This is a genomic window from Streptomyces sp. NPDC007991 (genome assembly GCF_042958445.1).
Classification (GTDB): Bacteria; Actinomycetota; Actinomycetes; order Streptomycetales; family Streptomycetaceae; genus Streptomyces.
In genome coordinates this window covers 9,378-64,638 of the sequence record NZ_JBIBJD010000019.1, presented here as the reverse complement: position 1 = coordinate 64,638, position 55,261 = coordinate 9,378, and the positions used below count along the sequence as shown (strand labels likewise).

56 protein-coding genes, 1 tRNA gene and 4 pseudogenes (1 of these 61 running past the window's edge) are annotated in these 55,261 nt (G+C 71.5%); 36 read left to right on the top strand and 25 right to left on the bottom strand.

The window, feature by feature from the left end; genetic code table 11:
* Positions 1 to 276 carry the 5' portion of a sortase-dependent protein gene (locus ACFZDA_RS37770; RefSeq protein ID WP_391090388.1) on the bottom strand. Its footprint begins 129 nt before the window's first position, so 276 of the gene's 405 nt are visible here — the first part of the coding sequence; it begins with the start codon at positions 274 to 276; the stop codon falls past the left edge of the window.
* A gap of 229 nt (positions 277 to 505) precedes the next feature.
* On the opposite strand from ACFZDA_RS37770, the gene ACFZDA_RS37765 reads away from it, so the two are divergent.
* The 3 genes from ACFZDA_RS37765 to ACFZDA_RS37755 all read left to right on the top strand — a co-directional run bounded on the left by ACFZDA_RS37765 (position 506) and on the right by ACFZDA_RS37755 (position 4,545).
* Positions 506 to 1,933: a hypothetical protein gene (locus tag ACFZDA_RS37765; RefSeq protein WP_391090386.1), complete on the top strand. Its 1,428-nt coding sequence runs from the start codon at positions 506 to 508 to the stop codon at positions 1,931 to 1,933.
* Between the two features lie 75 nt (positions 1,934 to 2,008).
* Complete coding sequence (locus ACFZDA_RS37760; RefSeq protein ID WP_391090384.1) at positions 2,009 to 3,259, top strand: AAA family ATPase; 1,251 nt, start codon at positions 2,009 to 2,011, stop codon at positions 3,257 to 3,259.
* Positions 3,256 to 4,545, top strand: a complete 1,290-nt coding sequence (locus ACFZDA_RS37755; protein WP_391090382.1) for a VWA-like domain-containing protein — start codon at positions 3,256 to 3,258, stop codon at positions 4,543 to 4,545. Before ACFZDA_RS37760 ends, ACFZDA_RS37755 begins: the two co-directional genes overlap by 4 nt.
* 5 nt (positions 4,546 to 4,550) lie before the next feature.
* Here the strand turns inward: ACFZDA_RS37755 and ACFZDA_RS37750 are convergent, their stop codons facing one another.
* The 5 genes from ACFZDA_RS37750 to ACFZDA_RS37730 form a co-directional block, all read right to left on the bottom strand.
* Positions 4,551 to 7,649: a hypothetical protein gene (locus ACFZDA_RS37750; protein ID WP_391090380.1), complete on the bottom strand. Its 3,099-nt coding sequence runs from the start codon at positions 7,647 to 7,649 to the stop codon at positions 4,551 to 4,553.
* Positions 7,650 to 7,735: 86 nt separating this feature from the next.
* Positions 7,736 to 7,858, bottom strand: coding sequence for a hypothetical protein (locus ACFZDA_RS37745; RefSeq protein WP_276327084.1), 123 nt, complete (start codon positions 7,856 to 7,858; stop codon positions 7,736 to 7,738).
* A gap of 184 nt (positions 7,859 to 8,042) precedes the next feature.
* Positions 8,043 to 10,025 carry a glycoside hydrolase family 97 catalytic domain-containing protein gene (locus tag ACFZDA_RS37740; RefSeq protein ID WP_391090377.1) on the bottom strand — a complete coding sequence of 661 codons (1,983 nt, stop codon included), beginning with the start codon at positions 10,023 to 10,025 and terminating at the stop codon, positions 8,043 to 8,045.
* 164 nt (positions 10,026 to 10,189) lie between these two features.
* On the bottom strand, positions 10,190 to 11,725 hold the full coding sequence (locus ACFZDA_RS37735) for an alpha/beta fold hydrolase (RefSeq protein ID WP_391090529.1): 1,536 nt from the start codon (positions 11,723 to 11,725) through the stop codon (positions 10,190 to 10,192).
* A gap of 597 nt (positions 11,726 to 12,322) precedes the next feature.
* A complete protein-coding gene (locus tag ACFZDA_RS37730) occupies positions 12,323 to 12,742 on the bottom strand; it encodes a VOC family protein (RefSeq protein ID WP_391090375.1) in 420 nt (139 codons plus the stop codon).
* Positions 12,743 to 13,110: 368 nt separating this feature from the next.
* Here ACFZDA_RS37730 and ACFZDA_RS37725 point away from each other — a divergent pair, with 368 nt between their 5' ends.
* The 17 genes from ACFZDA_RS37725 to ACFZDA_RS37645 all read left to right on the top strand — a co-directional run bounded on the left by ACFZDA_RS37725 (position 13,111) and on the right by ACFZDA_RS37645 (position 26,208).
* Entirely contained in the window at positions 13,111 to 13,308 is a 198-nt protein-coding gene (locus tag ACFZDA_RS37725; protein ID WP_391090373.1) for a hypothetical protein, read from the top strand.
* A 215-nt stretch (positions 13,309 to 13,523) separates the two neighbouring features.
* Positions 13,524 to 13,826, top strand: a complete 303-nt coding sequence (locus ACFZDA_RS37720) for a hypothetical protein (RefSeq protein ID WP_391090371.1) — start codon at positions 13,524 to 13,526, stop codon at positions 13,824 to 13,826.
* Positions 13,827 to 13,952: 126 nt separating this feature from the next.
* On the top strand, positions 13,953 to 14,186 hold the full coding sequence (locus tag ACFZDA_RS37715) for a hypothetical protein (RefSeq protein ID WP_391090369.1): 234 nt from the start codon (positions 13,953 to 13,955) through the stop codon (positions 14,184 to 14,186).
* A gap of 438 nt (positions 14,187 to 14,624) precedes the next feature.
* Positions 14,625 to 14,765, top strand: coding sequence for a daptide-type RiPP (locus tag ACFZDA_RS37710; protein ID WP_391090367.1), 141 nt, complete (start codon positions 14,625 to 14,627; stop codon positions 14,763 to 14,765).
* A gap of 46 nt (positions 14,766 to 14,811) precedes the next feature.
* Complete coding sequence (locus tag ACFZDA_RS37705; RefSeq protein ID WP_391090365.1) at positions 14,812 to 14,946, top strand: daptide-type RiPP; 135 nt, start codon at positions 14,812 to 14,814, stop codon at positions 14,944 to 14,946.
* Positions 14,947 to 14,991: 45 nt separating this feature from the next.
* Positions 14,992 to 15,129, top strand: a complete 138-nt coding sequence (locus ACFZDA_RS37700; protein ID WP_391090361.1) for a daptide-type RiPP — start codon at positions 14,992 to 14,994, stop codon at positions 15,127 to 15,129.
* Between the two features lie 77 nt (positions 15,130 to 15,206).
* A complete protein-coding gene (locus ACFZDA_RS37695; RefSeq protein ID WP_391090363.1) occupies positions 15,207 to 15,362 on the top strand; it encodes a hypothetical protein in 156 nt (51 codons plus the stop codon).
* A gap of 45 nt (positions 15,363 to 15,407) precedes the next feature.
* Positions 15,408 to 15,545 carry a daptide-type RiPP gene (locus tag ACFZDA_RS37690; RefSeq protein WP_391090361.1) on the top strand — a complete coding sequence of 46 codons (138 nt, stop codon included), beginning with the start codon at positions 15,408 to 15,410 and terminating at the stop codon, positions 15,543 to 15,545.
* Between the two features lie 473 nt (positions 15,546 to 16,018).
* A complete protein-coding gene (locus tag ACFZDA_RS37685; RefSeq protein WP_391090359.1) occupies positions 16,019 to 16,717 on the top strand; it encodes an ATP-binding cassette domain-containing protein in 699 nt (232 codons plus the stop codon).
* 3 nt (positions 16,718 to 16,720) lie between these two features.
* A complete protein-coding gene (locus ACFZDA_RS37680) occupies positions 16,721 to 17,488 on the top strand; it encodes an ABC transporter permease (RefSeq protein ID WP_391090357.1) in 768 nt (255 codons plus the stop codon).
* Between the two features lie 10 nt (positions 17,489 to 17,498).
* Positions 17,499 to 19,160 (top strand): daptide biosynthesis intramembrane metalloprotease, encoded by a 1,662-nt coding sequence (gene mpaP, locus ACFZDA_RS37675; protein WP_391090355.1) that lies wholly within the window; start codon positions 17,499 to 17,501, stop codon positions 19,158 to 19,160.
* A 68-nt stretch (positions 19,161 to 19,228) separates the two neighbouring features.
* On the top strand, positions 19,229 to 20,269 hold the full coding sequence (gene mpaB / locus ACFZDA_RS37670) for a daptide biosynthesis RiPP recognition protein (protein ID WP_391090353.1): 1,041 nt from the start codon (positions 19,229 to 19,231) through the stop codon (positions 20,267 to 20,269).
* Positions 20,266 to 21,114, top strand: coding sequence for a daptide-type RiPP biosynthesis methyltransferase (gene mpaM, locus ACFZDA_RS37665; protein WP_391090350.1), 849 nt, complete (start codon positions 20,266 to 20,268; stop codon positions 21,112 to 21,114). The genes mpaB and mpaM overlap by 4 nt, the downstream gene beginning before the upstream one ends.
* Positions 21,111 to 22,367: a daptide-type RiPP biosynthesis aminotransferase gene (mpaD, locus tag ACFZDA_RS37660; RefSeq protein ID WP_391090348.1), complete on the top strand. Its 1,257-nt coding sequence runs from the start codon at positions 21,111 to 21,113 to the stop codon at positions 22,365 to 22,367. The genes mpaM and mpaD overlap by 4 nt, the downstream gene beginning before the upstream one ends.
* Positions 22,364 to 23,614, top strand: coding sequence for an iron-containing alcohol dehydrogenase (locus ACFZDA_RS37655; protein WP_391090346.1), 1,251 nt, complete (start codon positions 22,364 to 22,366; stop codon positions 23,612 to 23,614). The genes mpaD and ACFZDA_RS37655 overlap by 4 nt, the downstream gene beginning before the upstream one ends.
* A complete protein-coding gene (locus ACFZDA_RS37650; protein ID WP_391090344.1) occupies positions 23,611 to 24,873 on the top strand; it encodes a YcaO-like family protein in 1,263 nt (420 codons plus the stop codon). The genes ACFZDA_RS37655 and ACFZDA_RS37650 overlap by 4 nt, the downstream gene beginning before the upstream one ends.
* 288 nt (positions 24,874 to 25,161) lie before the next feature.
* Positions 25,162 to 26,208 carry a helix-turn-helix domain-containing protein gene (locus ACFZDA_RS37645; protein ID WP_391090342.1) on the top strand — a complete coding sequence of 349 codons (1,047 nt, stop codon included), beginning with the start codon at positions 25,162 to 25,164 and terminating at the stop codon, positions 26,206 to 26,208.
* A 195-nt stretch (positions 26,209 to 26,403) separates the two neighbouring features.
* On the opposite strand, the pseudogene ACFZDA_RS37640 reads toward ACFZDA_RS37645, so the two are convergent.
* Both ACFZDA_RS37640 and ACFZDA_RS37635 read right to left on the bottom strand, forming a co-directional pair.
* Positions 26,404 to 27,583 (bottom strand): annotated as a pseudogene (locus ACFZDA_RS37640) (M20 family metallopeptidase).
* Between the two features lie 62 nt (positions 27,584 to 27,645).
* Positions 27,646 to 28,497: pseudogene (locus tag ACFZDA_RS37635) on the bottom strand (AbgT family transporter); the annotation flags it as partial.
* A gap of 2 nt (positions 28,498 to 28,499) precedes the next feature.
* Between ACFZDA_RS37635 and ACFZDA_RS37630 the strand changes: the two are divergent.
* Positions 28,500 to 28,634 (top strand): annotated as a pseudogene (locus ACFZDA_RS37630) (Lrp/AsnC family transcriptional regulator); the annotation flags it as partial.
* A gap of 24 nt (positions 28,635 to 28,658) precedes the next feature.
* Here ACFZDA_RS37630 and ACFZDA_RS37625 read toward each other — a convergent pair.
* Positions 28,659 to 29,174: a MarR family transcriptional regulator gene (locus tag ACFZDA_RS37625; protein ID WP_391090341.1), complete on the bottom strand. Its 516-nt coding sequence runs from the start codon at positions 29,172 to 29,174 to the stop codon at positions 28,659 to 28,661.
* Between the two features lie 57 nt (positions 29,175 to 29,231).
* On the opposite strand from ACFZDA_RS37625, the gene pip reads away from it, so the two are divergent.
* From pip to ACFZDA_RS37565, 12 genes and pseudogenes are all read left to right on the top strand, one after another.
* Positions 29,232 to 30,206: a prolyl aminopeptidase gene (gene pip / locus ACFZDA_RS37620; protein WP_391090340.1), complete on the top strand. Its 975-nt coding sequence runs from the start codon at positions 29,232 to 29,234 to the stop codon at positions 30,204 to 30,206.
* A gap of 416 nt (positions 30,207 to 30,622) precedes the next feature.
* The gene (locus ACFZDA_RS37615) at positions 30,623 to 32,113 is read left to right on the top strand and encodes an alpha/beta fold hydrolase (protein WP_391090339.1); all 1,491 of its coding nucleotides are present in this window, start codon (positions 30,623 to 30,625) and stop codon (positions 32,111 to 32,113) included.
* Between the two features lie 501 nt (positions 32,114 to 32,614).
* A complete protein-coding gene (locus ACFZDA_RS37610) occupies positions 32,615 to 33,862 on the top strand; it encodes a nucleotide sugar dehydrogenase (RefSeq protein ID WP_391090338.1) in 1,248 nt (415 codons plus the stop codon).
* Positions 33,863 to 33,924: 62 nt separating this feature from the next.
* Positions 33,925 to 34,098, top strand: coding sequence for a peptidase (locus ACFZDA_RS37605; protein WP_391090337.1), 174 nt, complete (start codon positions 33,925 to 33,927; stop codon positions 34,096 to 34,098).
* Positions 34,095 to 35,429 carry a glycosyltransferase gene (locus ACFZDA_RS37600; protein ID WP_391090336.1) on the top strand — a complete coding sequence of 445 codons (1,335 nt, stop codon included), beginning with the start codon at positions 34,095 to 34,097 and terminating at the stop codon, positions 35,427 to 35,429. Before ACFZDA_RS37605 ends, ACFZDA_RS37600 begins: the two co-directional genes overlap by 4 nt.
* Before the next feature lie 33 nt (positions 35,430 to 35,462).
* Positions 35,463 to 35,606: pseudogene (locus tag ACFZDA_RS37595) on the top strand (dihydrofolate reductase); the annotation flags it as partial.
* A 182-nt stretch (positions 35,607 to 35,788) separates the two neighbouring features.
* Entirely contained in the window at positions 35,789 to 35,980 is a 192-nt protein-coding gene (locus tag ACFZDA_RS37590) for a hypothetical protein (RefSeq protein ID WP_391090335.1), read from the top strand.
* Between the two features lie 82 nt (positions 35,981 to 36,062).
* Positions 36,063 to 37,469, top strand: coding sequence for an FG-GAP-like repeat-containing protein (locus tag ACFZDA_RS37585; protein WP_391090334.1), 1,407 nt, complete (start codon positions 36,063 to 36,065; stop codon positions 37,467 to 37,469).
* Positions 37,470 to 37,504: 35 nt separating this feature from the next.
* Positions 37,505 to 38,929: a hypothetical protein gene (locus ACFZDA_RS37580; protein ID WP_391090333.1), complete on the top strand. Its 1,425-nt coding sequence runs from the start codon at positions 37,505 to 37,507 to the stop codon at positions 38,927 to 38,929.
* 25 nt (positions 38,930 to 38,954) lie between these two features.
* Entirely contained in the window at positions 38,955 to 40,403 is a 1,449-nt protein-coding gene (locus tag ACFZDA_RS37575) for an FG-GAP-like repeat-containing protein (protein WP_391090331.1), read from the top strand.
* 17 nt (positions 40,404 to 40,420) lie between these two features.
* Positions 40,421 to 41,773, top strand: coding sequence for an FG-GAP-like repeat-containing protein (locus ACFZDA_RS37570; RefSeq protein WP_391090329.1), 1,353 nt, complete (start codon positions 40,421 to 40,423; stop codon positions 41,771 to 41,773).
* Between the two features lie 124 nt (positions 41,774 to 41,897).
* Complete coding sequence (locus tag ACFZDA_RS37565; RefSeq protein ID WP_391090328.1) at positions 41,898 to 42,914, top strand: YIP1 family protein; 1,017 nt, start codon at positions 41,898 to 41,900, stop codon at positions 42,912 to 42,914.
* Between the two features lie 76 nt (positions 42,915 to 42,990).
* On the opposite strand, the gene ACFZDA_RS37560 is transcribed toward ACFZDA_RS37565, so the two are convergent.
* The gene (locus tag ACFZDA_RS37560) at positions 42,991 to 43,566 is read right to left on the bottom strand and encodes an ABATE domain-containing protein (RefSeq protein ID WP_391090326.1); all 576 of its coding nucleotides are present in this window, start codon (positions 43,564 to 43,566) and stop codon (positions 42,991 to 42,993) included.
* Positions 43,567 to 43,668: 102 nt separating this feature from the next.
* Between ACFZDA_RS37560 and ACFZDA_RS37555 the strand changes: the two genes are divergently transcribed.
* Positions 43,669 to 44,838, top strand: a complete 1,170-nt coding sequence (locus ACFZDA_RS37555) for an alpha/beta fold hydrolase (RefSeq protein ID WP_391090324.1) — start codon at positions 43,669 to 43,671, stop codon at positions 44,836 to 44,838.
* A 15-nt stretch (positions 44,839 to 44,853) separates the two neighbouring features.
* Here ACFZDA_RS37555 and ACFZDA_RS37550 read toward each other — a convergent pair whose 3' ends face one another.
* Both ACFZDA_RS37550 and dcd read right to left on the bottom strand, forming a co-directional pair.
* A complete protein-coding gene (locus ACFZDA_RS37550; RefSeq protein ID WP_391090527.1) occupies positions 44,854 to 45,363 on the bottom strand; it encodes a phosphoribosyltransferase family protein in 510 nt (169 codons plus the stop codon).
* Between the two features lie 56 nt (positions 45,364 to 45,419).
* On the bottom strand, positions 45,420 to 45,995 hold the full coding sequence (dcd, locus tag ACFZDA_RS37545) for a dCTP deaminase (protein WP_010032156.1): 576 nt from the start codon (positions 45,993 to 45,995) through the stop codon (positions 45,420 to 45,422).
* A gap of 516 nt (positions 45,996 to 46,511) precedes the next feature.
* Between dcd and ACFZDA_RS37540 the strand changes: the two genes are divergently transcribed.
* A tRNA-Gly gene (locus ACFZDA_RS37540) sits at positions 46,512 to 46,585 on the top strand.
* A 79-nt stretch (positions 46,586 to 46,664) separates the two neighbouring features.
* Here ACFZDA_RS37540 and ACFZDA_RS37535 read toward each other — a convergent pair.
* From ACFZDA_RS37535 to ACFZDA_RS37490, 10 genes are all read right to left on the bottom strand, one after another.
* Complete coding sequence (locus tag ACFZDA_RS37535; RefSeq protein ID WP_391090321.1) at positions 46,665 to 47,831, bottom strand: tyrosine-type recombinase/integrase; 1,167 nt, start codon at positions 47,829 to 47,831, stop codon at positions 46,665 to 46,667.
* Positions 47,831 to 48,043 (bottom strand): excisionase family DNA-binding protein, encoded by a 213-nt coding sequence (locus tag ACFZDA_RS37530; protein ID WP_199214848.1) that lies wholly within the window; start codon positions 48,041 to 48,043, stop codon positions 47,831 to 47,833. Before ACFZDA_RS37530 ends, ACFZDA_RS37535 begins: the two co-directional genes overlap by 1 nt.
* The gene (locus ACFZDA_RS37525; RefSeq protein ID WP_391090319.1) at positions 48,040 to 49,341 is read right to left on the bottom strand and encodes a replication initiator; all 1,302 of its coding nucleotides are present in this window, start codon (positions 49,339 to 49,341) and stop codon (positions 48,040 to 48,042) included. Before ACFZDA_RS37525 ends, ACFZDA_RS37530 begins: the two co-directional genes overlap by 4 nt.
* Before the next feature lie 130 nt (positions 49,342 to 49,471).
* Positions 49,472 to 49,729, bottom strand: coding sequence for a SpdD protein (locus ACFZDA_RS37520; RefSeq protein ID WP_391090317.1), 258 nt, complete (start codon positions 49,727 to 49,729; stop codon positions 49,472 to 49,474).
* 26 nt (positions 49,730 to 49,755) lie between these two features.
* Positions 49,756 to 49,950 (bottom strand): hypothetical protein, encoded by a 195-nt coding sequence (locus ACFZDA_RS37515; RefSeq protein WP_037765200.1) that lies wholly within the window; start codon positions 49,948 to 49,950, stop codon positions 49,756 to 49,758.
* Positions 49,951 to 49,959: 9 nt separating this feature from the next.
* Entirely contained in the window at positions 49,960 to 50,151 is a 192-nt protein-coding gene (locus ACFZDA_RS37510) for a mobile element transfer protein (protein WP_391090315.1), read from the bottom strand.
* On the bottom strand, positions 50,151 to 50,342 hold the full coding sequence (locus ACFZDA_RS37505; RefSeq protein ID WP_104783024.1) for a hypothetical protein: 192 nt from the start codon (positions 50,340 to 50,342) through the stop codon (positions 50,151 to 50,153). Before ACFZDA_RS37505 ends, ACFZDA_RS37510 begins: the two co-directional genes overlap by 1 nt.
* Before the next feature lie 18 nt (positions 50,343 to 50,360).
* Positions 50,361 to 51,017, bottom strand: coding sequence for a DUF2637 domain-containing protein (locus ACFZDA_RS37500; protein WP_391090312.1), 657 nt, complete (start codon positions 51,015 to 51,017; stop codon positions 50,361 to 50,363).
* 80 nt (positions 51,018 to 51,097) lie between these two features.
* The gene (locus ACFZDA_RS37495) at positions 51,098 to 52,471 is read right to left on the bottom strand and encodes an FtsK/SpoIIIE domain-containing protein (RefSeq protein ID WP_391090310.1); all 1,374 of its coding nucleotides are present in this window, start codon (positions 52,469 to 52,471) and stop codon (positions 51,098 to 51,100) included.
* Positions 52,472 to 52,476: 5 nt separating this feature from the next.
* Positions 52,477 to 52,827, bottom strand: a complete 351-nt coding sequence (locus tag ACFZDA_RS37490; protein ID WP_037765211.1) for a hypothetical protein — start codon at positions 52,825 to 52,827, stop codon at positions 52,477 to 52,479.
* A 351-nt stretch (positions 52,828 to 53,178) separates the two neighbouring features.
* On the opposite strand from ACFZDA_RS37490, the gene ACFZDA_RS37485 reads away from it, so the two are divergent.
* Positions 53,179 to 53,409 carry a hypothetical protein gene (locus ACFZDA_RS37485; protein WP_391090308.1) on the top strand — a complete coding sequence of 77 codons (231 nt, stop codon included), beginning with the start codon at positions 53,179 to 53,181 and terminating at the stop codon, positions 53,407 to 53,409.
* A 22-nt stretch (positions 53,410 to 53,431) separates the two neighbouring features.
* Here ACFZDA_RS37485 and ACFZDA_RS37480 read toward each other — a convergent pair whose 3' ends face one another.
* From ACFZDA_RS37480 to ACFZDA_RS37470, 3 genes are all read right to left on the bottom strand, one after another.
* Positions 53,432 to 54,160: a UTRA domain-containing protein gene (locus ACFZDA_RS37480; protein ID WP_391090306.1), complete on the bottom strand. Its 729-nt coding sequence runs from the start codon at positions 54,158 to 54,160 to the stop codon at positions 53,432 to 53,434.
* Positions 54,161 to 54,246: 86 nt separating this feature from the next.
* The gene (locus tag ACFZDA_RS37475; RefSeq protein ID WP_391090304.1) at positions 54,247 to 54,687 is read right to left on the bottom strand and encodes an ATP-binding protein; all 441 of its coding nucleotides are present in this window, start codon (positions 54,685 to 54,687) and stop codon (positions 54,247 to 54,249) included.
* A 275-nt stretch (positions 54,688 to 54,962) separates the two neighbouring features.
* The coding region (locus ACFZDA_RS37470) for a UTRA domain-containing protein (protein WP_391090302.1) at positions 54,963 to 55,261 on the bottom strand (299 nt) is incomplete at its 5' end.

The window sequence follows — 55,261 nt, the reverse complement described above, 5'->3', positions numbered from 1 at the left end:
GGTGTCGGGCGCGCCGCTCGGCACGACGGAGACCTGGTCGTCGTCGGCCGGTGCTGGGGTCGGCGCGGCGCTCTTTGCCGGGCGGGAGCCGGCCTGGCCGCGCGTCGGCTCGGCAGGGGCGGGCGTCGGTACGGCGCTCTCCGCCGGCCCGGGCGTGGGCGCGGCGGCCGACGGGACCGGGCTCGGGGTCGTGGCCCCGCCCGCGAACGCGGGTCCGGTGCCCAGGAGCACGGCGGTGCCCGCGAGGGCCAGGGCGGTGAGGACGGTTCGGCGCATCGGAACGCTCTCCTTCGTCGGTCCCGCCCGGTGAGGGGCGGGGTGTGTGACGGGTCGAGCGGAGAGACGAGGCGGCCGGGGGGCGGGTTGTAAAGAGATGGCAAAGCCCGCAACGCCCCGAGCCGCGAAATAATCGGCTGCGCAAGGGAGTCGGCGGCGATAGCATCCCGGCGATGACGACTCACTCTGTTGACAGATTGGGGGTCCCGTCCGCGCCAGGTGAGTGCTGATGCTCACCCACACCGCGAACGGGGGCTCCCCGCTTTCCCGCGAGCCGCTTTCCCGCGAGCCGCTTTCCTTCTGGCCGCGCGTGCGCGAGTTCGCCGTGCCGCCCTCCATGATCGAGACCGCTACGGCCCGGCGCCGTGCCGGGGACTGGGCGGGCGCGTGCGCCGCCGCGGGCGTCGACGTCGACCTCCGGCCGCGTGCCGTGGCCCGGATCCACGGCCCGGAACTCGCCGCCCGGCTTCGGGACGACCTTCGTCACCTCGCTCCCGACCTGCTGCGCTGGCACATGCCGAGGATCGCGCCCGACGGGCTGCTGCGGCCGGGGCTGACCGTCACCCTGGCCCGGTACGACGCGGCCGGGCGGGACGGTGTGCGTCCGCTGCACCTGGTGGTGCGGACGCCGCCGGCCTGGGCGGACGCCGGTCAGCGGATCAGCCTCGCCCTGTGGGACGCGTCCCACGCGGACGCGGCCGACCGCCGTCATCCGCATCCCCGTCCGAGCCGGCGGTTCCGTCTCGACCTGCACCGCCATCTGTGGGACGCCCGCCGGGCCGGTGAACTGGGGGTGCGGTGCGGGGCCGAAGGGCCTTCGGACGACGGCCGTTCGGCCGGGATCAGGGATACGGCCGTGCATACGGAACTGGCCCGTCTGCTGCCGCCCGGCCACCCCTGTGCCGTCGACCGCTGGCCCGCCGAGGCGGCGATCCTGCTGCGTGCCGAAGGGCGTTCGAGCGGCAGGGTCTGTGTGCGGCTCGGTGCGCGCGGCCGGCTGGTGCTGGACCTGTCCGACGGGGCCGTGACGGCGTGCGGGCACGGGGGCGACACCTCGCTGCCCGTCCTGCCCGACGCCGCGACCTGGGTGCTGCCCGACCTGGCCCTGCTGCGGGCCGGGGCGATCGACGCCGGACGGCTGCATCCGCTGGTCGCCTGCGCGCTGAGGGCGGAACGGGCGCCGGCCGGCACCGCCCGGGTGCCGCGACGGGCCGGTGATCCACGGCTGGTGGAGTGCCGGGGCGCCCGGCACCGGATCGGCCTGGTCGACGGTGTGCTCGCCGCGCTGGACCACGACCCGGCCGAGATCCGGCGCGAGGAACTGCTGGCCGCCCTCGGCGGGCCCCCGCTGCCCTGCCTGCGGGCCATCGACGACGCACACCGCCGCCCCGACTGCCTCACCGGCGTCCGCGAACGCCTCGACCACGGCGACGTCGCCGGTGCGCTGGCCGTCGTGGAGGGCCTGCTGGGCCCCGAGGCGGTGCTGCGCAACGGCCCGCTGCGGGACGCGCTGGAGACGGCGGCGCGGCGGCGCATCGCCTACGGACTGTTCCGGGCGGGCCTGGACGGGCCCTCACCCGGGCGGTTGCGCCCCGTGGACCTCAAGGCCTCCCGCTGGCGCGGCGCGGCCTCCCGCCCCACACCTTCCTTCTTCTGACCCGGACATCCGGGCCGGCGGCCTCCGCCCGGCTCCCCCGGCTTCCCGCCCGCACTCACACCCACAGGTGATCACATGCCCACACGCACCCCGTCCGCAGAGCCCGGCACCGCCACGCGACTCGACACCGCCGGCGACCTGTTGTCCCTGCTGCGCGACACCACCACCGAACCCCGCCCCGACACCCAACTGGAGGCCCTGACCCTGGCCGTGGCAGCGGACCTGCCCGTGCTGCTGTGGGGCGAGCCGGGCATCGGCAAGACGGCGGCCCTCACCCAGCTCGCCACGGCCCTGGACCTGCCGCTGACCACGGTGATCGCCAGCGTGCACGAGCCGTCCGACTTCTCGGGGCTGCCCATCGTCGGCGACGACCCCGCCGAGCAGGGCGTTCCGATGGCCCCGCCGGACTGGGCCGTACGACTGGTGCGGGCCGGGCGGGGGCTGCTGTTCCTCGACGAACTGTCCACGGCGCCGCCCGCCGTGCAGGCCGCGCTGCTCCGGCTCGTGCTGGAGCGGCGGATCGGCGCGCTGCGGCTGCCGCCCGGCGTGCGGATCGTGGCCGCCGCCAACCCGCGGTCCTCGGCCGCCGACGGCTGGGAACTCAGCCCGCCGCTCGCCAACCGCTTCGTCCACCTCCAGTGGGCCCACGACACCGAGGTCGTCGTACGCGGCCTCGGCGGGACCTGGCCCCGGGCGACCCTGCCCTCCTTCGACGCCGGGAAGCTGCCGGAGGCCGTGGCCTTCGCCCGGCGTGCCGTGTGCGGGCTGCTCTCCGCACGCCCCGGGCTCGTGCACCGGCTGCCCAGCGGCGAAACCCGCCGGGGCGGGCCCTGGCCGTCGCCCCGGAGCTGGGAGATGACACTGCACCTGATCGCCTTCGCGACCGCCGCCGGCTCATCCCGGGACGTCCTCTCCCAGCTGGTGCGCGGCACCGTCGGGGACGGGCCGGGCCTGGAACTGCTGGCGAGCATCGACCGGATGGACCTCCCGGACCCCGAGACGCTCCTGGCCGACCCGGCCGGTGCGGTCCTGCCCGAGCGGGGGGATCTGCGCCAGGCCGCGCTGGACGGTGTCGTCGCCGCGGTCCGCGCCCGTCCGGACAAGCCCCGCTGGGACGCGGCGTGGGCGCTGCTGGTCAGGGCGGTGGAGAGCGGACCCCCGGACGTCGTGGTCGTCCCCGCGACGACGCTCGCCGCCCTGCGCCGGGAGGACTGGGACGTACCGGCGACGATCGAGAGCCTCGCCGGGGTGGTGTCCCTGTCCCGCCGGGCGGACGACGCGGCGGCCCGGACGAAGCCGTCGGCCGCGGCGAGGGCGGGCCGATGACCGGGCAGGAGCCGGACACGCCCCCGGCGCCAGACACCCTCGGACCCCCTGCCGCACTCGACCGCGCCAAACTCTTCGCCGCCCGCCTGCACGCCGCCCGGGTCCGCCCCTACCTCGCGACCGCCCTGTTCGCCCTGCACGTCGTCGAGTCACGGCGGGTCCCGACCATGGGCGTCGACCGGTACTGGCGCTGCTACGTCTCGCCGGCGTTCGTGGACCGTACGCCCGTCGAGGAGCTGGCCGGCGTGTGGGTGCACGAGGTGTCGCACCTGCTGCGCGACCACCACGGGCGTGGCGACCGGGTCGCGCGGGAGCGCGGGCTGAGCGGCCCGGGGGAGCGGCTGCGGATGAACATCGCCGCGGACCTGGAGATCAACGACGACGTCTACGGCGAAGGGCTGGCCCGCCCCGAGGGCGCTGTCCGCCCGGAGACACTGGGGCTGCCCGAAGGCCAGTTGATGGAGGACTACCTGCGGCAGTTCCGCCTCGGCCCGCGGCTGAGCGACCTGGCCTGGCTGGACTGCGGCAGCGGCGCCGACGGCCTGGACCGCGACTGGGAACTCGGCCCGGACGGTGCGCACGGCCTGAGCGAACAGGAGCGGGACGGCGTCCGTTTCCGGGTGGCGCAGGGCATCACGGGCCGTCCCGGCAGCGCCCCGCAGGGGTGGCGGCGCTGGGCCGACGAGGCCTTCCACCCGCCCCAGCCGTGGCGGGAGTTGCTGGGCACGGCGGTCCGCTCGGCGGCGTCCGGGCCGGGCGCGGGCGAGGACTACACCTACGGCCGTCCGGCCCGCCGCTCGGCGAGCGTGCCCGGGGCCGTGCTGCCGAGCATCAGACGCAGGCCGCCCCGGGTGTCCGTCATCATCGACACGTCCGGGTCGGTCAGCGACGCCGAACTGGGCAGCGCGCTGCTGGAGGTGGCCGCGATCTCCCGGGCCGTGGGCGGCCGGCGCGACCTGGTCACGGTGGTGCCGTGCGACGCGTCGGCCCGCTTCGTGCACACGCTGTGCCGTGCCGAGGGCATCCCGCTGACGGGCGGCGGCGGCACGGACCTGCGCACCGGCTTCACCCGGGCCCTGCGCGCCCGCCCCGCCCCGGACGTCATCGTGGCCCTGACCGACGGCCAGACCCCCTGGCCGGACACCCGCCCCCCGTGCCGCACGGTGATCGGCCTGTTCCCGCGCCGCCACCAGGGTTACGCCTACGACGAGACCAACCCCGAGTACGTCCCGGACTCACCGCCGGCCTGGGCGCGCGTGGTGGACATCGGCTCGGGCGGCCCCTGAGCAGCTCACGGCACCTGACACCGGAGCCCGGACGTCGGCCTCCCGGACGACTCGAAATGCCAGGGGCCCGACAGGTCACCGTCCGCGGTGAGGCCGTAGCGGGGAAGGTCCTCCCAGCGGAGGTCCGTCCGGGCGCGTAATTCCGCGAGGTGGGTCAGCGCGCCACCGTATCCCGCGTCGACGGCGGCCCGGTGGAGGCGGTCGGCGTCGGCCGCCAGGCCCCTCTCGGCGCACATACACGCCAGTTCGCACAGTGCCGCCACGTGCCCGGCGCAGGCCGCGGCCCGGGCGTACTCCTCCGCCGCGTCGAGATCGCCGGACTGGTGCTTCAGCCGGGCCAGTTCCCGCAGGGCCTGCGTCTGTCCCTGATCGGCGGCGTGCTGGTAGAGCCGCTCCGCATCCGTGCTCCTGCCGTCCGACTCCCAGATCCAGGCCAGTTGCAGCACCACCTTGCCGCCTCCGGCCGTGGCGAGGCGTTCGGCCCCCGCGCTGTCACCGGTCTTCTCCCTGCGCAGGACGAACTCGTTGAGCACCCGGCTGTCGCCGGAGCGGGCCGCCTGGAGGACGAGTCTCTCGGCGCCGTGCTTGTCCCCGGCCTTCTCCCGAGACCGCGCCAGCAGCACGAGCGCCCCCGAGTTGCCCGCACGGTAGGCGGTCTGGGCCAGACGCTCGGCGCCCTGGCGGTCGCTGGTCTGCTCGCGCAGCCACGACAGTTCGAGCAGCGCGAACGTGCTTCCTCCGTCCGCGGCGCCGCACGCCAGGCGTTCGGCTTCCTCACTGGCCCCCTCCTCCTCCTTCAGCAGGGCGAGGTGGGCCAGCGCGTCCGTGCTTCCCCGCTCGGCCGCGCTGCGGTACAGCCGCAGCGCGGCCTGCCGGTCCCCGGCCTTGTCCCGCAGCCGGCCTAGCTCGGTCAGGGCGAACATGCTGCCCCGGCTCACGGCCCTGCGCAGGAACTGCTCGGCCCCGTCGGGGTCCTGCCACTTCTGCTTCAGGCGGGCCAGCTCGGTCAGGGCGAAGATGCTGCCCGAAGCGGCGGCGAGATCCAGGGCCCGCGCCGCGCCCTGCCGGTCCCTGGCCTGCCACCGCATGCAGGCCAGCCTGATCGCGGGACGTGCCTTGCCCCGTTCGGCCGCCGCCAGCACCAGGCGCTCCGCCGCCGCGCCGTCGCCCGCCTTCTCCCGCATGCCCGCCAGCTCGGACAGGGCGTACGTGCTGCCCGTCTGGGCCAGGGCCAGGAACGCCAGGGACTCCGCCTCCGCCCGGTCTCCCACCTCCTCCCTGGACCGGGCCAGTCCCGCGAACGTCCTGATCTTGCCCCGGGCCGCGGCGTTCCTCGTCAGCCGCTGCGCCCCCTCCTCGTCGCCGGCCTCCTGCCGGAGCCGGGCCAGCCGCGTCAGCGACGTGCTGTCGCCCTGGTTGGCGGCCTCATGGGCGAGTTCCTCGGCCCTGCCCGGCTCGCCCTTGATCTCACGCAGCCGTACGAGTTCCCAGCGCGCCAGGTGATCGTCCCGCCACGCGGCCTCGTAGAACTGCTTCGCCATGGTCGTGTCGCCGACTCCCTCGGCGAGCCCGGCCAGTTCGGGCCGCACCTCGGTGTTCCCGGACCGCAGGGCCCGCTCGTAGAGCGCCGCCGCGACGCGCAGGCGTCCCCTGCGCTGCGCGGCCCGGGCCAGCTCGACGGTGTCGTCCGTGCCGAGGCCGTGTCGAACCGCCGCGTTCCAGAAGGAGGCCGGAGGGCATACCAGCCGACGCTCCAGGCGGCCGTGCTGTTCCAGGTAGTCCGCCAGCCTGTAGGCCCCGCCCGCGAGCACATCGCTGCGGGAGACCACGGGTGTCAGCGGTCCGGGCACCCCGTGGCACGGCATGGCGCAGTACGCCAGGGCCTTGTCCAGCCAGCCGCTCGCACGCAGGGCCAGCTCGTGGTCCTTCAGATAGCCTTCGGCGGCTTCGACGAGGAGTTCATGGGGGAGTACGGGGCCGTGCCCGAGCCTGCGGTAGTCCATGGCGGCGTGGACCAGGGCCTGTTCCGCGGGCGGCGCGCACAGGTAGCGCCGCATGAGTTCCGGCACGCCCGCGAGGAACTGCGTGATCTGCCCGTCGGCCGCTCCCGCCAGGGCGCTGGCGAGACGCGGGTCGTCGTGCGCCTTGCGGCGTGCCTGGCGAAGGTCGCTCTCCGAGAACGTCTTGGGCACGGCGATACACCGGCCGAGGTCGGTGAGGAGCTTGCGCTGCTGTTCGAAGCGGTCGTCCGTCCCCGTGGCCGGAGGCGAGGCCAGGGGTTCCCAGAAACGCGGCCAGACGGTGGCGAGGACCAGGATCGGGTTGCGGCGCCGGTCGGTGAGGGCGGAGCGCAGGCCGGCGGCGATGCCCTCGGCGGTCTTCGAGTCCGGGGCGAGGAGGTAGTGCTGGGCCTCGTTCAGCCAGATCACCGTCTGCGGGCCCACCTCCGCGAGGTGCACGAGGGCGGCGTCCGGACGGCTCGGATCGAACGGGTGCCATACGCGCCACCCCGGTGGCAGCCGCCGCAGCGCCTCCCAGCAGGCACGGGTCTTCCCGGTCGAGGACTCCCCGACCAGCGTGACGAGCAGGCTCTCACCCGCGATCGCCCGGTCGACGAGGGCACCCAGCTCCGTGTCGTGGTCCCTCAGGACGTAGGCGGGCAGCCTGGGTAACGACCTCTCGCCCGGGACGCTGATCGCCCGGTGCACCTCCAGGGCGAACGGGTCGATGTCGGACACGGGGATCCCCAGCGGCTGGGCGAGATGAGCGGCGACCCACATCCGCCGTACCCGGGTCTCCACCTCGACCGGGTCCCTGCCGGTCTCGCGCGCGAGCAGGAGGGCGACGGAGACGACGTCCTCCTGCCCGGTGGGGAGTTCCCTGGAGCCGATGATCCGGTGGACGGTGGCCTTCGAGGGGCTGCCCGGGAACACGTCGTCGTGCCCGATGTCGGCCGCCATCCGGTGCGTCGGCGGCGCCCCGGCCTCCACGTAGAGCAGGTAGATGTAGTCCTTCAAGTCGCGCAGCGGCGCCGGCGTCACGCCCAGGGGCTGCGGAATCCGCCGCTGGCTCCCTTGCCGGGAGCCACTCGTGTGACCGGTCATCGAAGCATCCTTGCCTAGGAAAACCGCCGCCGTCCGGACTGTCACGGATTCGAGACGGCGTGGGGCGTGCGCGCGAGCCGGACGGTTCAGGACAGCAACACCTTGAAGGTCTCGCTGGTGGCCGCTCCGGCGACGGCGGACACGAGGCTGCCCAGGAGGATTCCCATCAGGGTCAGTCGCTCACGGCGGTTCAGCGGGCGTCGGGGCATGGCAGGCCTCCCGTCTCGGCGGATCCGGCCGGCGGGTGACCGGCCACGACCTACTTTCGCGGACCTGGAAGGGCCGTGGACGAGTTGAGACGAGAAGCCGACGCTCACACGGCGGAACCGCGCGCCTGCGGACCCTCCCCGTCAGGCGCCCTGCGTGCCGGTGGGCGATCCCACCTGCTCCGGATCAGCTCGGCGTCAGGATCACCGCCTGGCCGCCCGCCGGGGCCATGGCCACGTCGAGTGTGTCGGCGGCGGTGACGGTCCGGGTGCCGACCACGACCGGGGTGCGGAACGGGCTGGAGCCGGGGGTGCCGTCGGAGTAGACCGTCGCCGTGTAGCTGCCGCTGCCGAGGAAGGACAGGGGCAGGGACAGCGTCCTGGACGACTCGTTGGTCATCGCGCCCAGGTACCAGGTGGGGCCGCTGCGGCGGGCGATGGCGATGTACTCGCCGATCGCGCCGGCCAGGGTGCGGCTCTCGTCCCAGGTCACCGGCACGGCGTTGAACCAGGGCAGGCCGGGCCAGTTCGCCGGGTTGCCGTACTTGGACGGCTTGTCGTACCAGAAGAGGAAGTTGAGGGGCTGGTAGTAGACGGCGGCCATCGCCATCTGGTGGGCGTTGGTCGTCTTGTCGCGGGACTGGCCGTAGCAGATCGTGTAGTCCATCGGGCCGCCGATGTTGCGGGCGAACGGCAGTGTCACGTTGTGGGTGGCGGTCGGGAACTGCTCGTTGCCGCGTACGCCTTCCAGGCTGATCCAGTTCGGGTACGTCCGCTCGTAGCCGAACGGCCGGACGTCGTCGTGCATGTCGATCAGCAGGCGGTGCTTGGCGGCCGTCTTCGCCCAGTCGATGATCTGGTTGGTCATCGTCTGGGTGCCGTCGTTGATGAAGCCGAGCTTGATGCCCCGCACGCCCCAGCTCTTGTAGAGGCCGAAGAGGGAGTCGGCGTCGGTCAGCGCGAGCCGGTTGACGTAGAGGAAGACGCCGATGTCCTTGCTCGTGGCGTACGAGATGACCGACGGCAGGTCGATCGCGGCGATCGGTGTCGTCGCGTCCGGGGTGGTGAACTCCGGGCCGTACCAGCCGGCGTCGTACTCGATGTACTCCAGGCCGCGGGCCACGGCGAAGTCGACGCCCGCGAGCCCTGCGGCGGTGCTGAGCTCGCAGCGGAAGACCTTGCCGGGCTTGATCCAGGAGGTGTCGGGGAGGGCGTTGGGCGGTGCCAGGTTGAGCACCAGCTCGGCGTTGTCGACGAGTTCGGCGTGGGTGGCCCCGATCACCACCGCGCGCCAGGGCGTGGCGAAGGGCGTGGAGACGGTGGAGGTCGTCTCCACGGGGCCGGTGCCGCGGGCGGTGTGCTCCATGAGGAAGGCGGCGAGGGTGTTGGGCTCACCGGCGACCGAACTCAGCATCAGCCGCGGGTAGTCGGCCCGCGAGGACTCGCAGACGCAGGCGATGAGCCCGCCGGTGAGGGTGGCGGTCAGGGGCAGGTCGGTGAGCGGGCCGTTGTCCGTGGTGGAGGTGCCGGTGACCGGTATGGAGCCCGGCGCGACCGGCTCGTAGGCGTTCTCGTCGCGGGCGCTGTAGACGGTGGTGCCGTCCGGGAAGACGAACGTGGTCAGTTCGTCGGCGACGGTGGCGGTGCCCTCGTCGAGGAGGAGGTAGCGCAGGGCGACGCCGGTCCGGTACGCGCGGATCTGGACGCCGAAGCGGATGCCCGAGGCCCGGTCGGCCAGGTCCCAGCGCTGTTCCTGGTAGTGGTCGGTGACGCTCGCGTTGCGGCCGTAGACCGGGGTCCAGGTGGTGCGGTGGGTGCCGTACCGTTCCCGGACCACCCGGACGTCGGCGCCGAGGACGGTGCCGTCGCCGAGCCGGAGGCCCAGCGCCGAGGTGTCGATCACCGTACGGCCGCCTCGGCGGGCGGACCAGCGCAGGGCGCCGTCCACCAGGGACAGGGTGACGGAGGTGCCGCCCATGCGGGCGGTGACGCTCTCCGGGCGGTCCGGCGGGCTGTCCTCGGCCCAGGCGGGCCGGGTCGTGGCGATCCCGGCGGCGGCCAGCCCGGCGGTGACGGCCGCGCCCTTGAGCACCACCCGGCGGGAGGCGGGCGCCGGGCGGCCGGCCGGTCCGTCCGCGGCGGGCTCTTCCCGGTCTCCAGAGGCTCTCATCACGGGGACCTTCCCTTGCGGTAAGCGGTAGTAACCGGTTTCTGCGAGTGCAGTTCTACGGGCTCGCGCGAGAGGGGGTCAAGGGGCGGGAAGCACCGGAAACGCGCACACCCCGGGTCCGGGCCCGGTGAGGCCCGGCACCCGGGGTGCCGTGGAGTGGCCGGTCAGCGCAGGACGCCGAGGCGGTCCAGACGGTCGCTCACACCGTTGCGGAGTTCGTCGAGGGTCGTGCCCGCAGGGGCCACCTTCGGTGTGGCGGACGGCGGCTGGGTCTCGTCCGCGCATGTCGTGCCGCGCGCGGGGACCTTCAGGTCCACCAGGTAGCCGGTGACGGCGTCCGTCGCACAGGCGCTGCGCCCGAAGGCGGTGTGGCCCTCGGCCTGGAAGGTGAGCAGCCGGCCGTTGTCGAGCTCGCGGGACAGGGCCACCGCGTCCTGGTACGGGGTGTCCGGGTCACCGGTCGTGCCGAGCACCAGGATCGGCGCGGAGCCCTTCGCCCGGAAGGAACCGTCGTAGCGGCTGGGCTTCTCGCCGGTCCACTGGGTGCACGTGGCGGCGTGCTGGTGGTCGTAGAGCGGCGGGCCGTACGCCATGGCCGGCCCGAGCAGCGGGGCCAGTCTGGCGTTGGTGGTGACCTGACGCTTCAGCAGGGCCGCGCTGCGCGGGTAGTCCTTGTCGACGCACTCGACCGCGATGTTCGGGTTGAGGAAGTCGAAGCTGGCCGGGGACGGCGGCCGGAGCAAGAACGAGGTGGTGTCGCGCTGCTGGGCCTTGCGCAGGGCCTCGCCGAGGGAGGGCCAGATGACCTTGCCCTCGTTGATGTTGAACATGAGGCGGTAGACGACGGTGTAGCCGTTCGCCTGGCCGCCGTTGGCGGTCGGTACGGGGTTGGCGTCGAGGTCGGCCTTCAGCTTCTCGAACGCGGCCCGCGGGTCGCCGTCCCCGAACCCGCACGTGTCCTGGTCCCCCTCGCACCAGTCGAGGAACCGGCTCATCGCGCCGTCCAGGGCCAGGTACTGGGGCCGGTCGTAGGCGTACGGCTGGTTGGCGTAGTGCTCGGGGTCGTACGCCCCGTCGAGGACGAGCGCGCGCACCCGCTCGGGGAACATCGCGGCGTAGACGGTGCCGATGTAACTCCCGAACGACCGCCCGTAATACGTCAGTTGGTCCTCCCCGAGGGCCTGACGCAGCAGATCGATGTCACGGGCGACGTACCCGGTGCCCACGTACGGCACCAGCTCGCCCGCGTTGTCCTCGCAGGCCTGGTCGAACGCGGCGCCCTGGCGCACGGCTGTCTCGTAGGCGTCCGGGCCGGGGACGCCCTTGGCGGCGGTGACGGCCTGCGTGAACGTCGGATCGTCCCAGCAGGTGACCGCCGAACTGCGCCCGACGCCGCGTACGTCGTAGCCGAAGACGTCGAAGGAGTCGCGCAGGGCTGCGGGCAGGCCGGCGTAGTTGCCGCGTACGAAGTCCACGCCGGAGTTGCCGGGGCCGCCGGGCTGAAGGAAGAGTGTGCCCTTCTTCTTGGTCTGGTCCGGGGCCTTCTTCCGGATGACCGCCAGGGTGATGGTCTTGCCCTGCGGGTCGCGGTAGTCCAACGGCACGTCGGCGTTCGCGCACTCGAAGCCGCCCTGGCAGTCGGACCAGGACAGGGTCGGCACGGTCGGCTGCCCGTCGCCGCCCTCGGGCTGGCCGGCCATGGCCTGGGCGGCGGCTCCGGCGAGAGCGAAGGAGACGGCGGCGGCGAGGGCGATCCTCAGACGCGGCAGGCGTCTGCGGGCGCGCGTGCCGGACCGTCCCGTTCCGTGAGCTTGCTCGGTCACTGTGGTCAATCCCCTTCGGGCGCGGCGCGTGTGCCGTCGACCACCCTGTGGAGTGCCGGGTGGTGTGGTGGTGCTGGTCGTTGAAGTTTCTAGCTCACGGGGAGGGGGAAGGGAACGGGGATCACTCGTGTGGCCCGCCTTCCACGCGATCTCCCCACTACCCGGCGGTAGTTGCGATGTCGTTCACGTGTGGAACGGCGGAGGGTACGCGGTGCCGCGCCGCCTGGGAGGACCCGCTGCGTAGTCTGAGGGCGTCTCCGGTCTGACCACGGCGGGCCCCGCCCTCGCGGCCCCGCCGCCGGCCTCCCACGCCCAGGAGCCCGCCATACCCACGGACTTCGTGCCCCTGCCCACGAGCCCGCTTCGTCCCGAGGCCCTCCAGGAAGTCACGGTCACCTACCGCAACCCCACACCGTCGCCCCCAACTCCTGGTGACCTCCCGGGACACCGGGCCGTTCCTGTCACCGTCGGACGTCACGGTGAAGCCTCGGGTGGCGTTGTACGGCTGACCTCGGGATGCGCGGCGGCCCGGTCGGACTCACTGCGCAGGACGCAGAATTCGTTGCCTTCGGGATCAGCGAGGACGGCCCAGCCTGAACCGTCGGGATTGCGGTGGTCCGCGACGAAGGTGGCACCGAGCCCCAGCAGCCGGTCCACCTCCTGATCGCGCGAGGTCTCAGGGCGCAAGCACAGATGGACCCGGTTCTTGACCGCCTTGGCCTCGGGCACCTGGTTGAAGTACAGCACCGGACCCTCCGCCAGCAGAACCTGGGTCTCGCGGGCGCCCGGCCGGTCCTCCGGATGCAGCGGGCGCCCGGTCACACTGCTCCAGAACCGAGCAAGCTCGTAGGCATCCGCACAGTCGATCGCCACGTTCTGCACAACAGAGACCATGCGCGGAAGCCTTCCTGATCTCCACGGCGAGCGCCACCGCTTCGCGCTCATGCTTCGTGCGCCGGGACCTCCGCTCGCATGAACCCATGGCTCCGCTCAACCTTCGCCACATGCAGGGCGTAACCGCCGTGACCCGCACACTCACGAGATCACGGCGACTTTGCAATCGCCCTGGGTGCGCTGGTGATTCCGGCTCCGGCTCGTGCTTTCCACCGCGATGGCGGCAGAAAGTCCCCTCTCGTGCCGGACAACCCTGCGTGACATGATCCTGCAACTCGGCTGCACGAAGCTGTAGAAGCTCCGGCTTGTGGTACGTCACCGCTGTCGCAACGATGTTCCGGGGGGCTGAGAGCAAGGAGAGTGTCCAGATGAAGATCGGTTCGACTCGTCGCCGAGCAATTGTCACTGTCATTGCAGGAGCCTTGGGTATCGCTGCGATCGGCGTGATCGTGGATGCCGCAGAAGAGATGAGCCATCACTCCGCTTCTTCGTCGGTCAGTCAGAATGCCGGCGGACGAGCCACATTGGCGGACTACGAGCCGGAGTTCGCCACCTGGGACAAGTAAGGCGACTCGGCGTCTCACCGGAAAGCCTTTCGCCCCCGTTGACCGGGGGCGAAAGGCTTTTTGACGTCCACCGACGCGTGACCGTCACCGGATTCCGGCCGGGGAATGGCACACCCTTGCCAGGCGGGTGCAGGAAACTGCAATTGCGCTCCCTTGGAAGCGGCGGCAGCGGCAATAGAATCGGATGCAAGGAAACCCGGCCAAAGGAGTCTGCCATGGGAAAGATCAGATTTGTTTCGCGCAGGGCCGCGGGCCTGGCCTCGATGGGAATCATCGCGTGCGCCGCCTCAGTAGCGTTTGCCGCTCCCGCTCAGGCGGCCCCCATGATGTCCGACCCCAGGTGCGTCGCCCGTTTCTGCGGTGAAAGGGGCGACACCACCGACATCTGCTGCGGCATCAAACCCGGTGTTTACTGCCTGCTCCCCGCTGCCCACTGCCAAAAGCCGGGGCCGATCGAGGACGACCCCCAGCCGATTGTCGTGACGGAACGGGGCGGCAGCAGCGCTGTGGTGCGCTGAAGGCCGTTGCCGAGACGCACTGAGGGTTTACCCGACCGGTTTGTCGCATTCCCGTCGCGGTATGGCACACCCGGCCGGCAGGCAATTAAGCCGGCTGGCAAGGAAACTCGACTCAAGGAGTCTTACATGCGTAAGATCACGTCTGTTTCACGCAAGGCCGCGGGGCTGGCCGCGGTGGGGATCATCGCGGTGACCGCCTCTGCGGCGATGGCGACTCCCGCCCAGGCGGCACCCGTGCGCGCCGACGGCTTCCACACGATCACCTGGCCGATCGATGATCCCTTCCCGCTGCCTCGACCGATAGTGCAGGGGCCCGGGCCGGCCGTGAGTGTCAAGGCCTCGCCGCAGTCCGGGGCGTAGCAGGACAGCAGCGGAACTTCCATATCTCCGGTGGCCGACCAGGCCTCGGAAATATCGCGTTGAGGTCGTGAGCCGACGTCTCACGGTCGACCTCAGCACACACCATCGCCTGGTGACCGGCGGCCCGCTCGGGCCGCCGGTCACCAGGCGATTTCCGTCTATTCCACCGAGCGCGGCCGGCCGTCGTCATGGCAGGAGGCTGCAATGCGCACTGCACAAAGATGACGCCTCTTGCTCTCCCCCGGGAGCATTGAATCTGGCATTGTTCTTTGTGCCGGAAGAAATCGGCGGAGAGGCGCGGAAGCTGTCGCAGCCGATTTCTTCTCTGTCGGTGCGGGACGACATTCGGCGTCGGCGTGATAATCATCGGCGTCAGCGTCGCCCATACCTGACAAAAATTCCCGGCCGATGGCCGGCCAGCCGAGAGAGAGGTATGTCATGGACCACGTGATCGACGTTCAGATCGAAGAGCTGGAGTCGATGGAGACTCTGTGGAATTGGACGCAGTTCGGTACGGGCTTCGGAGCCGGCGCCACCATCATCAGCATCGGCACCGCTGTGGGCGTCGCGCTCACCTGACAACAATTCCCGGCCGATGGCCGGCCAGCCGAGAGAGAGGTATGTCATGGACCACGTGATCGACGTTCAGATCGAGGAGCTGGAGTCGATGGAGACTCTGTGGAATTGGACGCAGTTCGGTACGGGATTCGGGGCCGGCGCGACCATCATCGGCGTCGGCGTGTCCGTCGCGCTCACCTGACGGCAATTCCTGACCGACACTGACGAAACGAGAGAGAGGTACGTCATGGACCACGTGATCGACGTTCAGATCGAGGAGCTCGAGTCGATGCAGGCCCCGGGCTGGGGCGAGGTCTTCGGGGGCGCTTACGCCGGCGCTTCCGCGGGCGCCCTGGCCGTGTCCATCGGCATCGTGCTCACCTGAGAGTCGTCTCTCACAATTCGCACGCCGGACCAGCGGCGTGCGGAAATCCCCACACCAACCGTGAAAGAGGATCGGCAATGGACACCGAACTGGATCTGAAGTTCGAGGAACTGGAGTCCATGGAGACTCTGTGGGACTGGACGCAGTTCGGCACCGCCGCCGCAGTCGGCGCGGGCATCGTCGGCGCGGGCGCGACCGTCGGCGCCGCTGCCGCCGGTATCGCGCTCACCTGACAGCAGTTCCAGAGCGACAGTCAACGAGCGAGAGAGAGGTACGTCATGGACCACGTGATCGACGTTCAGATCGAGGAGCTCGAGTCGATGCAGGCCCCGGGCTGGGGCGAGGTCTTCGGGGGCGCTTACGCCGGCGCTTCCGCGGGCGCCCTGGCCGTGTCCATCGGCATCGTGCTCACCTGAGAGTCGTCTCTCAGGATTCGCACGCCTTAAGGGTGCGCACCGGATCGGCCCGGCACATGCGGAACTCCCATGGTGCCGCCGCTCGATCGAGGCCGAGGAGCTCCACGTCCTCCTGCCCGCGTTCTCCCCGCTGTGGCGAGCCTCGGGTCGGACTTCGCGGCCTTCCCGGACGCCACCCTGACGTCCGCCTTCAAGGACGTACCGGCCATGCCGCGTCCTGACGAAAGGCACTCACCCGGTGACGGGGCCGACCTCTATTCGGCCCCGTCACCGGGCACTTGATCCCATTGTAGGCGCGTTCACCGGAGACTGGCCATGCCCAAGCCCCCGCACTCGTCGTTGACCGACCAGACGCCCCTTCCACCGCTCGCTGTACCCAGGGGCGGGGGCCCCACCCTCAGCGTCGCCGCCGCGGACAGCCCCGGAGCTCTCCGTTCCCTCCCCGCCGGGCACGAGCAGCACGGAGGGCAGTCATGAACCAGGGCGCGACTGCCGCACCCACCGCGGTGTTCGACAAGCTCAGCAAGAGTTACGGCGGCCACCAGGTGCTGCGGGACGTGTCGTTCGAGGTCAGGCCCGGCCGGGTCACCGGGCTGCTCGGACCCAACGGCGCCGGCAAGAGCACCACCCTGCGATGCCTGCTCGGCCTGGTACGTCCGGACTCCGGCACGGTGACGGTGCACGGCCGCGTCGGCGTGACCATGGACTCCCTCGGCTTCCACCCCAATGTCACGGTGGGGCGCCAACTTCAGGTCGCCGCCCGCTCGCTGGGCCTGTCCGGGCAACGCGTCGACGAGGCGCTGCGCAAGGTGGGGCTCGCCGAGGCGACAAGGAAACGGGTCCGCTCCTGCTCCACGGGCATGCGTCAGCGCCTCGCCCTGGCCACCGCGCTGCTCCCCGACCCCGAACTGCTGGTACTCGACGAACCCCTCAACGGCCTCGACCCGGAAGGCATCCGCTGGATGCGCGACCTCGTGGGGTCACTGGCCGCCGAGGGCCGGACCGTCCTCATCGCCAGCCACATGCTCTCCGAAGTGGCACGCACCGTCGACGACGTCGTCGTGCTCCGCGGGCAGGTGCTCTTCTCCGGATCGCTGGAGGAACTGGGCGACAACGACCCCGAGCAGCTGGAGAGCGCGTACCTCGAACTGGCAAGCGCACAAGGGAGCTGAACCATGTCCGATTCCACCGGCCCGCGCCGGCAGCTGTCGGCTGAACTGCTCAAGGCCCGCAGCGGATTCGCGTTGCCCGCCATGCTCGTCATCAACCAGGCGCTGATCAGCACGTCGCAGCTGGGCGGCCTCGGCGACAAACTGTCCGCCGCCCGTGTCCCGGGGACGGCCGGCCTGGCGAGCGTCTCCCACACCGTCGTCGGCCTCGGCTTCGCCGGAGCGCTGTTCGCCATGCTCTTCGGCGCGATTATGGTGACCAACGAGTACCGGTCCGGCGCCATCGGACGCAGCGTGCTCTACGCTCCCTCACGCACGGCTCTGCTGGCCGCCAAACTCGCCACCGGCGCGATCGGTGGGGTGATCTTCGGCATCGTCTCGGCGGGCGGGGCCCTGCTGGTCGCCTGGCTGGGGTTCCGGGCGCACGACGCCTCGCTGGTCATGGACGACCGGACCTGGGCCGTCTGCGGGAGCATCGTCCTGGTCTGCCTGTTCGCCGGCCCGTGGGGCGCCGCGATCGGCTTCCTGCTGCGCAGCCAGCTGCTGGCGATCGTGGTCCTGATGGTGTGGACCACCACGGCCGAGACGATGATCCTCAAGAGTTTCCCCTCCGTGGGGAAGTACCTGCCCGGAGGCGCCCAGGACGCGGTGATGGAAGACCCGTCGCTCCCGGAACGGTTGACGGCCGGGTACGGCGTGCTGCTGCTGCTCGCCTGGGGTGCTGCCGCCGCGCTCGCCGCCCAGCAGTCCTTCACCCGCCGTGATCTGGTGTGAAGGAGCGATCATGACCACGACGACGCCCCTGACGCCCCTGCCGGCCCGGCACCCGGACGTGCGGGTGCAGCCGCCTCAGGAGGGCCAGGGTCCTTGGCTCGTGCAGTACGGCGAGCGTTACTTCCGGGTCGGTGCGGACGCCGCCCGGCTGCTGGACCGGCTGGACGGCACCCGCTCACCCGCCGGGCTCGCCGAGGACCTCGGTGCTCCCTGGACCGAGGAGCGCGTGCGGGAAGCGCTGGAGTCCTTCTCCCGGCTCGGTCTGCTGGCCGGTGCGGCCGGCCCCGGCGGCACGGCCGGGAGCGCGCACGGCAGGCCGGCCCGCCGGAAGGCGGTGGGCCGGCCGGACGGCGCCAAGGCGCGCAGGCTGCGCTTCGTACCACCGATGACCTTGCAGTTCACCCTCTGGAACCCGGACCGCATGATGGTCCGGCTCCTCCCGGTCACCGGCGCCCTGCTGTCCCGGCGCGGCCGCCAGGCCCTTGTCGTGCTGCTGGTCTCGGGACTGGTGGCGTTGGCGGTGCAGGCGCAGGCGGTGTGGCTGGCCATCTCCACCCCCACGAGCCCGTGGACGTATCCGAGCGTCATCCTGGGGCTGCTGCTGGTCACGGCGGTGCACGAGGTCGGCCACGGCGCGGTGCTCACCCACTACGGCCAGCGCCCCACCCGGATCGGGGTGATGCTGTATTACCTCACCCTGGCCTTCTTCTGCGATGTCTCGCCCGGCTGGCGGCTGCCCCGCAAGGAACAGCGGGTGGCCGTCGCGCTCGCCGGGGTCGGTGTCCAGAGCCTGATCGGCGCGGTGGCGGCACTCGTCGCCCCGGCCACGAGCGGTCAGGTGCACGACGGACTGCTCATCTTCGCGGTCGCCTGCTGGCTGTACGGGGTCTTCAACCTCCTGCCCCTGGTGAAGTTCGACGGCTACCTGGCGCTGATGAGCCACCTGGACATCCCCAACCTCCGCGCCAGGGCCATGGCCGACGCCCGCACCGCGACCGTGATCCGCCTCGCGGGAGGTCACCGGCCGCGGGAACTGCCGCAGGTGCGCTGGGCCGTCGCCTACGGTGTGGCCTGCCAGCTCTTCCCGCTGTACCTGATCGGCACCGGGCTGTCGATCGTCAGCGGTCTGATCGGCGGGCTCCAGTTGTTCGGCGTCACCCTGCTGTGGCTGCTGCTGGGGACCCTCGCCTTCCTGGCCTGCAAGCTGGTGCTCCGCACGGTGGGCGAGGTCCGGGCGGCCGGCGGATCGGTCCTGCGCCTGGCCGGGATCGGGCTGGCCGCGGTGGCCGCGGCCGCGGTGCTGCTCACCCAGGTCACCGTCGACCGGCAGATCCCGGCCGGGTACGCGACGGTGAACGGCCGGCCCGTCCTCGTACTGGCGCCGGGCCATGACTCCTCCGCCATACCGGCCGGCGCGCCCGTCCGGCTGCGCACCCAGGGAATCCTGGTGGGCAGGACACTCGACCGTACCGCCGTCGCCCCGGGTGCCGCCCGCACGGCCCACGTTCCGCTGACCGCGATCGTCCCCGTGCGCACCGGTACGCGCGTCCCCGCCACCGTGCGTCCGCTCGCCGACGATGCCGTCCTGCCCGCCGCAGCCGGTAGCGCGCGCGTGGAACTCGGCCGGATGTCCCTGGGCGCTCGCCTCCTCGACTACCTGACTTCTCCCTGAGCCTGCCTGACGGACCCGTCCTGGCACCTCGACCATCTGGTGTTCATCAACTCACGCTGGGAGCGATCATGACCACGTCACCCCACCGGCCGCAGCCGGAACGATCCACCTTGCCGGCAGCCGACAGGCTTCAGCGCTGGTTCCGCGGACACTACGACAGGGCGGCGGACACCGCCCTGGAAGTCGTCGCCGAGCCCGGGGCCGACCTGTCGGCGCTCGCCGCCTCCGGACTGCTGGACGCGGACGGAGCGGTCTTCGCGGAGCCGAGCGCGGCGGACAGCCTGCCGGTTCCCGCGGTCCCCGTCGAGGGCAGCGTGCTGAACTGCGGCGAAGACCTGGTGGTCGCGGACGAACTCCACATCCAGGTGTTCGATTACGTCTCGCTCGGCTTCGTCGCGCTGGTCGGCTGCACGGTCGTGCGGATCACCGGAGAGGACGATCTGACGTCCTTCCTCGCCGACGCGGACGCCGCCGTCACCGGTGACGGCCTGCCTCAGTGGCTGGTGCACCCCAGTGTCGTCCTGGCCGACACCCCGGCGCTCGCCGGCGCGGCACCCAGCGGAGTCGCCCGCCTGTACGTCGCCGGGAACGGCATGGTCCGCACCGCCCCCGGCGGCGCCGATCTCGCCCCCCTGGCGGACGGCGCCGCCGCGGTACGGGCCGCGGCCGCCGCCCGCAGCGCCGATCCCGCCCTGGACGGAGTGCTCCCCGCCGGAGCGCTGGAGCGGGCCCGCGCCGAGCGTCCCTGGCTGCCGCGCTACCTGCGGGCGCTGGACGCCGCCCGGACGCTGAGCACGGTCGCGGCCGGCCCCGTACGGATATCCGGATTCGGCATGCGGCTGTGCCCGGGCGTCCCGGCCGAGCCGGTCGAGGGCGCGGATCTGCCCCTGATCGCTAGGGCGGAGGACGGCACCTGCTTCCTGCTCTACCCGGACAGCGGCCGGACGTTCAAGGTCAGCCAGGACGTGGCGCTGCTCGCCGAAGCGAAGATGGTCTGCGGCGACGAGCGAGAGGCCCACACGGTCGCCGCCGCCGCTCTGGGGATCGGTGTGGAAGCCGTCCGCGGCAGCTACTCCCGTCTGACGCTGCCGGAGATGAGCGCGGCATGAGCGCGCGGACTGCGATCGTGACCTCCCCGGCGACGGCATCGCACGCCGGCGGCCCGCACATCCCACCGGGCACCGCGAGCCGGATCGCCGAGGCGCTCGGTGCGGACCTGAGGATCGCCGACCTGTACGACGACGTCGGCGGCCCGGTCTACCACCTCATGGCCAGCCACGACCTGAGCGAGATCAACGAGGTCGTCACCGCACTGCGCGACACCGAGGGCCCGGTCCTCGAACTCGCCTGCGGCTCCGGCCGGCTGACCCTGCCGCTGCTGCTCGCCGGGCACCAGGTCACCGGAGTGGACACCTCCGCCTCCTTGCTGGCCGCACTCGCCGCCCAGGTCGGACGGCTCCCGGCGCGCCGAGCCGCGGACCGTCTGACCGTGCTCCGCCAGGACATGCTCACCCTCGACCTGGACACCCGCTTCGAGGCCGCCCTGCTCGGCATCACGACCATCGGGCTGGTTCCCCCCGAGTGGCGGCCCGGCTTCCTGCGCGGCGTGTACCGGCATCTGCTGCCGGGCGGCCGCTTCCTGCTCACCGTCCACACGCCGGACATCCCGCCCGGGGAGGAGGAGATCAACACCTTTGTCATCGATGACGCCGTGGTGACCCTCATCGGGTACGTGGAGCCGGATCTCACCGGCCGCCATGTGGCCGCGCTGAGCATCGCCCGAGGCGCCGCCCCGCTGCTGGTCACCTCGTTCGTGCACCTGGTGACGCCTGAACAGCTGACATCCGAGCTCGTCGCGGCCGGGTTCGAGATCGAGTCCACCGGCACGGTGCGCGACCACCTCGGCCGCCCCACCGAGGGCAACACCCTTGTCATCGCCAGGAGGCCGTCATGAACCCGGACAAGCGTCACTACCCGCTGTGGGAACTGCTCGTGCCGCCCGGATCGTACGGCAAGCCCGAGCGGCGGGCCGTGGCCGCCACCGGCGCCAGGCTCCGCTTCGACGACGGCTCGCAGGTCCTGGACGCCACCAGCGGACTGTGGAACGTCAACCTCGGCTATGGCAACGCCGCCGTCGCCGACGCCGTCGACCGGGCCATGCGCGAGGCGTCGTACCTCACGCTCTTCCGTTACTCGCACACCTACGCCCTGGACGCCGCCCGTGCCCTGACCGATGCCGCCGGTCCGGCCGTCTTCCGCCGGGTGATCTTCTCCACCTCCGGGAGCTCCGCCAACGACCTGGTGATGAAGACCGCCCGCCACCACGCCCTGCTCACCGGTGAGCCGCAGCGCCGCCTGGTCGTCGGCTTCAAGGGCGGCTACCACGGCCTGACCTACGGGGCGTTCTCCCTCTCCGGCGAGGAGCTCGGGCAGCACCTGTACGGAGTGGACACCCGGCTGGTCCGCCACGTCGACCCGGACCGCCCGGAGGACCTCGAACGGCTGATGCGGCGTGAAGGCCACCGGGTGGCGGCGGTGGTGTGCGAGCCGGTGTTCGGGTCCGGCGCCCGTGAACTGCCGCCCGCGACGCTCGCCGCACTGCTGGAACTGCGCCGCGAGTACGGCTTCCTGCTCGTCGCCGACGAGGTGGCCACGGGGTACGGGCGCACCGGGCCGCTGTTCGCCAGCTCCACCTGGGCGCAGCCCCCGGACCTGCTGGTCACCTCCAAGGGACTGACCAACGGCACCTGCGCGGCGTCCGCGGTCCTGGCGTCGCACGCCGTCTGTGATGCCTTCGAGCGGGCCGACGCGCTGCTGGTGCACGGGGAGACACAGGCCGGAACGCCGCCCACGTGTGCCGCGATCACGGCGACGCTTGAGCAGTTCGCGGAGCTGTCCGCCCTGGAGTCCGGCGCCCGGGTGGCGAGTGCGCTCGACACGCTGCTCGGCGAGCTCGCCGCCGAGCTGCCCTTCGTGACGGCCACCACCGGCCGGGGCTGCTTCCGGGGGATCCAGCTCGCCGAGGACGACGGCGCACCGTACAGCGCCGAGCGGGTGCAGCAGGCCATCGCGGCGATCCGCGGCCATGGGGCGCTGGTCCACCCGGGCCCCGGCTGCGTGCAGCTCGTCCCGCCGCTGACGCTCACCGACGAGGAGACGCACGAGCTGTGCACGGCCGTGCACAAGGGGCTGGCGGAGGTCCGATGACCACCGTGGTACCGCTCGCCGCTCGCGCCGAGCCCGCCGCGGCCGCCCAGCCGGTGCGGTGGAGCCGGCCCACGGAGCTCCTGATCGGCCAGGGCGCCGCCCGCCAGGCCGTGCGCCAGGCCGGCTCCGATGCCCCGGTGGGACTGGTGACCGACGCGAACCTTCCCGAAGGCTTCGTGGACGACCTGGCGGGCCCGGCGGGAAAGCGGCTGCGGCGCATCGGGCTGCGACCGGAGGACATCACCCTGACGACGGCGGAGGAGGTGGCCGACGCGCTGGGCGGCGCCCGGCACATGGTGGCGGTCGGCGGCGGCAGTGTGCTGGACGCCGCCGCCGTCGCCCGGGCGATCATCAGCCGGCCCGAGTTGCCCGCCCTCATACGCCGCCATCCCAGGCCCGGACTGGTCCTCTGCCCGCCCGGCCGGAGGCCGGTTCCCCACTTCACCACGGTCCCCACCACCGTGGGAACCGCCGCCGAGGTCAGCTCCCTGGCGACCGTCCGCACCGACGGCGGGCGAAAGCTCCTCGCGGGTGACGTCCTCACCCCGAGCACCGCCGCCCTCGACCCCGCGGCCACCGCGGGCCTGCCCCGGCGGCTCGTGCTGGAGGGGGTGCTGGAGGCGATGATGCGGCTGCTCAACATCCACGCGCTGCCTCCGGCCGGGCAGTGCCCGGGTGCGTCCGATGCGGAACTGCTGGCGCTCCTGGGCCAGTTGGGCCGCTCGGGAGCCGAGGCGGCCGGCGAACGGCACGGGGTGCCCGCCGCGCTGCGCACCGACGTGGCCCTGCTCAGCGCGCGGACCGTGCTCGGCTGGACAACCCTGGGCCGCGACCCGTTCGGGGGAAAGATCTGGTATCTGGCCAACGAACTGTCCGCGCTCGCCGCGGTACGCAAGATGACGGCCACCGTCTCGGTGGTGCCCGTGGTGTGGTCCAGGCTGCTCGCCGGGGACACGCGGTTCGGTGACCCGGTCCGGCTGCACTCGGCCTGGCGTGCGCTACGGCGCGGCCTGGGGCCGCTGCGGCTGCCCGCCGACCCGGTCGCCGGATTCCGCGCCCTGGCCGCCGCCTGGGACGTCCCGGCTCTGCCGCGGACCGGGGCCCCGCCGCCCGGCGAGCTGGCCTCGCGGGCGGCACGGGCCTGGGGCGGCAGCCAGCCCATGCTGGGCGCCTTCGGCGTCGCCGAACTGACCGCCCTCTACCGGGAGATCATCGACCAGCCGCGACCGCGAAGGAGCCAACGTTGATCGACGTCCTCGCGACCCTGGCCCCCCCGGCGCGGATCAGCCGTGCCTGGCACCTGGAGCCCCCGGGCCCGGGCGAGCCGTTGTGGCGGGGCATGGTCCGGCTGGCCGGGCACCCGGAAGAGCCGGTGCCCGGCGACCCGGCCAGGCCGTTCTCCCATGACGTGGTCGGCGCGTACGGGGTCAACCGGTCGGACGTGCTGGTCCGGGCGGCGGGAGAAGCCGTCGAACGGTACGCGCTGCGTCCGCTGCCCGAAGAGGGCCGCACGGCCGCGGCCACCGCTCTGGACGGCGACGTACTCGATGTCCACGAGGCCGGGCTCGGCGCCGACGACCCCGAGGAACGGGTCCGCGCCTGGTACCCGGCGCGCAGGCTGCTCGACGGCCACCGCGTGTGGGTGCCGGCGGGGCTCGTCGACCACCCCACCCGGCCGCAGGACGGCGAGGGATTCGATCCCGGCCCGTCCGGGGCGGCCGCCGGCGCCGGGTACGAGATGGCGCTGCGCTCGGCGCTACTGGAGGTCATCGAACGGGACGCCCTGACCGTCGCCTGGGCGCGTGCGCTGGCGCTGCCGCGCATCGACCCGGACGCCTCCCTGGCGGCAGCCCCCGGCTCCCCGTCGTGGCGGAGCTTCGGCACCGCCCTGCGGCACGCCCAGGCCGGCGGATGGGAACCGGTACTGGCCGAGGTGCCCACCGCAGTGGACGGGGTGACGTGCGTGGTGGGAATCCTCCTCGGGGACCAGGGCGCTGCCGTCGGGTGCAACGCCTCCACCGACCCGGGCCAGAGCCTGGCGGGCGCACTTCAGGAGGCCCTGCAGGTGATGTCGTGTCTGCGGCTGGTCGGCCGCCGGTACGCGGACCAGCCCCTGCCCGGGATCGTCACCGAGGACACGGACCGGGCGCGGTGGTTCGCATCACCCGAGGGACGGGAGACGGTGCGGCGGTGGTGCGACGGGTTCCTGCCCCGACCCGCGGCCCTGCGGCCCGACGCCGGACAGCCGTCGACGGAGCACGTCCTGGCGGGACTGCATGCCCAGGGTGCACGTCCCCTGGCCGTCGACCTGACCCATCGGCTGCCGGCGGCCGTGCGTGCCATGGGCTGGGCCGTGGTGAAGGTGATACCCGCCGGACTGCAGCCGCTGCGGATCGACGAACGGTGCTCGTTCGGCTGGAACGACTCCCGGCTGGAGACCGCCGAGGCACGTACCGGGCTGCGGGCACGGTCCGGCTGTTCGCCGCATCCCCATCCGCTGATATGAACCGCGCGGCAAGGCGGAATCCTCCGTTGGGCGCAGGCGACTTGGCGAGGCCACCTCCACTTTGCAATCGACATGGCAAAACACGCGCTTACCCGCAAAAGATTTGCATAAACGGCCTGATCGGCAACCGTGAGGAATTAAATACGAGGATGCTGTGCGCATTGCCGCGGGCCGATCCGCTTTACCTGGATTTTACTTAAGTCCGACCGGCAAGCCCCTGACAGAGAGTTAACGTGCTTCTGGTGCCGGGGTGTTCACGCGGGCAAGGGGGGCCGATGGCGTGACCCTATGTGCCTGACCGGGTCCTTTTTCCCACTGGGGGAAGCGGTGCAACGAAACACACTTTTCGACCTGGGGCTTTCGGAAGCCGACGAGGAGGCTTACTGCTACATTCTGCGCCACCCAGGTGTGACCGCCAAGGAATTGGCTGACGCCCTCGATTTTCCCATGGCAGAGGAGGCAATCAAGCGGTTGCTCGATCTCGGGTTGATCCACCAGTCCCCGGACGGACAGGTCGCGACATATCCGCCGGTGAGCGCCATGGAAGCCCTGATCGACAGACAACTCCACGACCTGCACGAGAGATTGCGGCGTACCACCGCCTGCCGCCACGTCATCGACACCTACATGGACATCTGGCTGAACGAGCCCCGGGAGCAGCAATCGGACCAGGGGCAGACGCTCGGTGTCGAGCGTCTGGAAGGAATAGAGAGCATCCGTTCCCGGCTGGACGATCTGATTTTCTTCGCACGCAGTGAGGTCCTGTGTGCCCACCCGTGCGGCCCGCTGTCGACCGAGGCGCTGGCAGACGCACGGCCGCGGGACGCCCTGCTGCTCAAGCGGGGCGTCGTCATGCGCTCGATCGTGCACACCAGCGCCCTGTCGGATCCGCTCACGACCACCCGGCTCCGGGAGATCGTGGCCGGCGGCGCCCAGGCCCGGGTCTCCGATTCGCATTTCGATCGGATGCTCATCGTGGACCGTCGTAAGGCCCTGCTCCCCATCGACCCGGACGACACCAAGCGCGGTGCGCTGCTGGTGCACGAGCCCGGCGTCGTGGCCGGTTCCGTCGCGCTTTTCGAGCACATCTGGGAGAGCGCACAGGATTTTGAGGACGTGGTCGCCGGTGATGAGGAACCGAAGCCCGAGCTTCAGGACATCGAGCGGAAAGTGCTCACCACACTGTGCCAGGTGGACAAGGACGAGATCGGCGCGCGGCAGATCGGTGTCTCGGTGCGGACCTATCGCCGGCACGTCAGTGACCTGATGCGGCGGTTGGGGGCCAGCAACCGTTTCCAGGCCGCGCTGCTGGCCCGCGACCGCGGCTGGATCTGACGCGACGAGCCGGGGCGGGCCCGAAGGTACGCGGCCCGGGCGTCCCGGCGGCCTGCCGACCTCCTCGGCCACGACCCGGCCGGCACCGACACCCTCGTGGTCGACGTCAAAAGCACCCGCGGCTCGCGCCTGGGCAGCACCCCCGCCGCCCGTCTGCCGGCCGCGATGACCGGCACCGGCATGACCGTCACCCACTCAGAGTCCCTCCGCCAGTCGTGTCAGCAGGCCCGCGACCAGGGCGGTCTGGGCGGGGACCGTGTCGGGGTAGATGAACTCGCCCCGGGCGTGGGCACCGTCGCCGATCGCGCCCGTGCCGCACAGGACGGGCAGGCCGAGGGCGGAGATGAAGTTGGCGTCGCTTGCGCCGCCGACGGCGGTGTCGGGCAGGTCGTCGCGGCCCTGGTCGCGGGCGACCTCCCGGGCGAGGCCGAGCAGGGGGGCGGACGCGGCGTTGAGGGTCATCGGCGGCCGGTTCCAGGCGTGGTCGATGTGGAGGCGGACGCGGGGGTCGCTGACCCTGATGGCGTCCAGTTCCGCGTCGACCCGTGCCTGTTCGGCCGCGCTGCTGACCCGGATGTCGACGCGGGCGGTGGCCTGCCCGGCGACAACGTTGGTGGCGGAACCGCCCTCGATGAGCCCGGTGTTGATGGTGGTGCCCCGGTCGGGGCGGGCGACGGCCGCGGCGGCGACCACGAACTCGGACAGCGCGGTGATCGCGCTCGCCCCGTCCTGGGGCGCGAGCCCGGCGTGCGCTTCGACGCCGGTGGCCGTGACCCGGAAGATCCCGGAGCCCTTGCGGGCGGTCTTGACCGCGCCGTGAGCGGTGGGTTCCAGCACCGGCGTGGCGTCGGCCTTCCGCGCGACCTCCTCGATCACCGGCCGCGAGGACAGGGAGCCGAGCTCCTCGTCGCCGTTGAAGAGGGAGGAAGGTGACGGTGGGCACGGGGGTGCCGCCGTCCCTGGCCAGCTTCAGGGCCCAGACGCCCTGGGCCAGGCCGGTCTTCATGTCGAAGACGCCCGGTGCGCTGAGCTTCTCCCGGCCGTCGGCGGAGGGTTCCGGCTGCTCCCAGCCGGCGAGGGCGCCGGTCGGCCACACGGTGTCGTAGTGGCCGACGAGGGCGACGTGCCCGGGGCCGGTGCCGGCATAGGTGAGGGTGAGGGTGTCGCCGCACGCGCCGCCGGGGTGGCGCTGTTCGTGGCCGGGCCGGCCGAGCCGGTGGACGGCCAGCTCGCGCAGGAGGTCCAGGCCGGCCGCGAGGGCGGGCAGGTCGTGGCTGCTGGTCTCGTGGCGGACGAGGGTCAGGATGTCGGTGACGATCTCCGGCGCGACGTCCTGGGCGCGGGCGGTGAGAGCGGCGGCGGGTGATGCGGTCATGGTCTGCTTTCTCGTAGGAGGCGGGGGCGGCGTTCCTCGGCGGAAGGCGGAAGGCGGCGTCGTCAGTTGATGCCGAACGGGATGCCCAGCAGGTACCAGGCCACGAAGAACGCGATCCACACGACCCAGACGACGGCGGCGATCGGGATCGTGAAGGAGGCGAGCGTGCCGATGCCGGCGGACTTGCGGTGCTGCTGGATGAAGCCCAGCGCCATGACGAAGTAGGGGCTCATCGGGGTGACGCAGTTGGTGACCGAGTCGGCGACGCGGTAGACGGCCTGGGTGGTCTCGGGCTCGATGCCGATGAGCATCAGCATGGGCACGAGGACCGGGGCGGCCAGCGCCCACAGGGCGGAGCCGCTGGTGATGACGAGGTTCATGAACGTGATCGGCACGGCGATGCCGACCAGCACGGCCCAGCCGTGCAGATGCAGGTCGCGCAGTGTCTCCGCGCCCGTGACGGCGAGGATGTCGCCGATGTTCGTCCACTTGAAGTAGGCGAGGAACTGGGAGATCGCGAAGAACAGGACGAGGATCGGCGCCATCGACCGGGTGCCCTCGACCATCGCGGCGATGATGTCGCGGGAAGCGGTGAAGGTGCCGGTCATCCGGCCGTAGACGGTGCCGAGCACGGCGAAGAACACGCCCAGGACGAGTGCCATCCCGCCGATCACCGGGGAGTCGACGATGCCGCCGCCCTCGCCGCGCAGCGGTGAGGACGCGGGGACCATGGCCAGGGCCAGGAACGCGATGACGCCGGCGGCGACCAGCCCGGTCACACGCAGCGCGCGGCGCTGCCGCCCGGTGACCTCGATCGCCTCCCGTTCGCCGGCCCCGAGCGCGGTGACCGGCTCGTCGGGCTGGAGGTCCGCGCGGCGGGCGAGGACCTTGTCGACGACGAGCGTGATCACCAGGCGACAACGAACTCGCCGAGATCCCCGGCATCCTCACCGTCAGCGTCGACGTCATGCTCGCCGAACCCCGCCGCTACTGGCTGGACCGGGACCTGACCTCAGGGCTCGGCGAGTTCCACGCGCCCGTGTTGCTGTGAACGTGCCTCAGGGGGACGCGCCGATCACGACTCGAGCCCGCCACCCCTGGCCCGGTACGCCGCCGCCACCCGCTCCCGGAACGGCCGGCGGCCCACCGCCTGGGCCACCTCCCTCAGCAGCCGGCCGAGCGGCATCGACAGCTCCTCGTCCAGCTCCGCCATCGCCGCCGCCGTGGCCTCCCACTCCGCCTCGATCCGCGGCACCAGGGCGCGGGCCTTCGGGGTGAGGCCGATCAGGCGGCGGCGGGCGTCCAGCGGGTCGGGGGAGTGCGTGACCAGGCCCGCGCGGGCCATCTGCGCCGCCGTCTGGCTCGCGGCCGAGTGCGTGACGCCCGTCGCCGCGGCCAGGTCGCGCACGGACAGCGGGCCTTCGGCCAGGAGTGCCCGCACGACCGGGGAGAACCGGGGGCGGTACTCGGCCAGGCCCTGCTCCTCGTAGACCTTGGCCACGTCGCCGTCGAGCAGCTCCAGGACGTGGCGGAGCAGGGAGCCCACGGCGGCCGGATCCGGGTGCTTCATCGGGTTGTTCGCGTTGCCCACCCTGTTAATCTAACAGTGCTGTTATATCTGGCGGAAGCCGAGGAAGGTGCGTCGCGCATGGCCGAGCTCCATCCCCCCATCGAGCCGTACGAGCACGGCATGCTCGACGTCGGCGACGGCAACCGCGTGTACTGGGAGAGCTGCGGGAATCCGGCGGGCAAGCCCGCCCTCGTCCTGCACGGCGGGCCCGGCTCCGGCGCGGGGCCGTTCTGGCGGCGGCTGTTCGACCCGGCGGCGTACCGCGTCGTGCTCTTCGACCAGCGCGGGTGCGGCCGCAGCACACCCGACGCCGCCGATCCGCGGACCTCGCTCGACGCCAACACGACCCCCCGTCTGATCGCCGACATCGAACTGCTCCGGCAGCACCTCGGCATCGGGCGATGGCTCGTCATGGGCGGCTCCTGGGGCGTGACCCTCGCGCTGGCCTACGCCGAGCGGCACCCGGGGCGCGTGTCCGAACTGGTCCTCTTCAGCGTCACCAGCACCACCCGCCGCGAAGTGGAGTGGGTCACCCGGGACATGGGCCGGATCTTCCCCGAGGAGTGGGCCCGGTTCCGGGACGCCGTCCCCGAGGGGGAGCGCGACGGCAGTCTGGTGGACGCGTACGCCCGGATGCTCGCCGACCCCGATCCGGCCGTACGGGAGCGGGCCGCGCGGGAGTGGTGCCGGTGGGAGGACGTGCATGTGTCGACGCACCCCGGGCACCGGCCCGACCCCCGTTTCGAGGACCCGCGCTTCCGGCTGCGCTTCGCCCGACTCGTCACGCACTACTGGCGGCACGCCGGCTTCCTGGAGGACGGGGAGCTGCTGCGCGACGCCGGGAAGCTGGCGGGCATCCCCGGCGTGCTGATACACGGGCGGCTGGACATCAGCGGCCCTGCGGACGTGGCGTGGCGGCTGGCCCGGGTGTGGCCGGACGCGGAGTTCGTGCTGATCGGCCAGGAGGGGCACGGGCTGTCGGGCGATGCCACGACCGAGGCGGTGCTGGCGGCCACGGACCGGTTCCGGCCGGCCCGCACCCGCACCCCGTAGGACACGCTCCAGGGCTCAGTGCGCGTCGTAGCCCTGGTCGTGGGCCGGCCGGCCGGGGTCGACGAGCAGGGGAAGCCGACGAGGGCGGCGGCCTCGTGTGCCTCGACGAGCCGCCGCAGCGGAATGGACTTGCGGGCCTGGTGCAGCATCGGTGTGCCGGTCGAGCCGGGCAGTACGGCGTTGACCGTGATGCCGCGGGCGGCGCGATGGCCAAGAGGAGACCTGCCGGCGTCGGCCGCGCGCCCCTTCGGAGATGGTCGCCGTTTCCCTCCTTGCCATCCCTGAACGGCCCCCGACCCGACCCGGAAAAGCCCCTGACATGGGCCCCGCGTGGGCGGCGGTGCACCTAACGTGACAACAGTGCCCCGGCCGGGTCCGCATGCCTGACACCACCGCTCTCTCCACGAGGAGGATCCATGTCGTTCAGGGGCAGATCCGCACTGCGGCGAAGTACCGCGCGGGGCACGGCCCTTGCCGTGGGCGCCGCCCTGGCCTTCATCACCGGCCTCGCCGCCGCTCCGGCGGTCCACGCGTCGCCGTCTGCCGCCGAGGCCCTGCGGTGGGCACCGTGTGACGACCCGGCGCATCCGGGAGCCGAGTGCGCCACTCTGTCGGTGCCGGTCGACTGGGCCCGACCGGACGGGCCGAGAATCGACCTGGCCGTGGCCCGCCGCAAGGCCACCGACCCCGGCGCACGCGTCGGCTCGATGGTGTTCGGCCCCGGCGGGCCGGGCGACTCGGGTGTGGAGAGGGTGGTGCGCGGTATCAGCCGGTTCAGCCCCGAGGTCCGCCGCCGGTTCGACGTCGTCAGCTTCGACCCGCGCGGCGTGGGCGGCAGCAACCCGGTGACCTGCTCCGGCGACCTGCTTGCCGAGCGGCCGTCACCGGAGCTGAAGAGCCAGGCGGACTTCGACGCCACCATGGCGTACAACAGGCGGCTCCGGGCCGACTGCCGGGCCCGTACCGGCCCGGTGTTCGACCATCTCGACACCGCCCAGACGGTCCGGGACCTGGACGCGCTCCGGGCCGCCCTCGGCGAGCGCGAACTGACCTTCCACGGCAGCTCGTACGGCACATTGCTCGGCGCGCAGTACGCCGAGACCTACCCGCGCCGCGTGCGCGCGATGGTGCTGGAGAGCGTCATGGACCACAGTGTCCCGACCACCCGTGACTTCCTGCGGTCCGAGGCTGCCACGGCACAGGATTCGTTCCACGAGTTCGCGAAGTGGTGCGACGCGGCCGCGGACTGCGCGCCGCACGGCCGCGACGTCCGCGCCGTCTGGCAGGGCCTGTTGGCCCGGGCCGGACGGGGCGAGCTGGAGGACCCGGCGAAGCCGGGCACGTCGCTGTCGTCCTCGGACCTGGTCAACAAGATCGCGTTCCGGAAGTTCTACCAGGCCGACTACGCGGGCCTGGCCAGGGCGATCGCGGAGATGGACGCGAGCAGGCCGCTGCCCGCGTCGCCGACCTCGACGGCGCCGCTGCATCCGGCCACGCCGGTCTTCTGCTCGGACTGGCACCTGCCCGTGCGCGACTACCAGGAGTACGCCTCGCTCGTCGCCATGATGAACAGGACCGCGCCCGACCTGCCTTACCTGCTGCCGGTCCACATGACAGCGGCCTGTCTGGGCGCACCGACCGCCAACCCGCAGCACCGCCTCGACGTCCACGGCGCCCCGCCGATCCTGGTGTCCAACGCGCTGCACGACCCCGCCACCGGCTACCCGTGGGCGGTCTCGGTGACCCGGCAACTCGGCCGCAGCGGCGTGCTCCTCACCTACGAGGGCCACGGGCACGGCAGCGTCACCAGCGGCCCGTGCATGGAGGACACCGTGGACGGTTACCTCACCGACCTGACAGTCCCACCACGGGGCACCAGCTGCCCCGCCGTGCCGTCGCCGTCCTGACAACTCGGCAATCCGGACGACGCTGACGCGCAGGCACGCGTCCGCACCCGGAACAGGGCCTCTTGGGTGCTGGAGCGTGGCCGGCCAGGGGGCGCACTAGGGGCGCTCGATATTCGCGAATGCACCTCCCGTGGTGCGCCCCCTGCGTTCGATGCCCGCTGAAATGTGAAGACCATCGAGCACACTCGCGCCTCCTGACCGGCGCTTGACCAAGCGTCACCTCGCAACCCCCGCCCACTCCTCCTCACTTCAGATATCGAAACAGTAAACAGGGTTCCGCTCAGTGAATTTTTGTTGAACCATGAAGGTCCACAAATGAGGGGGGTTTGTGAAGATCGCTGGTTGCGCTTTGCGCACGCTCGGGCAGGGGGCCCTGGCAGACCGGTGATGCGGTGATGGTGCCGTTCCCACACCGCTTCTCACGCAGTACCACGCCACGGCCGCCTGCTTCAGGAACAGGCGGCCGTACTTCAGGGGTGAGGACACCACCATGCATTATGTGTGCTGGGGCAGGGCTATGTCGGCCTGCCCCTCGCCGTGAGGGCCGCCGAAGCCGGGCACACCGTCATCGGCTACGAGCCCGACCGGACGCGTTGCGAGGCGCTGGCCGCCGGGTCGTCGTACGTCGAGGACATCGGTGACGACCGGCTTCAGGCGGTGCTCGGTTCGGATGCGTATGACGCCAGCTCCGACCCGCAGGACCTCAAGGGGTTCGATGTCGCGGTCATCACCGTGCCGACGCCGTTGACCGACCGCGCGCCCGATCTGAGCTGCGTACGGGATGCCGGACGCGTGCTCGCGCAGTACATCGAGCCGGGCGCCACCGTCGTACTCGAGTCGACCACCCACCCCGGTACCACGCGTGACGTGCTCATCCCGCTGCTGGAGGAGGGCTCCGGACTCGTCGCCGGGCTGGACTTCCACGTCGGGTTCAGTCCCGAGCGCATCGACCCGGGCAACGCCGACTGGCGGCTGGAGAACACGCCGAAGATCGTCGCCGGATTGACCGAGGGCTGTCTGGCGCGGGTGAAGGAGTTCTACGACACCGTCACCGACGTCACCGTGCCCGCCTCGGGACTCGAAGAGGCCGAGCTGGCCAAGGTGTTCGAGAACACCTACCGGCACGTCAACATCGCCCTGGTCAACGAGCTGTCACGGATGGCTCACACGCTGGGCGTGGACGTGTGGCACACGCTGGAGCTGGCCGCGACCAAGCCGTTCGGATTCACCAGGTTCCTGCCCGGGCCCGGCGTCGGCGGGCACTGTCTGCCCATCGACCCGGTCTACCTCAGCCATCACGTCAAGGCACGGCACGGGCAGACCTTCCGGCTCATCGAGCTGGCCCAGGACATCAACGAGAGCCAGCCGGACTACGTGGTGCGCCGGCTCCAGGACGCCCTCAGCCGACGCTTCCGCAGGAGCGTGCACGGGGCGCGCGTCCTCGCGCTCGGGGCCGCTTACAAGCCGGGCACCTCGGACGCCCGTCAGTCGCCGGCCGTCGAAGTCGCCGACCGGCTGCGGGCGATGGGGGCGGACGTCACCGTCGTGGACCCCCATCTGCCGGTGTCGGACGGCGGTTGCCGCGACATCCCCTTCGGCGTGGGCACAGACACCGTCGGTGCCTTCGACGCCGTCGTCCTGCTCACCGCGCACGGCGAGTTCGACCTCGGGCGGCTCGCCGCCGAAGCCGCCTACGTGCTCGACACCCGTGGCGTCATGGCCGCCGCACCCCACATCGAACGGCTCTAGAGAGCCCTGGAGACCCGGGATCCCCCGGAGACCCCGGGGATCCCGGAAAGAAAGAGGAAGACGTGTACGGACAGAACGGTGTGGGCGCCGCGATCGGGACCGCGACCGGCGGGGCCGCCCTGGCCGCCACCGGCGGAACCGGGCTCGGGTGGATCGTGCTGGGAGCCATGCTCCTCGTGATCGGCGGCGTCGCGGTGTTCCGCGTGGCGACCCGCGGCAAGCGAGTGACCGCTTGAGCGCCTTCCCGGGCCGCGCCTCACGGACGACGTTCACGGTGGTGACGACCGTGGTGGTGGCGGCCCTGGCCGCTGCCACCGTGGTGGTGCACCTCCAGTCGACGAGCCCGATCCTGACGTTCTACTGGTGGCTGGGCATGTCGGTGATCGTGCTCTGCCTGGTCTCCTTCCTGAAGGGCCGGTCCTTCACCCACCTCCCGGTCGCTCCGGGCCGGACGGTGGCGATCATCCCGGCCTTCGAGGAGCCCTCGGAGAACCTGCACCGCACGGTGCGGTCGCTGCTGGCCCAGACGCACCCGGTCGACGAGATCCACGTCATCGACGACGGTTCCCGGCAGCACCCCGTGGAACCCTTCGACCACCCCCGGGTCTTCTGGCACCGGCAGCAGAACAAGGGCAAGCGCGGGGCGCAGGTCACCGTACTGCGGCACCTCCAGGAGCAGCACAAGCACTTCGACTACGTCCTCACCATCGACTCCGACGGCGAGCCCTTCCCGGACGCGCTCGAACAGCAGCTGCGGGCCATGAGCAACCCGCGGATCCAGGCCACCACCGGCATGATCTACATCCGCAACTTCGAGGAGACCTGGGTCTCCCGGGCCGCGGACATCGACATCGGCACCTCCTGCGTGATGATGCGCTCCTCGCGCTCGATGCTCGGCGCCCTGGAGACGACCTCGGGCGCGCTGGCGCTCTACCGGGCCGAGCTGCTCTACGACCACCTGGACGCCTACGAGGTGGAGTGCGGCACGGGCGACGACCGCTGGCTGGCGCTGAGGGCACTCATGCGCGGCGAGGTCGTGGCCGTCAACGAGGCCGGCGTCGTCACCGACATGCCGACGACGCTGCGGAAGACCTACCGGCAGCGGCTGCGCTGGGCCCGGTCATGGTGGTGGATGCTGCCGTTCGTGTACGCGCGGCTGTCGCTGAAGCAGCTCATATCGCCGACCTTCGGGCTCCTCCAGCTCGTCATCACGCCGGTGATGCTGGCCTGGACCGTCGTCATGACGCTCCTGACCCTGGGCGGGCGATACCACAACCCCGGCATCGCCCTGGTGTACCTCGCCGTGTACCTGGTGGTCCGGTTCGGCCAGTCCGGGCTGTACGTCCTCATGCGGCCGGACATGACGGCTCGCCAGCGGTTGCGCTCCTGGCTCGTCGGCACCCCGACCGCCGTCTTCATGAACATCGTGCTGCTCTGCCCCACCCGCTACTGGGCCCTGTTCAAGCTCCGTGACAACGCCTGGCAATCGCGCGGCCTGACGGCGAGGACGGCGCTGCCGAAGGGCGGCCGTCACCGTGCCGGGTCCAAGGACCCGCTGAACGCCTGACCGTCACGCACGACCCGGGCGATGAGTTTCCGGCCCGAGGGGCGGCACCCGGACGCGCCGTTCCACTGCGTCGACGGTGTGGCGGCGGCCATCGGCAAGGCCAGGGAGCTGACCGGGGAAGGCCGTGACGTGGGGGTGGCGGCGGGCGACGTCGGCGGGCAGGCGTTCGCGCTCGGGGCCCCCGTACGGCCGTCTCGACAATTAACCGAATTCACGTACAACCCTTACGTCCCCACGCAGGTCTCCTGATCGCCGACCACGGTGAACGCCCGGACAACTCCCGGCCGACACGGACGGTCCCGGCGCTTTGTCGACTGTGGATGCCCGCCAGGCATCCCGCATGCCGCAGGAGACCCCGCATGCCTCAGCACCGGCGACGCCCCCAGGGGCGCCCGCACCCGCGCCCCGCCCTCGTGATGGCCACCGGCCCGGCCACGCCGACGGGCGGGCCGCCCGTGCCCGCACCCGGCACACCGGCACCGCAGGACCCGGCCACGCCCAGGACGGCCACCTGCCAGGACTCCGCCCCACAGGCCTGCCTCCCCCTCTGAGCCGCCGCCCCTCCCCGCTCTTCCCACCACCCGGGATCCGGTCCTCAGGCCCGGCCCGCCGCTTCCCACCCGGAGCCCTCCCTTGCGCAAGCGCACCCTCCTCCTCGCCGCCACGCTCACCACCGGCCTGTTCACCGCCACCCCGGCCGCCGCCGCGCCCTCCGGCCTCGCCGGGGACTTCAACGGCGACGGGTACCGGGACGTCGCGGCCGGCGCCCCCTGCACCACCGTCGGCTCGGCCTCCTGCGCCGGTGCGGTCGTCGTGCTGTACGGGTCGGCGTCCGGTGTCTCGGCCACCCGTAAGGCCGTCATCACCCAGAACTCCACCGGCGTGCCCGGCACCGCCGAGTCGGGCGACCTGTTCGGCGCCGCCCTGGCCACCGGCGACCTGGACAGGGACGGCTACTCCGACCTCGTCGTGGGCGCCACCAACGAGAGCATCGGCGACCGGGACGGCGTCGGCTCCGGCACGGTCCTGTGGGGCAGCAAGTCGGGCCTGACCAGCGGCAAGGGCCTGCCGCAGCCGTCGACGCTCTCCGAGTACGGCAACTTCTCCCGGGGCATCGCCACCGGCGACTTCGACGGCGACGGCGACACGGACGTCACGCTCACCGGCCAGAGCCAGACCCGCATCTACCACGGCCCCTTCACCCGCACCGGCGGCCCGCTGAACAACCTCCGCGTCGGCGAGGTCGGCACCACCTTCGAGGTGATCGCGGGCGACCTCACCGGCGACGGCGCGGCCGAGCGCGTGTACCCGTTCAACGTGGACGGCGACACCGGCGGCGAGATCGACTACTTCCGCTGGACCGGCACGACGTACAAGATGGCCGACCTGCCGGACGCCGACGGCTACCCCGGCTCGATCGGCGACATCAACCGCGACGGCTACGGCGACCTCGTCCTCGGCGACTACACGGACCCGTACAGCCTCAAGCCCGGCGGCCACAAGGGCGGCCAGATCACCGTCTGGTACGGCGGCCCGAACGGCCCGGACCCGGCGCAGCAGCCGACCGTCGTCCACCAGGACACCGCGGGCGTGCCCGGCGCGGGCGAGGCCGGCGACGGTTTCGGCACGGCGGTGAGCACCGGCGACATCAACGGCGACGGGTACGCCGACGTCGTGGTCTCCGCCCCGGGCGAGGACGTCGGCTCGGTGAAGGACGCGGGCTCGGTGACCGTGCTGTTCGGCTCGGCCTCCGGCCTGAAGACCGGCAGCGGCGTGAAGTCGTACACCCAGGACACCTCGGGTGTGCCCGGCTCCGCCGAGTCCTGGGACCGTTTCGGTTCCTCGGTCGGCCTGACGGATGTCACCAAGGACGGCAAGGCCGACCTGGTGATCGGCGTGGACGGGGAGAACTCCACGGGCGGCCTGTGGACCCTGCGCGGCTCCGCCTCCGGCCTGACCACGAGCGGCGCGCAGGGCATCACCGCCACCGCCCTCTCCCTCAAGTCCGGCGCCAACCTCGGCTCGGTCGTCGCCCAGTGACGTCCCGTCGACTCTTCTGTGAGGCACGTACACCCATGCGCACCCGCATCACCACCGCCGTCCTCGCGGCGGCCCTGACCCCGCTCGCACTCACTGTCTCCGCCCCGGCCGCGCACGCCGCGACCCCCGCCGCCCCCTACGACTTCAACGGCGACGGCCGCACCGACCTCGCGATCGGCGCGCCGGGCGCCACCGTCGCCGGGCAGGCGAGGGCGGGTGCCGTGTCGGTGGTCTACGGCAGCACCAGCGGGCCGAAGAGCTCCACACGCACGCTCCTGACCCAGAACACGGCCGGCATACCCGGTGCCGCCGAGGCCGACGACGCCTTCGGCTCCGCGCTCGCCTCCGCCGACCTGGACACCGACGGCTACGCCGACCTGCTGATCGGCACGCCCGGCGAGGACGGCAGCGACAGCAACGACGGCACGGTCACCATCGTCTGGGGCGGGAAGTCCGGCCTGTCCGGCGCCCGTTCGCTGTTCAGCTTCTTCAGCACCGACTACGACCGGTACGGCCAGGCGCTGGCCGCGGGCGACTTCGACGGCGACGGGGACGTGGACGTCGCGGTCGGCTCCACCGGCCCGATCACCCTCTCCCTCGTGCAGGGCCCGCTCACCAGGACGAGCGCGTCCAACGGCGGTTCGGGCTCGCGCAACGACGGGTGGTCCTCCTCGACCGGCGTCACCCACCTCTCCTCCGGCGACGTCACCGGCGACGGCCGGCCCCGGGTGGTCCTGCACGGCCGTGCCGTGAGCACCGGCGTCGCGACCACCGCCCTCGCCGACCTGAGGATCGGCAACTACGTCGACTGGCTGGAGCGGCTGCCCGCCGGGTTCGTCTCCGCCGTCGGGGACATCGACGGCGACGGCCACGACGACATCGTCGTGGGCAACGACCGGGAGCCGTCCGCCGACCCGGAGGGCGCCCTCGGCGGCCGGGTCACCGTCGTCTACGGCGGACCCGACGGCCGCGACACGAACCGCGCCCCGCTGGTCCTCACCCAGGACACCGCCGGTGTGCCCGGCGCCGCCGAGAAGGGCGACCGCTTCGGCAGCGACGTCTCCCTCGGCGACATCAACGGCGACGGCTTCGCCGACCTGGCCATCGACACGGCGGGCGAGAACTCCGCCGCCGGTGCCGTCACCGTGCTGTACGGCTCGGCGTCCGGCCTCACCACCAAGGGCGCCACGTCGTACACCCAGAACACCGCGGGCGTGCCCGGCGCTTCGGAGCAGGGCGACCGGTTCGGCGAGCGGGTCGCGCTCACCGACCACACCGGCGACCACCGCGCCGACCTGTCCGTCTCCGCGCCGGGCGAGAACGCCGGCGACGGCGCGGTCTGGTCCCTGCGCGCCACCGCCACCGGCCCGACCACCACCGGCTCGGTCAGTTTCGGCCCGGGCACGACCGGCGTCTCCACGGCCGGCAAGCCGGGCTACGGCACCGCCCTCAACTCCTGATCACCGACCCCCGGGGACTCCATCGATGCGCAAGCGCACCCTCCTCCTGGCCACGGCCCTCACCACCGGCCTGCTCACGGCCCTGCCCGCGACGGCGGCCACCGCCGCTCCGGCCACCGGCCCGACGGCCGACTTCAACGGCGACGGCTACGGCGACGTCGCCTTCGCCGCCCCGTACGCCAAGGTCGACGGCCTCGGCATGGCCGGCTACGTCGCCGTCGTCTACGGCGGCGCCACCGGCCTCGACCCGGCCAGGCGGACCGTGGTCAGCCAGAACACCACCGGCGTGCCCGGTGCCGCCGAGGCCGAGGACACCTTCGGCGACGCGCTCGCCGTGGCGGACCTCAACGGCGACGGCTACACGGACCTCGCGGTCGGCTCCTCCGGCGAGGACGTCGGCACGGACGAGGACGGCGGCTCCGTCACCGTGCTGTGGGGCTCGGCGAGCGGCCTGAAGAACGGCACCACCGTCAAGGACCCGGCGGTCTCCGGGCACGACAACTGGGGCCGGCTGCTGACCGCGGGCGACTTCGACGGCGACGGCAGGACGGACCTGGCCGTCGGCACCGGCTCGTCCCACGCCTACGTCGTCCGCGGCCCCTTCACCACCACCGGCACCACGGGCACCGCGCAGAAGATCAACACGCCCGAGACGGCGTACAGCGTCGACGCCATGGACGCGGGCGACACCAACGCCGACGGCCGGTCCGACCTGGTCCTCACCTACCGCGTCCACCTCGACTCGGACGAGTCGGGCAGCTGGTCCAAGGGCGTCGCCTACCTCGGCTCCCCCACCGGCCCGGACACCTCCGTCCCCCGCGCCCTGAACGGCGGCACCTCCCTCGCCCTCGGGGACATCGACGGCGACGGCTACGACGAGATCGCCCTCGGCAACGTCTTCTCGAAGGAGGACGACCACAGCGGCAGCCTCGGCGGCCGGGTCGTCGTGATCCGCGGCTCCGAGGGCGGCCCGGTCAACGGCGACGCCCCCATGGCCGAGCTCACTCAGAACTCCGAGGGCGTCCCCGGGGCCGACGAGGCGAACGACGGCTTCGGCGGCTCGGTCTCCATCGGCGACGCCGACGGCGACGGCTACGGCGACCTCGCCATCGGCGTCGTCTTCGAGGACGTCGGCACCACGGAGGACACCGGTGCCACGGTCCTGATGAGCGGCTCGGCCTCCGGTCTCTCGGGCACCGGCGCCCGCACCTTCACCCAGGCCACCGCGGGTGTCCCGGGCTCGGCCGAGGCCATGGACTACTTCGGTTCGGACGTCCTGCTGTCCGACGTCACCAAGGACGGCCGCGCCGAGTTCACGATCACCGCCGGCTTCGAGGACGAGGGCATCGGCGCCATCACCACGCTGCGCGGCTCGGCCACCGGCCCCGTCACCGACGGCGCCCGCTCCTTCGGCCCCGGCAGCCTCGGCCAGACCCGCGCCTACGGCGCCTTCGGCACCGGCCTCACCGGCTGACGAACCAGGGAGACACCATGCGCAGACCCACCACGGCCGCCCTGGTCACCGCACTGCTGGCGACCGGCATCACCCCCGTGTTCCTCACCGGCCCGGCCTCCGCGGCGGTGGCCAGGCACTACGACGACTTCAACGGCGACGGCCGCCGCGACCTCGCCTACGGCGGCTACGACGACGTGGACCGCGAGGGCGGCACCGTCACCGTCGTCCACGGCACCGCCACCGGCCTCGACACCGCCCACCCGAAGTACCTCCACCAGGACAGCCCCGGCGTCCCCGGGGCCGGGGAGGAGGACGACCAGTTCGGCGCGTCCCTCGCGAGCGCCGACCTCAACAAGGACGGCTACGCGGACCTCGTCGTCGGCAACCCCACCGAGCACGTGGGCAGCGCCGAGTACCGCGGCACGGTCACCGTGCTGTGGGGCTCCAAGTCCGGCCTGTCCGGCGGCACCAACCTCACGCCGGCCGGCGGCGCGGGCGGCCACTTCGGCCGCGACCTCGCCACCGGTGACTTCACCGGCGACGGCTCGCCCGACCTGGCAGTGATCGGCGGCGAGGAGGCGTGGCTGTACCGGGGCCCGTTCACCAAGTCGGGCACGACCGGGAAGGTCAGCAAGATCGACAAGGCCTCCGGCGGCTGGTACTCCTCCGCTCTCGGCGCCGGAAAGGTCGACGGCGACGGCAGGACGGACCTGGTGGTGATCGGCACGGAGATCACCGGCAGCGACATCCGCGAGCGCGCCTGGTTCCTCAAGGGCACCTCCTCCGGCCTCGCCTCGGGCGCGTCCCGGACCCTCAGCGACCGGCAGCAGGGCCTCTACCCGAGCCCGGTCATCGGCGACTTCGACAAGAACGGCTACGGCGACATCGCCCTCGGCGTGCCCGACAAGGACAACGGCAAGGGCGCGGTCACGATCTGGCGCGGCACGTCGACGGGCCCGGGCACGGCGACCACGTTCACCCAGGCCACCTCGGGCGTCTCCGGCACCCCGGAGGCCGGCGACGACTTCGGCTACGCGATCTCGGCCGCCGACACCAACGGCGACGGCTACGCGGACCTCGCCGTCGGCGTGCCGCACGAGGACGTCGACGGCCGGCCGGACCAGGGCGGTGTCCACGTCTTCCGCGGCGGCTCCGGCGGCCTCAGCGGCGCCCGCTCCTCCTGGATCGCCCAGACGGTCCTGGGCCCGGCCGCCTCCGACGCCGCCTTCGGTTACACCGTCCGCCTGCGCGACCTGACCGCCGACGGCCGCGCCGACCTGGCCGTGGGCGCGGCGGACGGCGCGCTGCTGATGCCGGGCACGGGCACGACGCCGACGAAGACCGGCGCGATCGTCCTGCCGGACCTGGGCGGGTCGCTTCCCGACTGACCGGCCCGGTCCGGTCCGGGGTACCCAGGGAAGACCAGCCCGGGCCGGCCCGGGGTACTCCGGGGAGCCCGTACGGCCGAACCCCTACAACCCACGGACGCCCAAAGGCCCTTACCCCTAAGGGATGTCACAGCTCGGCCGCAAAGCCGGGCCCGGAAGCCCGGGCCCGGCACGCCACCGCCGGGGACCAGGTACGTTCGAAGACGTGGCTGGATTCAGGATCGGACGCGGCCGGAACAACGGCGCTCCTCAGACGCGACCGCACAACCCTCCGAACGGGCAGCAGACGCCGCAGGGACCGTCGTACGGCTACCCGCCGGCGCCGCAGCCGTACCCGCAGCAGCAGCCGCCCTACGGCAGCGGCGGCGGCCCCGCCTGGCCGCAGCCGAACGCCGGGCGGCCGGGCGGCGGCTACGGCGACCACGGCGAGCCGGAGTACTTCGGCGACGGCGCGTACCCGCCCGGCCCGCAGGGCCCGCACGACCCGTACGCGGCGAACAACCCGGGCCACACCCAGGCCTTCTCGGTCGGCGAGGACCCCTACAGCGAGGGCGACACCTACCGCGCCGGCTCGGCCGCCCCGCCGCCCGGCCCGGTCGGCCCGCGCCTGCACTGGAAGGCCCTGCTGAAGGGCATCGTCCTCGCCCCGAACCAGACGTTCCTCCAGATGCGGGACTACACGATGTGGGGCCCGGCCCTGATCGTCACGTTCCTCTACGGCCTGCTCGCCGTCTTCGGCTTCGACGGCGCCCGCAAGGACGCGATAAACGCCACACTCTCGAACGCCGTCCCCATCGTCCTGACGACAGCGGTCGCGATGGTGCTCAGCGCGTTCATCCTGGGCGTGGTCACGCACACGCTCGCCCGCCAGCTCGGCGGCGACGGCGCCTGGCAGCCCACGGTCGGCCTGTCCATGCTGATCATGTCGCTCACGGACGCGCCCCGCCTGGTCTTCGCGATGTTCGCCGGCGGCGACGCGACGTTCGTCCAGCTGCTGGGCTGGGCCACCTGGGTCGCGGGCGGCGCGCTGCTGACCCTCATGGTCGGCCGCTCCCACGACCTGCCCTGGCCGAAGGCGCTGGGCGCGTCGGCGATCCAGCTGATCGCACTGCTGTCGATCGTGAAGCTGGGCACGGTCTGAGGTCTGCCGCACGGCAAGAAGAAAGGGGCTCCCCGGAAGGGGAGCCCCTTTCTTCTTGTCTTCTTGCGTCCACCGATCACTCCGCTGACCCGGGATTCTTCCGCCGGTTGGCGTGGAAGCGCGCCTTCTTCTGACGATTCCCGCACGTGTTCATGTCACACCATTTACGGGTGCGGCTCTGGCTGGTGTCGAAGAAGGCGGCTTGACAGGTCGGCGACGCGCACAAGGCCAGCCTTCCGTCTCGTTCGCCCGCGATGATGCTGATCGCGTCGGCGGCGATCACGCTGAGGGCGTCTTCCACACAGGAAGCCGAGCCGAGCCGCCATCGCCGCTCGCCCTCGGGCGTCAGGACAGCCGCGGCCCGGCCGTGAACGCTGCGGTCATTGATGACCTGGACAGCGGACGCAGGGAGAGGGGCCTGGATCGCGGCCGCTGTCGCGGCGGCGTGAATCGACTCCCTCAGTTCCCGGGCGAGGTCGAGCTGGGCGGTGGTGCAGGAGTCCACCGCGAGGCCGTACACGGCCAGCCAGTCGACGAGTCGCTGCGGGGTGGGAATGCGCTCGACAGCGTTGCCATGACGCTCCGACAGGGTCCCCGTGAAGCTGGTCGCCAGCACATTCCCGAGGCGGAAGTCGGGGAAACCAGCAGGCATGGAACCACCTTAGCAGGTTGCGCCCCGGCATCGAGTGCCTGTTAGAACCGTCTAAGCCGGTTCACTGGACAGTGGCCGGTTCCGCGACGGCCAGGAGGTCACATGCCCCGCCCGACCAGCGACGTACGAGCATTCGAAGCCCGCGCGGCCGACGCCGACCTCGACGATCTGCGCGCGCGACTGGCCGCCGCGCGGCTGCCGGAGGCCGAGACGGTCCAGCGCGCCGCGTCCGGCCCTCGCCGATGGGAGCAGGGCGTTCCCCTCGCCGACCTCGTCGAGGTCGTGGACTACTGGCGCACCGGGTACGACTGGCGGTCGTTCGAGGAGCGCCTCAACCGGATCGGCCAGTTCCGCACGACCATCGATGATCTGGGAATCCACTTCCTGCACCGCCGGTCCGCACGCGCGGACGCCACTCCTGTGATCCTCACGCACGGCTGGCCGGGGAGCATCGCCGAGTTCATCGACGTCGTGGACGAGCTGGCAGATCCGGAGGACGCGGACGCGCCGGCGTTCCACGTCGTGGTCCCGTCGCTGCCGGGCTTCGGTTACAGCGACAAGCCGGCCACCACCGGGTGGGGAACGGAAAAGATCGCGGCCGCATGGGTGGAACTGATGGGCAGGCTCGGCTACACCAGGTTCGCGGCCCACGGCGGCGACTGGGGAGGCAATATCACGACGGTCCTCGGCGGCAGGTTCCCGGCGCACGTGCTCGGCATCCACACCACGTTCGCGGAGGCACCTCCCGGGTTGACGACGGACGGGCTGACGACGGTCGAGCGCCAGTGGACGGAGGAAACCCGGGATTTCTGGCGCCACCGCGCGGCGTACGCGAAACAGCAGGCGACCCGGCCGCAGACCATCGGCTACTCGCTCGTCGACTCACCGGTCGGGCTTCTCGCCTGGATCCTCGACAAGTTCGCCGAGTGGTCAGACACCGAGGACAGTCCGTTCGAGACGATGTCCAGGGACCGCGTTCTCGATGACGTCACCCTGTACTGGCTGACCCGGACCGGCGCATCGGCGGCCCGCATCTACTACGAAAGCCACAACTCACTCGACCCCGAACTCCGGGTCGACGTCCCCTCGGCGATCACCATGTACCCCCGCGACATCGAGAAGTCTCCGCGTCCCTGGGCCCAGGAGCGGTACCGGCAGATCGTCCGATGGAGGTCGCCCGAAAACGGGGGACATTTCCCGTCGCTGGAGGTTCCCGGGTATTTCGTCAGGGACCTGCGAGAAGGCCTCGCGGCAGTGCTGGCCGCGGGCTAGTGGGGGAGTCGCAGGTCAGAGCGCTTCCTTGTTCTCCCTGGGCGCGGCTCCCGACCTGTGTACCGGAGGCAGCACACTCCACGGGAAGTTGATCCACTCATCGGTCCGCTTCCACACGTACTCGCACTTCACCAGCGACTGCGACTTCTCGTAGACGACGGCGCTGCGCACCTCGGCGACGGTGTCGAGACAGAAGTCGCGGACCAGCTTGAGCGTCTTGCCGGTGTCGGCGACGTCGTCGGTGATCAGCACCTTCTTCTCGGAGAAGTCGATCACATTGGGGACGGGAGCGAGCATGACGGGCATGTCGAGGGTCGTCCCCACACCCGTATAGAACTCGACGTTCACGAGATGGATGTTCTTGCAGTCGAGGGCATAGGCGAGCCCGCCGGCCACGAAGACACCGCCGCGGGCGATGCTGAGCACTATGTCGGGCTCGTACCCGTCGTCGGCGATGCTCTGCGCGAGCTCGCGCACGGCGACGCCGAACTGCTCGTAGGTCAGGTTCTCCCGCACACCGCTCACGCTCGGGTCGCTCACGCTCGGGTCGCTCACGCTCGTGTCGCTCACGCTCGGGTCGCTCACACCTGGGTCCGATGGAAGTTGAGGAAGGACCGGGAGGCGGTCGGCCCCCGCTGCCCCTGGTACCGCGACCCGTAGCGCTCGCTCCCGTACGGGAAGTCGGCGGGCGAGCTGAGCCGGAACATGCACAGCTGCCCGATCTTCATCCCCGGCCACAGCTTGATGGGCAGGGTGGCGAGGTTGGACAGCTCAAGGGTCACGTGCCCGCTGAACCCGGGGTCGATGAAACCGGCCGTCGAATGCGTGACCAGCCCGAGCCGCCCCAGCGAGCTCTTGCCCTCAAGCCGGGAGGCGAGATCGTCGGGCAGCGAGATGACCTCGTACGTACTGGCGAGGACGAACTCCCCGGGATGCAGGATGAACGGCTCGTCCCCCTCCGGCTCGACGAGCCGGGTCAGATCGGCCTGCTCGATCGAGGGGTCGATGTGGGGGTACCGGTGGTTCTCGAACACCCGGAAGTAGCGGTCCAGCCGCACGTCGATGCTCGACGGCTGCACCATGGCGTCGTCATAGGGATCGATCCGGACGCGCCCGGCATCGATCTCGGCCCGGATGTCCTTGTCTGAGAGAAGCACGCCCCGAGGATACGCAAGGCGCGCGGAGCGACCACAACCGGACGACTCCGCGCGCCTGCCTGCGTTCTTCTGGCGGGCCGCGCCGCTACCGCTTCTGGTAGCTCACGGGCACCACGCTCCGCAGCCGCGCACATCGCGGACACCGAAGCAGCCGGCCGGGGCCGAGCCGGTCGGCCTGCTGCATCGGGAACGAAGCGGTGGTGAACACGTGCCCATCCGCACAACGGACGACGGTGCGCTCCATCAAGTCCAAGAGTCCCTTCCCCAAGAGCCGCGTCGGGCTGCTGCTTGCCTGACGACAAAAGCCACAGTACGGGATCAAAGGAACGGCCCTCCAGGCGGCACTCCGGTCCCGCCCGGACCCTCGCCCACGCCCCCACCGTACGCCCCAACTCCGGCCACCCGCAGCCGCATCCCGCCCCTGAAACGCCCTCAGGCTCCGCGGCATGAGCACCGGGAGCCTGACATGAGGTAAAGTGGCGACCGTTCGGACCCCGACTCCGGTCGGCGTCTTACGCGGGTGTAGTTTAATGGTAGAACATCAGCTTCCCAAGCTGAGAGCGCGAGTTCGATTCTCGTCACCCGCTCCATGTGAAACCCCCAGGTCAGGGACCCGGGGGTTCTTTGTTGTCTAGACCGGTGAGCCGGTCGCGCACCATAACCGCACCATTAGCCCTCGGCAGCCTCCTCGCTGTGGTGCGCAGGGTCGCCCTTGTGGCACTTCGCACGCTCGGCGCGCACCAGGTCGTCGAGCCCGGCGGCCACCTCCCGCTGCCGCTCCTCGTCGGAGTGCTGGTAGATCAGCGCGGCCTTCTCGGAGGACTGCCCGGCACGGACCATCGTGTCCTTGAGGGTGGCGCCGGAGCGGGTCGACAGGGTGTGCCCGGTATGGCGGAGGTCGTAGAAGCGGAAGCCGTCCGGGAGGCCGGCGACCGCGCGAGCACGGCGCCACTTCCGACCGAAGGAGGTACGCCGGAACGGGGCGCCCTTCTCGCCGACGAAGACCAGCCCATCGGGCCCCTGCTCGGCGTACCAAGCGAGGTGCCGCTTCACCTCCTTGTGCAGGAAGGCCGGGAGGACCACCGTGCGAACGCCCGCATCGGACTTGGTCTCGCCGGGAGCGCGTCTGCCGTTCGTCCGCTCGGGCTCGGCCACGCGGACACGGATGACGAGGTTGTCCAGGTCGACGTCTCGGCGGCGAAGGCCGGCCAGCTCCTCCGGCCGCATCGGACCGTACGCGCCCAGGTAGACCATGAGGCGCCAGCGGATGCCGATCGCGTCGGCGAGAGCATCGACCTGGGCGACGGTGGCGATACGCCGTTCGGCGGCCGACTCCTTGCCCGCGCCCTTGATCCGGCACGGATTGCGGCTGATCAGGTCGTCGTCCACGGCCGTCTCCAGGATGGCCTTGAGGAGGCGGTACGCCTTGGCTACGGCCGTCTTGGCCCCGGTGGTGCGGAGTCGCTCCGCTCGCCACTCACGGACGCGGGGAGCCGTGATCTCGTCCAGGTCGAGCGTGCCGAAGGTCGGGAGGATGTACAGGCGCAGGAGGTGCTTGTAGAGGTCGTCGGTACGGACGGACAGCTCCCGCTCTTCGACCCACTTCTCGGCATACACGCGGAAGTTGACGGCTCCGGCGTCCGGGGCGCGCCAGTCCCCGCGGCTGAGGTCGGCCTCTACCTGGGACAGCCAGATCTCGGCGTCCTTCTTGGTGTCGAAGGTCTCGTCCGCCCGAATGCGCTCGCCGTTGGGCCCGAGGTACGACGCGGTCCAGCGGCCGGACCTGTACTGCCGCACCGCACCGAAGCGGCGCCGTCTCCCCTTCTTGTTCGCCATCAGGCGGCCCTCCGAAGGGTGGCGCGGCGGGGCTTGACCGGCTCGACGGTCCTGGACCGAACGAACTCCTCGATGGCGCTCTCCGGGATGCGCACATGCCGACCGACCTTCACATACCGGATGCGCCGCTCCTCGATGAGCCGCCGAGGGAAGCGGGGAGTCGTGCCGAGCAGTTCGGCGACCTGGTCGACGGACAGGTAGCGGTCGTTCATGTGGTGGGCTCTCCTTCCGTTCCGGGGGCGGGTTCGAGGGATGCGGCCAGCCATTGCTCACCGGTGCTGAGGCCGGTTCCGGCGAAGACCCAGTGGGCGAGGACGAGCGTGGTTTCGCCGTCCTGGGGAGCGGCCGTGTCGGCATGCGCGCGGCGCCATGCGGCGCGGGCGTCGCGGAGGGCGCCGAGGGTGGTGGAGTAGCGGCGGGACTTGGTGGAGAAGTGGCCGCGGAAGCCGAGCATGTGGGCCCAGGCGCGTAAGCGGAGGTGTTCGAGGTCCTTGCGTGCGCCGAGGGTCCAAGCCGTGCGGATCATGCGGCGGGCGTGGTCGGTGATCCGGGCCTGTTCCAGTTCGGAGAGGAAGCGGATCGGCCGGTCCAGGGTGCCGGTCGCTGTCTCGGCGCCCTTGGTGGCGTACTTGGCGATGTATGCCGCTACAGCCCGGTCGCTCAGTTCCTGGCCGCCGTCGAAGTCGGCGGAGCGGATAGTGCGTACGTCGAGTTGGCGGCCGAAGGTGAAGGTGTGGGCGCGGCCGTCGACGTTCGGTCCGTTGACGCGCGTGGCGGTGGCGGCGGCGTGGATGGCGTCGGTCAGCAGCTCGGCGGACGTCCACGCCGGAGGAGCCGTGTCGCCGCCCTCCGGGCCGTCGAGGCGGATGACCGCGTGGAAGTGGACGGCGCCCCGCTTCTGGTACTCGGCGACCTTGGCGAAGGAGACGCGCGCGTGATGCCGAAACGCGCGTTGGGTTAGTCCGGCGCGCTTGGCGATCTCACGGCGCAGGTAGATCGAGAAGCGCCGCCAGAGGGCTCCGGCGTGTGCGTTCCAGAGCACGGCCGCCTCGTAGTCGTATGCGTCCGGGTCGAGGGGCGTGCCGAGGGCCGGGTCTGTGTCGTCGTGCCAGGTACCGCAGCGGCAGGGCCGCCCGCTGGAGGGCCGGTTGTGGACGGGGCCGAAGCTCGGTGCGGTGAGGGTGGCGAAGACGCGTGGGTGTGTGCCGACCTGTTCGGCGGTGCCCTTGCCGCCGCGGAGTCCGGCGGTGATCAGGTGGAAGGTGTCTCGACGGTAGACCTCCGCACAGGCCGCGCAGCGGGTGGCGCGACGGTTGTTGCAGCGGACGAGGAGACTTCCGGCGGGCAGGGAGGACGAGTCGAGGTGCTGGAGGACGCGCCCGATCTCTCCGGTCGTCCGGTCGACCGCGTACTCGGTTCGGTGGCCGTCGAGGCGCACGGGGTTCGTGCAGCCGCCCAGGCCGGAGAGTTGGCGGGCCAGCTCGGGCATGGTGCCGAGGGAGGCCAGCATGGAGAGTTCCGCCAGCGGGGGCGGAGTCTGCCGGGTGATGATGGGTCTTCCTTTCGGCTGTTTCAGCGGTTGGGAGGGACGGCCCCGGGGCGGCGGGATGCTTGGCGGCGTTTGCCGCCCCGGCGGCCGGTCAGCGCTTGTTCGCGCCGGTGACGAGGGAGCGCAGGACCACGGCGGCGATGGCCACGGACACGGCCGAGACGGCGACCGCCGCCAGGAGCGCGGTGAGGACGACGCCGATGACGACCACGGCGGCGACCGCACCGGCGCCGACCCCGACGAACGGGGCGACCGAGCGGCCGGCGGAGGGAGCCGGGGCGTGGTCCTGCGGGATGTGGGTGGTGATGCTCGGGACGTGCGGGGTGTCGGGCAGCTTGGGGCGGAACATCGCGGGACTCCTTGTCGGTCGGGGTGTCATTCGTGGGTGCCGTTGACGACGTCGACCCCGGTGCGGGTGCCGGACTCGATGGCCGGGGCGAGGATGGTGTGCGAGAGCCAGAAGCCGAACAGCGCGATCACGACGGCGACCCAGAGGCGGATGCCGAGGAACTTGATCGCGGCCCAGGCGATGACGCCCAGGACGAAGACGAGCGGCAGCGAGACGGTCACGGGAGCTCCTCAGCGGGCGCGGCAGCGGTGAGTGCGCGCGGCCAGCTCGGCGGCGGCGCGACTGTCGTAGTCGGTGGAGAAGCCGCACCGCGGAGCCGTGCAGGCGGCGGTGTGCTTCTCGCGGCCCCGGCCGTCGTAGTAGGTGCCGACCTGGACGGGGCCGATGCGGACGACGCGGCGGAAACGGCGGTTGGCGGACATCAGGGCATCTCCTTGTCGGTCTCGCCGGTGAAGTCGGTGACGTGGTCGGCCAGCCAGCGCAAGATCTCGTCGCCCTCGTAGCTGTCGGCGGCGAGGATCACCGGTTCGGCGATCAGCACGGCTTCGGTCAGGCGGTTCTGTCGGGTCAGCTCGGCGGCGCGCTTCAGCGCGCGGAGCGTGGACGGGCGCAAGGGGGGAAGTCCTCCGGGTCAGGTGAGTTGGGTGGTGATGGCTTCGGCGAGCGGCATCGGGACACCGAGCCGGGCGCGAAGGGTCGAGGTGTCGATGTCGGTCCCGGTCCGGGCGCGGTGTTCGTCAGCGACCTTGCGGGCGAGGGTGACGAGCGCGGGCGGTACCGCAGACGTAGGTGGTGGAGCCGACTCGGTTGCGCGGGCTGGCAGTTCGGGCGCAGCCGTGGGCGGCTCGATGTCTGCGGCGGTCGGTTCCGGCGCTTGTGCCGTCGAAGGTGGTTCCGGTGCCGTCACCGGATCCGCGCTGGGAATCGCTGATCCGTGAGCGAGCAGCGTGCCGCCGAGGAAGGCGACCGCGGGCCATCCGGCGACGAGGATGCGGAGCCAGGCCGGTACGTTCTCCAGGTCGAGCAGTCCGGCGGTGGCGACGTTGGCGCCGAGGGACGCGGTCAGTGCGACGAGGAACCAGCACCATCCGGCCGTTTTCGCCTCACCGGAGCGCAGGCGCCGCCAGGCCGCGACCAACAGCAGGTCGACGGAGACCGGATAGGCCCACGCCTTCCAGCCGTCCTGTCCGGCAGCGAGCGCCAGGTCATGCAGGTGAGCGAAGGACAGTGCGGCAGCGATCACCGCTTGCACGAGCACGGCGTCCGCACGGACGGGCAGGGCGCGCACGGCCACTCCTTCCAGTTCCGGGCATGGGTGGGGTAGGGATTTGGCGCGGGACGGCCGCGCCGACCGTGGAAGCGGGTTGGCTACTCGGTGATCGGCAGAGGAGTGGCCAGAGGGCTGGACTCCTTCACCGGCACGGGAGGGGCGTAGGGCCGGAACGGCGCGAGCGCCGGAACGTCCGGGGCGAGGTGCGCCGTTTCGCGGCAGGTGGCCGCAGCGTCGGCGAGGGACAGGTGAGGGGTGCGGATGCGGGACCAGCCGCCGGACGTGTCACCGACGACGGCGAGACCGGGCAACTCGGCAGCGATGGCGCAGGAGGCCAGGACAGCCTCAGGGGCGATGTCCCCGAGCGCCATCTTCGCGGACGCTTCGTCGTTCACCCGATGGCAGACCCGCCCGGTGAGCTGAGCCCGGAGCATGGTCGCTCCCTTGCCCAGCTCGGCCCCGAAGCGCTGGCCGCACACCTCCAGGTAGATGCCGGCCGCGCGGCCGAGCTGAGCGAGCCGGATGAGCAGGGTCACCATCTCGTCCCGTCGCTCTTCCTCCTTCCTTGTCGCGACGAGGAAGAGCTCTGCCACTTCGTCGACGAACAGCACGATGGGAGCCGGGCGTTCGTCTTTCGGCAGGCCCCAGACGTCCGAGGTGATCAGCTCATCCGGGGTGCCGGGCGCGAGGCCCTGCCGCGCTTTGATCAGGTCGTATCGGTCCTCCATTTCCTTGACGAGCACGGGCAGCAGCTCGGCCGCCTGCTCCGGGTCGGTCGCCAGCGCCGAGAGCCGAGGAGCGAACGGCGCCAGCTCCACACCGCGCTTGCAGTCGATCCCGACCAGGACGACCGGCTGAGCGGCCAGCCCGGCGAGCAGGTTCCGCAGGAACATGGACTTGCCGGACAGCGTGGCGCCGAGCACGAGTTCGTGAGGTACGGCCCGGTAGTCCCGTACGAAGGCGGTTGCGTCCTCCCGCAGAGCCACCGGCACGCGGAGCGGACCGGCATCGGTCTGGCGGGGCATCCGTACCTTGCGTAGGACGTCGAAGCCGACGAGCCGCAGTTCCACGACACCGGGCTTGACGTCCCGCACGTACACGGCGTGAACGCCCCAGGCGTGCCGGAGCCGTTCGGCCGAGGCCGCCACGTCCGCCGGTTCCTGGCCCGGAGCCAGCCGCAGCCGGAGCCGCAGACCGGTCGAGGTGGGCCAGATCATGCCCCGGCGGGGAGGCACGGGCCGGACCTCACGGCGAGTCGTGGCCTTGACGGCCAGGGCCCGCCACCGGGGCGGCTCGACCGTCAGGCCGCACGCGTCCATGGTGGAGGTGTAGGAGGCCAGCAGCCGGGCCACCGAAACGGGCAGCCCGACCGTGGACCAGTACGCCGCCGGATGGGCATGCCGGGCGTAGGCCGCGCCGCCTATCGCAGCGAGCGACCCGCCCAGCTCGGCCCACGTCACCAGGTCGGTCACGACAATCAGCCCGCCTGCTCCATCGGGAAGGCGCCGGGAGCAACGGCGGTCGCGCGGTAGGCGATGCCGTGCCGCTGCTGCCCGTTGAAGACGCTCTCCCACGGCCGGGCGATGAGCCCCGGCAGCGAGACCGGCGCCCCGACGGTCAGGCCGTCCGTCACACCGCTCTCGGGGACGGTGACTTGGATCAGCGACGACTCACCCTCGTCGATGTAGACGACGCCGACCGTCATCAGCGCCTCACCACTCACGGCGTCCTTGGCGATCTCACCGGTCTGCCGGTCACGCACCTTCGGCGCCGGCGCTTCGGTGAGCAGGATCGTGGCGGCCGAGGCGTCAATACGGATCACACGCACAGATTTCTCCTCCTGAAGTCGATCAACCTGCCAACCTGACAAGTTGACTTAGCAAGCTCGAAGCTACGGATGCCAGGTTGACTTGTCAAGTGACTTCGCCGTGGTCGGTGAGCGGCCCTGAAGCCCCGAGCGCACTATGGAGTCAGCAGCAAGGGAGGGCGCGACAGCAAGAAGCACCGCGCTCCAGAACCGCAGTCGTGGGGCCCTCGCACTCCACAGTGGGCAGCACCGCCGCCAGGCACATGGCCGGGACCGCCTCAGGGGTCACCCCCAAGTCAGCCCCCGCGTCAGGACAGCACGGCACCGCCGCCGAGGAAGCGGCGCCGGGTCTTCCTGTGGGTCTTTCTCACGGTGCAGATCCTGTTCTTGATCTGGGTAATTGTGGGCGCCTCGACGGCCAGCGGTACGCCCGAAAGTTGCCGGGGCCTGACGGGAGAAGACCTGAAGCTCTGCGAGGACGCGAGCGACGTGGGAACCACGATCGGGGTGGGCCTGATCGTCGCGTTCTGGGTAGCCGCCGACTTCATCCTGGCGCTTATGTACGTGATCTACCGACTTGCCAGCCGACAACCTCGAGCCTGACTCGCAGTTACCGGTTCACCTGTCAGCTGAGCCGATAGGTATCTTCGAGTTCCTGTCGGTCAGCAGGAAGCAGCACGTCAGAGACTTGCAACGCCTGCCCTGACGCGTCGCACGCGATGACCAGGACGCTCAGCACTGGCACGCCGTCTGGGAGACCCAGGAGACCGGCTTCACCTGTCTCAGGGAGCCGAGCCGAAACCCGCTCCGTGACATGGTCGAAGCGGACCTTCTTTCTCGCTTCCAGGTGCTCGCGCACACTGCCGGCCAGGACTTCAGCGCTCGCCAGCTCGGTGTCCTCCACCAGGCCGGCGGGGAAGTACGACGAGACCAACTCAACTGCTTCCCCTTCCTCTTCAACGAGGAAGCGACGCAGGAGAACTTTGGCCTTCTTCGGCAAGCCGAGCGCTGAGGCGACACGCGCCGGGACAACGACTTCAGCGACTTCCACGAGACGCCCCAAGGTCTGCGACTCATCGCGCTCCAGGGCTTCTCGACCCCGCCTGTCCTTCTGCTCGACCACTTCGGGCCGGTCCCGGACGATCGTGCCGTACCCCTGCCGGGACTCCAGCCAGCCGTCCCGCTTCAGTAGTTCCAGCGCCCGTACGACGGTGGGGCGGGACATCCCGAAGGACTGCACCAACTGGTTCTCGCTGGGCACCCGAGTGCCAGGCGGGTACGTGCCGTCCTCGATGCGACGCTGGATCGTCTGCGCGAGGCGCACGTACTTCGGTGGCTCCACTTCATACGCCATGAGCGCCGCCTGTCGGGATTAGCCAAGTCAACTGGTCAACCAGACTAGCGAATCTTCGATTGTCGGAGTAGAAGCCGAGCGAACTCTTACTCTCCGGGCCAGGCATCGGCCATCACAAAGGAGACAACGGTTCCGCCGAAGCGGCTCGGTTCGGCATGCCACGACTCGGCCAGCGAGTCGACCAGGAGCAGGCCACGCCCGTGGGAGTCATCGGCATCGGGGTGCCGCAGCCGGACGTGCGTCGGAAAGCCGGGGTTGTGCACGTCGACCCGAAGCGAAGCTCCCTCACGGAACCACTCGACCCGAACGAGCCAGGGGTCGTCCGACCGACCGTAAGCGATGGCGTTAGTCACCAGCTCCGAGATCATCAGCACACAGTCGTCGACGGAGCAGGCCGGGTTGTACGGGGCGATGAACTTGCGGAACCAGCGCCGAGCCCGCGGCACGGACTCAGCGACAGGGTGCAAGGTCATCGCGCCGAGACGCGGCGATTCCTCAGAGGGGTAGCGGTCGATCATGTAGGCCATGGGTGCTCACTTCCTGCCGCTACCGTCGCAGTCGAGGCAGCGCCGCTTCGATATGGCGCGGGTGCGATCGGCGGCGGTGGCAAGCGCCAGGGTCGTACGCGAGCCGACACGCTTCCAGCCGCGCCCCCGGCAACCCGGGCAAGGTAACTGCGTGCCCTGATCCGGCCGCTGACTCGTCACACCGCGCCTCCTCCCGGTGAAGTGGCCTTAGCCACTTCCTGGATAGTGGCATTAGCCACTTCATCGATGCAAGCGGTTCGCTGCAACTGCCCCCCTCAGGTGAGGGGGTAGCCCTGCTCGAACGCCCAGCGATGCGGCGGGTAGGTGGCCTCAGCGAACTCCAACGGCCTGTCCTGGAGGTCGAAGACGACGTGGTGGACGATCAGGACGGCGGAACCGGCCGCAAGTTGAAGGTCCTCGGCCTCTTCCTCTGTCGCCTCACGCGCACACATGCGATCTTCCGCGTAACTGCCCTGCCGTCCGGTCATGTTCTCGACGTACAGCAGCGTCCCCTCTTGGATCCGCTCCGGCTCCAGAAGCCTCGGCGCACGCTGACCGACATCCGGAGCGAACC

Excerpts from the sequence above, each read along its gene's own strand:
- ACFZDA_RS37745 (WP_276327084.1), bottom strand. The coding sequence starts at position 7,858 with ATGCCCCGACGCCCGCTGAACCGCCGTGAGCGACTGACCCTGATGGGA.
- ACFZDA_RS37565 (WP_391090328.1), top strand. The coding sequence starts at position 41,898 with ATGTCACAGCTCGGCCGCAAAGCCGGGCCCGGAAGCCCGGGCCCGGCA.
- ACFZDA_RS37535 (WP_391090321.1), bottom strand. The coding sequence starts at position 47,831 with ATGGCGAACAAGAAGGGGAGACGGCGCCGCTTCGGTGCGGTGCGGCAG.
- ACFZDA_RS37580 (WP_391090333.1), top strand. The coding sequence starts at position 37,505 with ATGCGCACCCGCATCACCACCGCCGTCCTCGCGGCGGCCCTGACCCCG.
- ACFZDA_RS37590 (WP_391090335.1), top strand. The coding sequence starts at position 35,789 with ATGCCTCAGCACCGGCGACGCCCCCAGGGGCGCCCGCACCCGCGCCCC.
- ACFZDA_RS37720 (WP_391090371.1), top strand. The coding sequence starts at position 13,524 with ATGGGAAAGATCAGATTTGTTTCGCGCAGGGCCGCGGGCCTGGCCTCG.
- ACFZDA_RS37475 (WP_391090304.1), bottom strand. The coding sequence starts at position 54,687 with ATGGCCTACATGATCGACCGCTACCCCTCTGAGGAATCGCCGCGTCTC.
- ACFZDA_RS37685 (WP_391090359.1), top strand. The coding sequence starts at position 16,019 with ATGAACCAGGGCGCGACTGCCGCACCCACCGCGGTGTTCGACAAGCTC.
- ACFZDA_RS37730 (WP_391090375.1), bottom strand. The coding sequence starts at position 12,742 with ATGGTCTCTGTTGTGCAGAACGTGGCGATCGACTGTGCGGATGCCTAC.
- pip (WP_391090340.1), top strand. The coding sequence starts at position 29,232 with ATGGCCGAGCTCCATCCCCCCATCGAGCCGTACGAGCACGGCATGCTC.
- ACFZDA_RS37700 (WP_391090361.1), top strand. The coding sequence starts at position 14,992 with ATGGACCACGTGATCGACGTTCAGATCGAGGAGCTCGAGTCGATGCAG.
- ACFZDA_RS37575 (WP_391090331.1), top strand. The coding sequence starts at position 38,955 with ATGCGCAAGCGCACCCTCCTCCTGGCCACGGCCCTCACCACCGGCCTG.
- ACFZDA_RS37695 (WP_391090363.1), top strand. The coding sequence starts at position 15,207 with ATGGACACCGAACTGGATCTGAAGTTCGAGGAACTGGAGTCCATGGAG.
- ACFZDA_RS37765 (WP_391090386.1), top strand. The coding sequence starts at position 506 with ATGCTCACCCACACCGCGAACGGGGGCTCCCCGCTTTCCCGCGAGCCG.
- ACFZDA_RS37710 (WP_391090367.1), top strand. The coding sequence starts at position 14,625 with ATGGACCACGTGATCGACGTTCAGATCGAAGAGCTGGAGTCGATGGAG.
- ACFZDA_RS37750 (WP_391090380.1), bottom strand. The coding sequence starts at position 7,649 with ATGACCGGTCACACGAGTGGCTCCCGGCAAGGGAGCCAGCGGCGGATT.
- ACFZDA_RS37715 (WP_391090369.1), top strand. The coding sequence starts at position 13,953 with ATGCGTAAGATCACGTCTGTTTCACGCAAGGCCGCGGGGCTGGCCGCG.
- ACFZDA_RS37615 (WP_391090339.1), top strand. The coding sequence starts at position 30,623 with ATGTCGTTCAGGGGCAGATCCGCACTGCGGCGAAGTACCGCGCGGGGC.
- ACFZDA_RS37690 (WP_391090361.1), top strand. The coding sequence starts at position 15,408 with ATGGACCACGTGATCGACGTTCAGATCGAGGAGCTCGAGTCGATGCAG.
- ACFZDA_RS37680 (WP_391090357.1), top strand. The coding sequence starts at position 16,721 with ATGTCCGATTCCACCGGCCCGCGCCGGCAGCTGTCGGCTGAACTGCTC.
- ACFZDA_RS37645 (WP_391090342.1), top strand. The coding sequence starts at position 25,162 with ATGTGCCTGACCGGGTCCTTTTTCCCACTGGGGGAAGCGGTGCAACGA.
- mpaD (WP_391090348.1), top strand. The coding sequence starts at position 21,111 with ATGAACCCGGACAAGCGTCACTACCCGCTGTGGGAACTGCTCGTGCCG.
- ACFZDA_RS37740 (WP_391090377.1), bottom strand. The coding sequence starts at position 10,025 with ATGAGAGCCTCTGGAGACCGGGAAGAGCCCGCCGCGGACGGACCGGCC.
- ACFZDA_RS37510 (WP_391090315.1), bottom strand. The coding sequence starts at position 50,151 with ATGTCCGCCAACCGCCGTTTCCGCCGCGTCGTCCGCATCGGCCCCGTC.
- ACFZDA_RS37520 (WP_391090317.1), bottom strand. The coding sequence starts at position 49,729 with ATGTTCCGCCCCAAGCTGCCCGACACCCCGCACGTCCCGAGCATCACC.
- ACFZDA_RS37655 (WP_391090346.1), top strand. The coding sequence starts at position 22,364 with ATGACCACCGTGGTACCGCTCGCCGCTCGCGCCGAGCCCGCCGCGGCC.
- ACFZDA_RS37555 (WP_391090324.1), top strand. The coding sequence starts at position 43,669 with ATGCCCCGCCCGACCAGCGACGTACGAGCATTCGAAGCCCGCGCGGCC.
- mpaM (WP_391090350.1), top strand. The coding sequence starts at position 20,266 with ATGAGCGCGCGGACTGCGATCGTGACCTCCCCGGCGACGGCATCGCAC.
- ACFZDA_RS37530 (WP_199214848.1), bottom strand. The coding sequence starts at position 48,043 with ATGAACGACCGCTACCTGTCCGTCGACCAGGTCGCCGAACTGCTCGGC.
- ACFZDA_RS37570 (WP_391090329.1), top strand. The coding sequence starts at position 40,421 with ATGCGCAGACCCACCACGGCCGCCCTGGTCACCGCACTGCTGGCGACC.
- ACFZDA_RS37705 (WP_391090365.1), top strand. The coding sequence starts at position 14,812 with ATGGACCACGTGATCGACGTTCAGATCGAGGAGCTGGAGTCGATGGAG.
- ACFZDA_RS37735 (WP_391090529.1), bottom strand. The coding sequence starts at position 11,725 with ATGGCCGGCCAGCCCGAGGGCGGCGACGGGCAGCCGACCGTGCCGACC.
- mpaB (WP_391090353.1), top strand. The coding sequence starts at position 19,229 with ATGACCACGTCACCCCACCGGCCGCAGCCGGAACGATCCACCTTGCCG.
- ACFZDA_RS37480 (WP_391090306.1), bottom strand. The coding sequence starts at position 54,160 with ATGGCGTATGAAGTGGAGCCACCGAAGTACGTGCGCCTCGCGCAGACG.
- ACFZDA_RS37755 (WP_391090382.1), top strand. The coding sequence starts at position 3,256 with ATGACCGGGCAGGAGCCGGACACGCCCCCGGCGCCAGACACCCTCGGA.
- ACFZDA_RS37560 (WP_391090326.1), bottom strand. The coding sequence starts at position 43,566 with ATGCCTGCTGGTTTCCCCGACTTCCGCCTCGGGAATGTGCTGGCGACC.
- ACFZDA_RS37760 (WP_391090384.1), top strand. The coding sequence starts at position 2,009 with ATGCCCACACGCACCCCGTCCGCAGAGCCCGGCACCGCCACGCGACTC.
- mpaP (WP_391090355.1), top strand. The coding sequence starts at position 17,499 with ATGACCACGACGACGCCCCTGACGCCCCTGCCGGCCCGGCACCCGGAC.
- ACFZDA_RS37525 (WP_391090319.1), bottom strand. The coding sequence starts at position 49,341 with ATGCTGGCCTCCCTCGGCACCATGCCCGAGCTGGCCCGCCAACTCTCC.
- ACFZDA_RS37725 (WP_391090373.1), top strand. The coding sequence starts at position 13,111 with ATGAAGATCGGTTCGACTCGTCGCCGAGCAATTGTCACTGTCATTGCA.